We start from the raw sequence: 46937 nt of genomic DNA, 5'->3' as shown, positions 1-46937 counted from the left end.
TCGCGCACAAGGACTTTGTCCTAGAAACCGGGCCTGGTTTCGCATGCGGATGTAGCGCAGTTGGTAGCGCATCACCTTGCCAAGGTGAGGGTCGCGAGTTCGAGTCTCGTCATCCGCTCCAGCACTGTATTGTGTGAGGCGGTATCGCCACGGTGGAATGGCCGAGTGGTGAGGCAACGGTCTGCAAAACCGTGCACACGGGTTCGATTCCCGTTTCCACCTCAACTTAATGCCTCTTTGGGCATTGGGCGCGATTAGCTCAGTGGGAGAGCGCTTCCCTGACACGGAAGAGGTCACTGGTTCAATCCCAGTATCGCGCACAAGGACTTTGTCCTAGAAACCGGGCCTGGTTTCGCATGCGGATGTAGCGCAGTTGGTAGCGCATCACCTTGCCAAGGTGAGGGTCGCGAGTTCGAGTCTCGTCATCCGCTCCATTCAAGCCGCCTTGTTAGCAAGGCGGCTTTTTTGTATCTGGCACACCCCACTCTTCTGAAGTGATGGAGATCGCAGACTTTTTCGCTTCGGTGCGGAACTATAGAGATACTGTTACCGACTATTGAAGAGACACACTGATGACCACGATTGTCACCAAGCCATTCGGTGGGATTAGGATGTCTTTGCATGCACACGCAAAATTCAGAACTGAAGGAGCTGAAAATGAGCCATCGCGTACCTTGGTTGCGCCGCACGGCAGTGGCAGTGGGAGCTACCGCGCTTATCGTCGGCGGATCCGCACCCGTAGCACTGGCGCACGATTCCGTCGTGGGCGGAACTGTGAAGGAGGGCGACCAGCTCGAGGAGTTTCCTGAGGAAATCACCTTGGAGTTCTCCGGCATTCCAAAGGACCAGTTCAACACCTTTGCGGTAACCAATAAGGACACTGGGGAACAGATCTTTAGCCAGGAGCCGGAGCTAGATGAACGCGATCTGACGATCACGACTCCAGATGATGTCGATCCCGGCCCAGGTAACTACCAGGTGGGTTACAACATCACCTCCTCGGATGGACACGCCACGCGCGGTGGGGTCTCATTTACGGTCACAGGTGGGGATAGCGATGACGCTTCCTCCACCGACGCTGCAGATGCAGATGGAGCTGCAGATTCTTCGAGCGATATGCCCACCTCGGTGAAAATCATCCTGGGAGTGGGCGGTGTGCTGGCCATAGCGGCCGTTCTGGCTTTGTTGATCGCAAAAACCCGTCGAAACGACTCGAAAGGTCACAAATAATGACGAAGAAAATTTCCCGCCTGATTGCCGGCGTATCCCTCAGTGCCGTGGTTCTTGCCGGTTGCTCCCCAGATAACGAGAACGATTCCAGCAACTCGGACTCGACTTCAGCTGCATCTTCGACTGCAGAAGCCAGCGAATCCACTGCGGCAGCGGATAAGGACCTGACCTTCGAGGACGCCGTTGTCCGCGCCAACGAAGACAAGGATATGACCGCCATCTTCGGTACGTTGGTCAACCACTCGGATAAAGACATCGAGATCGCCGGTTTCTCCACGAGCCTGGACGCAGAGATGAACCAGATTCACGAGACCGTCGATGGCCAGATGCGCGAAAAGTCCAGCCCCTTGGTTGTCAAGGCCGGCGAGAGCCACGAGCTTGCTCCTGGCGGCGACCACTTCATGCTGATGGGCATGAAGGAGGGCATCATGCCTGGTGATTCCCTCGAGATGACGGTCACCCTGTCTGACGGCGAGGAGCTTGACCTGGGCACCATCCAGGCCCGCACCATGGGCGCTGGCGATGAGGACTACGGCGACATGGAGGGCATGGACCACGGTCACGCGGGCCACGATCACTCCGATCACGCCGGCCATGACCACTCCGGTCACGATCACTCTGGCCACGACCACTCCAGCAAGGACGACGAGAAAGAAAACCACAAGCACTAATTATGACGGGATTCAGCAGAAGGGGATTTCTCACCGGCGCTGCAGTGTCTACCAGCGCCATTGCGCTGGTGGGATGCAACTCGGATAAATCAACACCACACGCTCAAGCGGAGGAGCAGCCCCCGCTTGCCGATGCCACCGTGGCTTTCGACGGCCCACACCAGGCCGGCATTGACACGCCGGAGCAAGCGCACCTGAACTTGGTGGGCTTTGATCTTAAAGAGGGCATCGGCAAGCAGGGCTTTGCCCGGCTGATGAAGCTGTGGACTGAGGACGCGCGAGCGCTGTGCACGGGCCAGCCGCCGTTGGGGACCTTGGAACCGGAAATGGTGCGCCAGCCTGCGAACCTCACCATTACGTGTGGGCTGGGCGAGCGCATTTTCTCCCTGCTGGGCGTGGATAAGCCGGAGTGGCTTGGCGATGTCCGTGCCTATTCCCGCGACCAATTAGAAGACAAGTGGGGCCAAACTGACATCGTCCTGCAAATCTGCAGCGATGACCCGCTGATGAATACTTATGCGCTCCGGCACATGGTGCGCTCAGGCGAGCACTATGCCGAAGTTAGCTGGCTGCAGCAGGGCTTTATCAACGCCTACGGCAGCCACGAAAAGGGTGCGACCGCGCGCAATATGTTTGGCCAAAAAGATGGCACCGTAAACCCGCGCGGCGATGAACAATTCGCGGAGCAGGTCTGGATCGAGGATGGCCCGAAGTGGCAGCAGGGTGGTGCGGCCATGGTGGTGCGCCGCATCCGCATGAACCTCGATACCTGGGAAAAGCTGGACCGCTCCTCCCGCGAAAATGCGGTGGGGCGCAAGCTGGAAAATGGGGCACCGCTTACGGGTGATAAGGAATTCGATGAGGCGGACTTTAAGGCCACGGATGAGTATGGCCTGCCCGTCATTGATAAGAACTCCCACATGGCGCGCGCGACTGCGCCCAAGGACCACCCGGAGCAAAAGATCTTGCGCCGCCCCTATAATTACGAGCTGCCGCCGGATGACAAGGATGGCCAACTATCCAATATTGGCCAGATTTTCATCTGTTACCAGCAGGATCCCACCAAGCAATTCGAACCCATCCAGGCGCGCCTTGATGAGGCGGACCTGTTGAATGAGTGGCTTACCCACATCGGTTCGGCGATGTATTTCTGCCCTCCGGGAACTAAAGGCAGCGATGGCAAAGAAACGTGGTGGGCGGAATCGCTTTGCACGCATGCTGGCCTGTAGAATGACGATCCGTAAATTTAACTAGTGGATGCGGCCAGGTATGCCGTATCTGCGTGAGCGCAAAAAGGAGCGCGAATATGGCGGAACTTATTCCCGCAGCACCGGTAAATTACGAATCCTTCACCGTGCCAGCCGGGCAAGCGGTTGGTGCGGCCCTCCGCGAGCTGAACCTGCCCAATAAGGGCCCAGAGGCGGTCGTGGTAGTCCGCGGCGTGGACGGTACCTTGTATGACCTTTCGCATACCCCGGATGAGGAATCGACATTTGTCCCGGTAGCCGCCTGTGAGGAAGATGGCCGCGCCGTCATTCGCCACTCCTGCGCCCACGTCATGGCCCAGGCCGTGCAGGCCGAGTTCCCCGGCACCAAGCTGGGCATTGGCCCGTCCATTGAGAACGGCTTCTACTTCGATTTCCAGACCGCCGAGCCCTTCACCCCGGAGGATCTCAAGAACCTGGAAAAACGGATGAAGAAGATCATCAAGGGCGGCCAGCGCTTCGAGCGCCACACCTATGCCTCCACGGCAGAGGCGGAACAGGCCTTGCAGGATGAGCCCTTCAAGCTGGAGCTTATCCAGGACAAGGGCAATGTGGACCCGGACTCCGACGAGGCCGCCGAGGTGGGCGCTGGCGATCTGACGCACTATGACAATGTGAACCCGCGCACCAATGAGGTGGAATGGTTCGACCTGTGCCGCGGCCCGCACGTTCCCACCACGAAATACATTCCGGCCTTTGCCCTGACTCGCTCGTCTGCCGCCTACTGGCGCGGCGATCAGGCCAACGCCGGCCTGCAGCGAATCTACGGCACCGCCTTTGAGTCCAAGGATGCACTGGCTGCCTACCAGACCATGGTGGAAGAGGCAGAAAAGCGCGACCACCGCCGCTTGGGCCAAGAACTGGATCTCTTCTCCTTCCCGGATGAAATCGGTTCCGGTTTCCCCGTATTCCACCCCAATGGCGCGACCGTGCGCATGGAGATGGAAAACCACTCCCGCAACCGCCACGTGCAGGCGGGATACTCCTTTGTCAATACCCCGCACATCACAAAGGGCGACCTCTTCCGTAAATCCGGCCACCTTGATTTCTACTCCGATGGCATGTTCCCGCCGATGCAGCTCGATGGCGAGTACGACGCCGAGGGAAATACCGTCAAGGAGCCGCAGGACTACTATGCCAAGCCGATGAACTGCCCGATGCACAACCTGATCTTTGCATCCCGCGGCCGTTCTTACCGCGAGCTGCCGTTGCGCCTGTTTGAATTCGGCACGGTCTACCGCTACGAAAAGTCCGGCGTGGTGCATGGCCTGACGCGTGCGCGCGGCTTTACCCAGGACGATGCCCACATTTACTGCACCGAAGAGCAGTTGGAAGAAGAACTCACCCAGGTCCTGGACTTCATCATCTCGCTGCTTGAGGATTACGGCCTGTCCGATTTCTATCTGGAGCTTTCCACCAAGGATCCCAATAAGTTCGTCGGCTCCGATGAGATTTGGGAGCGTTCGACCGCCATCTTGCAGTCCGTGGCAGAAAAGTCCGGGCTCGAGCTCGTTCCTGACCCTGAGGGTGCCGCGTTCTACGGGCCGAAGATCTCCGTCCAAGCCCGCGATGCCATCGGCCGCACCTGGCAGATGTCCACGGTGCAGCTGGACTTCAACCTGCCCGAGCGCTTCGAGCTGGAATATACCGCATCCGATGGCACGAAGAAGTGCCCGATCATGATCCACCGGGCCCTCTTCGGCTCCATCGAGCGCTTCTTCGGAGTGCTTCTTGAGCACTACGCGGGCGCATTCCCAGCGTGGTTGGCACCGCATCAGGTCATGGGCATTCCCGTGGCGGATGACTTCGTCCCGCATCTGGAGGACGTCGCCGCCAAGCTGCGCCGCAAGGGCATTCGCGCGGATGTAGATACCTCCGATGACCGCATGCAGAAGAAGATCCGCAACCACACGACGGGCAAGGTTCCCTTCATGCTGGTCGCCGGCGCCCGCGACGTGGAAGCCGGTGCGGTCTCCTTCCGCTTCTTGGATGGCACGCAGGTCAACGGCGTGCCAGTTGATGAAGCCGTTGAGCTCATTACCACCTGGGTGGCAGAGCGCACCAACGAGCAGCCGACAGAAGAGCTCATTCGTGCCCGGCGCTAATCCGCAGAAGGGCCAAAGCGAGGAAACATTCGTCGATACCGGTGCCGGTGAGCCGGACCGGTTGGAGCGACTGTGGGCGCCGTACCGGATGGCCTATATTGCGCAGCGGTCCGAAGATCCCTTTGTGGAAGCCCCGAAGGGCAGCGATGAGGATGGGCTTATCATCGCGCGCGGTGAAACGGTATATGCGCTGCTCAACTTGTTTCCCTATAATGCCGGCCACCTCATGGTGGTGCCGTACCGCAAGGAATCCGAGCTGGAAAACCTCACCGAGGAAGAATCCCACGAGCTCATGGCCTTTGCCCAAAAGGCGGTGCGGGTGCTCAAGCGCGTGTCACGCCCAGAGGCCATTAACGTGGGCTTTAACCTGGGGCGCGCGTCCGGCGGCTCGGTGGGAGACCACCTGCATTTGCATGTGGTGCCAAGGTGGCCCGGGGATAGTAACTTTATGACTGTCCTCGATGGGACTAAGGTATTACCGCAACTACTGCAAGACACCCGTCGTGTCCTGGCAGAGGGTTGGCGTGACATGGAAGAGGAGGACTCGCGTGCTTAGCGTGCATGGGCGAAAGCCCGCCGCCGTGGTGGTGGAACCTATAGCCAAGACCTTTTTAAAATTGGGATTGACTCCCAACGTGGTCACGGTTGTGGGCACTATTGTGACCATCGCCATTTCGGTGATCCTCATTCCTACCGGCCACCTCTTTATAGCCGCCGTATTATCCGGCCTCTTTGCCGCCTTTGACATGCTCGATGGCACGATGGCGCGGCTGACCGGTAAATCGAGCGCTTTCGGCGCCACGCTGGATGCAAGCTGTGACCGCATTACCGATGGCGCGTTATTCTGCGCCATCGTCTGGTGGCTGGTGTATACCGCAGACGCGTCCAAATGGACCGTGGCGGCCTGCCTCATAACCTTGGTCTGCTCCCAGGTCATTTCCTATATCAAGGCTAGGGGAGAGGCCTCTGGTTTCACCATGGTGGGCGGACTGATTGAGCGCCCAGAACGCCTCATCCTCGCGTTAGGCGGAATCGGCCTGGAGGGCTTGGGCGTAGAGTATGCTGCGGCGGTATCGCTGTGGATCTTGGCGGTAGGCTCAATCTTTACCGTGTACCAGCGCATTGCCATTGCAGCGCGCCAAGACGCCGAGATGTAAATCAAGCGAACATGGGCGCAGCAGGGGCTATCGTTCCGGCTAGTTCGTGGTTTGCGCACTAACTTTTCTGGAGGATCCGGCACCATGTGGGATAAAGAAGATGTAGCAGCGGCCGGGTATTTGGCGGGCTGGAAGGTAGTTCGCCGGTTGCCCGACCCGGTAGCGCGCACCATCTTCCGGTGGGTAGCGGATTTCGCGAGCGACCGCGGGCGCGGCATGGATGGCCTGCGAAGAAACCTCACCCGCGTGGTGGGGGCAGAAAACGTCACCCGTCAGCTGGTGCGCGATTCCATGCGCTCCTATATGCGCTATTGGATGGAGGCGTTTCGCCTTCCCGCGATTCATGCGGATCCCCAGCTGCACGAGCGCCTCATGAAGGGCTTGGAAGGGCTCGAGCACTTTGATGCCTCGGCGCAGTCTGGCCGCGGCGTCATCTTGGCGCTGCCGCACTCCGGCAACTGGGATATGGCCGGGGTTTTCTTGGTGGGCCATTACGGGCAATTTACCACCGTGGCAGAGCGGTTGAAGCCGGAGGTGCTTTTTGATGCCTTCGTGGATTACCGCGAGGAATTAGGCTTTGAGGTCCTGCCGCTTACCGGTGGGGCGGTCCCTCCCTTTGCGCGGCTGAAGGAGGCCCTTGAGGAGGGAGGGGTAGTGTGCCTATTGGCAGAACGCGATATCACCCGCAGCGGCGTCACGGTAGATTTCATGGGCGAGGAAGCCAATATGGCGGCAGGTCCCGCACAGCTAGCCATTGAAACCGGCGCAGCGCTCCACGTGGTGCACTCCTGGTTTGAAGGCGATGGCTGGGGGTTGTCGGTGTCTCCAGAAGTAGAGGTCACCGATGTGCAGGAGACCACCCAGCGCATGGCGGATGGGTTTGCGGCCAACATTCGGCGCCACCCCGCAGACTGGCACATGCTGCAGCCGCAATGGAACGAGGATGTGGAGCGGCGCCGGCAAGCGCGAAAGGAACGTTCCCGTTAATGCGCATCGGTATCATTTGCCCGTATTCTTTTGATGAACCCGGTGGCGTGCAGGCCCATATCCTTGACCTGGCCACCGTTTTCATAGAACAGGGCCACTTTGTTCAGGTCCTTGGGCCCGCCGCGAAGTCCACACCGCTGCCGGATTTCGTGGTCAAGGGCGGCCCTGCCTTCCCGATTGCGTATAACGGTTCGGTTGCGCGCCTGTCGGTGGGGCCGAAGGTAACGCGCAAGGTCAAGCGCTTCATTCGGGACGGCGATTTTGACGTTTTGCATATCCACGAGCCCAATTCCCCGAGCTTTTCCATGACCGCCTTGGCCGTGGCACACGGCCCCATGGTGGCGACGTACCACGCCTCGGCGGCCAATTCCCTCATTCTTACCTTGGCAAAGCCGCTGCTCGTACCCTTTTTGGAAAAGATTCGCGGTGGCATTGCGGTATCGGATATGGCGCGGCGCTGGCAGGTGGAGCAATTGGGTGGCGATCCTGTCCTGATTCCCAACGGCGTCGATACCTCCGTCTATGCGCTTGCGCGCAAGAAAAGCCAGCCCGCGCTTGCCGATGCCCCACTCGAGGTCGTCTTCCTCGGCCGCCTCGATGAGCCGCGGAAGGGCCTGGATATCCTTTTAGCCGCATTGCACCAGGTCAACAAGAATATCCGCGTGACCATTATGGGCGGCGGCCGCGCCCGCGAGGTCGAGGGCGTGGATTTTGTTGGGCGCGTTAGCGATGCAGAAAAGGCACAGATCTTGGGCCGGGCCGATGTTTACGTGGCGCCCAATACGGGCGGGGAAAGCTTTGGCATCGTGCTGGTAGAGGCAATGGCCGCCGGTGCGGCCGTCGTGGCTTCGGATTTGGAGGCGTTCCAGGCGGTCTGCAACGCAGAATCGGAAGAGCCAGCGGGAGCGCTCTTCCGCACTGGCGATGCCTCTGACTTGGCACGCGTGCTCAACCAGGTCCTGGATGATGCCGATTACCGGCGGCACCTGGTGCGCAATGGCGTCCAACGCGCCCAGATGTATGACTGGGACCATGTTGCCGCGGCGGTCATTCAAGTTTATGAAACGGTGCAAGATGGCACGAAGGTGAGGGTGAAGCGATGATGGCGATAGAAATAACCATCGTGCTGCTTATTCTCATTCTTGTGGGATCGTGGGCCATTTTCACCGCGCAGCGGTTAAACTTCCTGCACATCCGAACCGACGCTGCGCTGGCGCAGCTGCAGGCGGCGCTGGACCGCCGGGCAGCGGTAACTGCGGCTGTGTCCCCAGATCTTGCCGCCTTGGCGCAAAAGGCCGAATCCACGGAGCTTTCGCATGGGCATTTTCAAGCCCGCACCATGGTAGAACGCGAGCTTTCGGCGGCCATCGTGCGCGATTTTCCGGTAGGCCAGCGCCCGGCCGCCTTGGCGGATGCAGAAGGCCGCATCCAGTTGGCGCATCGCTTTTATAACGAGGCGGTCAGCGATACGCGCGCGCTGCGCCTGCGCCCAGCGGTGCGTTTTTTCCACCTCGGCGGAACCGCTAAATTGCCCGAGTACTTCGACTACATGCTGGCGGATTGAAAATTTAGCCGCGCGTTACCTCCCTAGTGTCATCGGTGCTCGCGTCAGGCTCGGAGGCGTCCGCGTCGGCGGTGTCGGAGCCCGGCACATTGATTCGCCCGGTATCTGGTGAGGGCGCGGCCTCTGCGGCGGCTTCTTGGGCTTGCTCCGGGTCGCTTGCTGCCACGATGGCCTTTTCTATGCGGCGCGACAGGCTTATCTCAAGGATGAACCAAATGAGCGCGATGAAGACCATGACGAGGATGAGCACGTTGCGGGCGACGAGCACGTAGACCGGAGTCAGGTTTTCGCCTACATACTTCCACACGTAGTCATAGTGGAAAGGGTAGATGTAGGTGCCGAGCGCGGCCGCTGCAACTGCGCATACAGCGAGGAAACCCTGACAGATTTTGATGGGCACAAACCCGGCGGGGAGCTGTTGGCGTACGACCACCGCGAATAGGGGTCCGAGCCAAATGATGTACTGGGGCGAAAATACTTTATTGGTGGCTATGAGTAGAAGCACCATGAGGGTGAAAAAGGCGACCGTCGTTCGCGAGGTCCAGCCTCCGGCGAAGAAGCGGTATAGCGCCCAGCTCAGGGCGAAGACCAGCATCCCGGCCGTCGCGATGGTGCTCCACATGATGGCGGCATCGACGCCCGGGCCAGAAATCTCGAAGCTCTTTGACGGAGCATAACCTAAACGCCATTTACCCGGTGTGAGGTGTGCCTGCAATAGCAAGTATGTCGCCGGAACGGATTCGAGTTGGAGCCCGCGCACCCCCTGATAATTCAGTGGGGAAAGAAGTCGGTCCATACCGGAGGTAAAAACTGTCAACGCCGAAAGAGCAGCAACGGAGCCGAAAAAGGACGCCAATCGCAGCCAGGAATTAGAACTATTAAAACGCCCTACCAGTCCAGCTGCGAGGACGCCTGGCCAGAGCTTCATGGTGGTAGCGAAGCCTAATAGGGCGGCGCCTGTCTTGGGATGAGAAATAAGCAGCGCTGCGGCACCTGCGACGGCGACGGCAGGAAAAATATCGAGGCGCCACACAAAGACGTGTCCTGCAGCCGTGCCAAAAAAGACCCAGAACCAGCCGGCGAGAAAAACGCGCTTATTGCGTTCGTGGTGGCGAAGTAGGAGGGCGAGGAAGGCGGCATCGACAAGCAGCGTCATGATGGTAAAGCCGATATAGAATACGCCGCGGTCTCCACCGGTGAACCAGCTTAAGATGATGGTGGGCCACGTGCCCGCGTGGGGATACTCGGTCATCTGCGTGGGATCGGTGCCAAAAAGGCCGGCGAAATAATAGGCAACATCGCCGCGTGCGCTGTGGTCGAGCTTCAAAAAATAGACCAATATCAAGCGGGCGAGAGCCCACCCCACCCATACCGCAGGAACTGTCGCGAATCTTTTCACCCAAAAGATTGTAGGGAATATTTTGGCCGTTGCGTAGTTCGAATCAGGTTCCTCGTCATCCGGGTTGGGCTGCCCCGGGGAGTAAGGTGGCAAGACAGACGAAGACTTACGTGATGTAGCGCATAGTAGGCGCACAAGAAAGGATGACTGTGGGCACCATTTCTGAGGTTTTGGCGTTAGAAAGCACCCAAGATGCGGATGTCTTTGCTGGCCCGGCGATTCCCTCGCAGATTGAACGCACCTTCGGTGGCCAAGTTGCAGCGCAGGCCCTTACCGCGGCGCAAAGGACGGTGGAGGATAAGCAGGTGCATTCCCTCCATGGCTATTTCGTTGGCCCAGGTGATACGAAAAACCCGCTGGAGTTGCAGGTAGAAAGGCTGCGTGATGGCCGTTCCTTTGCCAGCCGCGAGGTTCGGGTCGTCCAAGATGGCCGCCTCGTCTTTATTATGCTGGCTAGTTTCCACCGCGATGGTGATGCAGGTCCCGAACATCAGGATGTGGCACCGCAGGTATTAAGCCCCGATGAAGCCGCTCGCCGCGGTGGCGGGGCGCCCTATTCCACCCGAATCATCTTGAAGGAGTGGACCGATTGGGATATCCGTTTGGTCCCTGATGAAGGCCGCGATGATGCCGCCGCGGAGGTAACCGGTGCTGGATATCGCCATATTTGGTTCCGCAATACCGGCGAGCTTGGGAGTGACCCCGCATTCCACCGCGCTGCGTTGACGTATATGTCCGATATGACCCTCATTCGGTCGGCGCTCATTCCGCACCAGGGGGAGAAGATCCAGTTGGCAAGCCTTGACCATGCGGTGTGGTTTCTCCGCCCCTTCCGCGTGGATGAGTGGCTGCTTTATGAGCAGGTATCGCCCACAGCGTCGCAAGGCACGGCCATCGCGCGCGGTAAATTATTCACTGAACAGGGCGAACTCGTCGCGCTGGTCAAACAGGAGGGCTTGACGCGGTTCCTCGATGAGGACCTAGGCAGCGGTTCCGCCCACGGCAATTGGCATAACGTCTAGAAAAGCTTGCGTATCCTGGGGGCGCTTTTCCCAGTTCGTGCAGGGCACGTATAATTGTCACCAGATTTAGAACCCAATTAGAAAGGGACTTAATGTCAGGCCACTCAAAATGGGCAACTACCAAGCACAAGAAGGCTGCCAATGACGCCAAGCGCGGCAAGGAATTTGCCAAGCTCATTAAGAACATTGAAGTGGCGGCGCGAACCGGCGGTGGTGATCCTGCGGCCAACCCAACGCTCGATGACATGATTAAGAAGGCCAAGAAGGCCTCCGTCCCCAATGACAACATCGAACGCGCCCGCAAGCGCGGTTCTGGTGAAGAAGCCGGTGGTGCTGACTGGGAGACCATCATGTATGAGGGCTATGGCCCCAACGGTGTCGCAATGCTGATTGAATGCTTGACCGATAACCGCAACCGCGCGGCTACCGATGTCCGCACCGCGATGAGCAAGAATGGCGGCAACCTGGGTGAATCTGGCTCGGTTGCTTATATGTTCTCCCGCACTGGGTATGTCTTGGTGGAAAAGGGTGAGCTGAGCGAGGATGACGTCTTGATGGCGGTCCTCGATGCCGGCGCCGAAGAGGTCAAGGACCAGGGCGAGAAATTTGAGATCATCTGCGCACCCACGGATGTGCAGGCTGTCAAGGAGGCCCTCAAGGAAGCCGATATTGAGGTCGATGACTCCGATAATGATTTCCGTGCCTCCGTCGAGGTTCCCCTCGAGGCCAATGACGCCAAGAAGATCTTCCGCCTCATTGATGTCTTGGAAGAATCCGACGACGTCCAGAACGTATATACCAATATGGACCTCTCCGATGAGGTACTCGCAGAACTCAACGCAGAGTAAGAATACTGCACATAGTGGGGCACTAGCTCGGTGGCGGCACTTCGCGCATGCGAAGATTCCGGTGCCGAGCTTTTGTTGTGTTTTTATTGGGACAGCCTAACATTCACGTCGTGTTGTAGAACATGTGTGTGTAAGACATAATAGGGAATTAAGACTAGAAACGACGAGGCCGCGGAACGGGGAGTGGGCGGGTGTGAATATCGAAGGCATGCGCGTGATGGGCATCGACCCTGGGCTCACTCGCTGTGGCCTGTCCGTAGTCCAAGCAGGCCGCGGGCGCGCAATTCTTCCCGTCTCCGTGGGCGTGGTGCGAACCCCGAGCGATAAGGATCTGACCGAGCGGCTCCTGCGGCTCTCTGTTGCGGCCAAGGAGTGGATGGACGATTATTCGCCGGATGTGGTTGCCATAGAGCGCGTCTTCGAACGCGGCCAGGTCTCAACAGTCATGCAGACTGCTCACGTCGTAGGAGTCCTTGTGCTCGCAGCCGCCGAGCGGGATATTCCGGTTTATATGTACACCCCGTCAGAGGTAAAAAAGGCCATTTCTGGTAATGGGCGCGCGGATAAGAAGCAAATGACGACCATGATCACCCGTATCCTGGGGCTTACGGAGCCGCCCAAGCCTGCGGATGCGGCGGATGCATTGGCGCTGGCCGTCTGCCACTGCTGGCGCGCGCCAGCGATCGTGAGAATGGATAGTACCGGGTTAGGGCTTGGCGCAAAGACCAGCGGCGTCCGCGGGCGGGGGAAGGGTGTTCAGCCCTAGCGCGCCACACCCCACAGGTTAAGTTTTGTTCATTATTAGGTCATGTTGAAAGCGCACACAGGTAGGAAGGCACGGTAGAAAATGATTGCGGCATTGCGGGGAGAGGTACTCCACATTGGTTTAGACCACGGCGTTATTGAATGTGGCGGGGTGGGCTATAAGTTCTTAGCCACCGCAAAGACGTTGGGAACCTTGCGCCGCGGAGAAACAGCCTTTGTGCTGACTACGTTGGTGGTCAAGGAAGACGCATTGACCTTATACGGTTTTACCAGCGACGATGACCGCGAAATGTTCCAAGTGCTGCAATCCGTGTCCGGCTTGGGGCCCAAACTGGCCTTGGCCGCGTTATCCGTCATGGGCGCAGAAGAGCTGGCCGCAGCCATTGGCGGGGAGGATGTTAAGGCGCTGCAGTCTATCCCGGGCGTCGGCAAGCGCGTGGCCCAACGCCTTACCCTGGAGCTAAAAGATAAGGTAAAGCGCTTTGCTGGAACTCCCGCGCCCGATGCTGCACCGGAGGCAACAGGTGCCGGTGACCCAGTTGTCGATAGTGTCACTGAAGCCCTCTTGGGCCTAGGATTTACTGAGAAGGCGGCTCGCCCCGTGGTGGAGGCGGCATACGCCGAAGCCCCTGCGGCGGATACGTCGACCTTGCTGCGCGCGGCCCTGGCCCAGCTGGGTAAGCAAGGCTAAAAGAACACGACGTCAAGAAGACACAAAGGCTACAGCATGTCCGATATTGAGCGCACCGAGTTCAACCTCCCAGAGGGGATGAGTAAGGCGCACGAATCCCAGCACAATAGTGATGTGGAAGCCACCGCTCACGCAGAAGAACACGATATCGAGCGTTCCCTGCGCCCCAAGTCCCTGACGGAATTCATTGGGCAGCCCAAGGTGAGGGAGCAGCTGTCCCTCGTGCTCACGGGCGCGAAGAACCGCGGGGTCACCCCGGATCACGTCCTGTTATCGGGACCGCCCGGTCTGGGTAAGACCACCATGGCGATGATCATTTCGCAGGAACTCGGCACCTCGCTGCGCATGACTTCGGGCCCAGCGCTGGAACGAGCGGGAGATCTCGCGGCCATGCTTTCGAACCTCATGGAAGGCGACGTGCTTTTTATCGATGAGATCCACCGCATCGCCCGGCCCGCCGAAGAAATGCTCTACATGGCCATGGAGGATTTCCGAATCGATGTCATTGTGGGCAAGGGGCCGGGTGCTACCTCGATCCCCTTGGAGATCCCGCCGTTTACGTTGGTCGGGGCCACAACGCGAGCGGGAATGCTTACCGGTCCGCTGCGGGATCGCTTCGGCTTTACCGCCCAAATGGAGTACTACAGCACCGAGGATCTCACCCATGTGATCAAGCGTGCGGCACATATCTTGGACGTCGCCATCGATGATGATGCCGCCGTAGAAATCGGCTCGCGCTCGCGCGGCACCCCGCGCATTGCCAACCGCCTGCTGCGCCGCGTGCGCGATTATGCGGAGGTCAATGGCACCGGACGCATCGATCTTTCCGCCGCGCAGGGGGCGTTGGAGGTATTCGACGTCGATGAAATGGGCCTGGACCGCCTGGACCGCGCCGTCCTCAATGCCCTGATCAATGGCCATGGTGGCGGGCCTGTGGGTGTTAATACCTTGGCCATCGCCGTGGGTGAGGAACCTTCTACCGTGGAGGAGGTGTGCGAGCCGTACTTGGTTCGCGCCGGCATGATTTCGCGCACCGGGCGGGGCAGGGTAGCCACCGCGGCCGCCTGGCAGCACCTGGGCCTGACGCCGCCCGATGGCGCGATTGGGTTGTTTTAGGCAAGCGTGGGCACCTCGCTGGTGCGGCCGCAGAGGTGGAACCGGCTCATGGTTTTTGTGAACGAAACGGTCTGGCATACTGGAAAGTTATGGAAATCATCTTTCTCATCATCATTGTCATTTTGTTCATCATTCCTTCCTTTATGGCGATGCGTAAGCAACGCCAGCGCCAAAACGACATGCAATCGCTGCAAAACTCCCTACAGGATGGAGACCGCATCGTGACCGCTGGCGGTGTACACGGCGTGGTGCGCGGAACCACCGATACCAGCGTGGACCTCGAGGTTTCCCCGGGCGTTACCCTCACCTTTGACAAGATGGCGGTGGTGCGCACGGAAAGCGAGGCCCAGAAACTTGACCGCGGTGGCGCAGACAACGCTGAAAGCAATAATGATGATGGATTCAACGGCGAAGAGGGCGAGCACTCCAACGACCGTTAATTCCTTATTAGCGCCGGCGACCTCTGTGGAGGAAGACGCGGGCGCACTCCCTGTGCACGCGCGGGGAATTCTCTAGGCCCGCCATTGGCTTATGAGAAACGTAGAACCTGACACATTTTCGCTGAATCGCGGACCCTGTTAAGGAAAATGTTGTTCCATGACGTACGATTGTGCGTTGTTAACGTGCCCGCGCCGAATCGGGCGGGCCGTATTTAATGTTTAATCACCCTGGTTTGCAGTGCACAGGAGAATATCGTTGTCCGCATCATCTCGAGGCGCTATGAAAAATAGGAACCGCCAATGGCCAAAGCGCGCCCTCGCGCTTTTTGGACTCATCGTGGTCGTTATCTATGCGCTGGTCTTTTTCACCGGAAACCGCCAAGCCACCCCAAAGCTAGGCATCGACCTGCAGGGCGGCACCCGCGTTACCTTGGCGCCCCAAGGTGAAGACCCCACCCAGGACCAGCTACGGCAGGCGCGCAATATTTTGGAACAGCGCGTGAACGGCATGGGCGTTTCTGGTTCCGAGGTCGTCATCAACGGCAATACCCTCGTCATCACCGTACCGGGCGAGGATGCATCCCAAGCCCAGGCGGTGGGGCAGACCTCCCAGTTGTACTTCCGCCCGGTGGCGCAACCCTCTGCGCCGGACATGGACAAGCTCGACAAACAGCTGGAGGATATGGCTAACCGCTGGGTCAAATACGGTGTCCTAGATAAGGACGAAGCCAACAAGAAGTTGGAAGACGTCACCAATGCCGTTGCCCAGCAAGAAGCGCAGGCTGAGGGTAAGGAACCGAAGGATGTCAAGGCACCGAAGGTTTCCGCTAAGCCCTTGGACGAGCCGTCCAACTCCATTGAGCAGACAGAGCGTCGCGATGAAGTCACCGAAATGTTGTTGAAGGACCGCCAATCGGACGATCCGACAACGCAAGCAGCGGCCTCTTCGCTCCTGACCTGCCAGGGCTCCGCTGACCCACTGGCTGGTGCGGACGATCCGTCCAAGCCTTTTGTGACCTGTGATTACGACAGCGGCACTCCCTACGTCTTGGAGCCAGCCCCGTTGCTCAACGGTGTTGAGGATGAAGACGGTACCCGTTTGACGGGTAATGAGATTGATACCAATTCCCCGATCAACGGTGGCCTGAACCCACAGTCCGGTCAGATGGAGATCAGCTTCTCCTTCAAGACTGGCGATGGCCCGAACGGCTCCCAGACCTGGGCTGACCTTACGCAGGAGCACCTGAACGACCAGATTGCCATCACCCTTGACTCGGCCGTCATTTCGGCACCTGTCATCCAGGGGGCTACCCCGTACGGTTCCGCTACCTCCATTAACGGTGAATTTAGCCAAGAAGAAGCCAATAACCTGGCCAATAATCTGCGCTACGGTGCATTGCCGCTGTCCTTTGCCGGCGAAAACGGCGAGCCCGGCGGCACCGTGGAGTCCATTCCACCGACACTGGGTAAGGCAGCCCTCGAGGCCGGACTGTGGGCTGGCTTGGCAGGCTTGATTTTGGTCATCCTTTACTCCTTGTACTACTTCCGAGCGCTCAGTGGTGTGTCCGTCATCTTCCTGCTCGGCTCCGGCCTGCTGACCTACGGCGCCATCGTGTTGCTGGGTCGTTGGATCGGGTACTCGCTCGACCTGTCCGGTATTGCCGGTTTGGTCATTGGTGTCGGTGCAACCGCGGACTCGTTCGTGGTCTACTACGAGCGCATCAAGGATGAGCTCTTAGAGGGCAGAACCTTCAGGTCCGCAACGCAGAAGGCCTGGGAGCGCTCGCGCAGCACCATCGTGACCGGTAACGCGGTGACGTTGATCGGTTCTGTCATCGTCTACTTCCTCGCCATCGGTGAGGTAAAGGGCTTCGCGTTCACCTTGGGCTTGACCACGATCTTCGACTTGGTCGTCTCCTTCTTGGTCATGGCACCGGTAATGCAAATAATCGGCCGCCGTCCAGCGGCAGCCAAGCCATCGATGAATGGTTTGGGCGGAATTTATGCGCTAATTGAAGAGCGGCGCGAGCGCGGCTACTACGGAGATTCCCGCGCTGCCGCTGGTGCGTCGCAGGCGCGCTCCACTGAAAATTCGGCATCCGTTGGCGCCAAATCGTCAGAGAGTTCTTCGCCCTCAGCAGCCGCGGAAGATGAGGAGAAATAATCATGGCCGTATCGACTAAAAATAAGATTTCCCGTTTAGATCGCCTCTATGAAGACGAGCGTGGCTATGACTTCATTGGCCACACCAAACGGTGGTACGGGATTACCGCCGCGCTCCTCGTCGGCGCCATCGCCGCCATCCTGATTCGCGGATTTACCCTTTCCCTCGACTTTGAGGGAGGAACCACCTTGTCCATGCCCGCTGGGGACTTGAAAGAGGACGAGGTAGCTACCGTCTTTGAGGACTCCACCGGCGTTGAACCCGAACAGGTTCGCATCGTCGGCGCCGGCGATTCTGAGACGCTTGAAATCACCTCGGAGCGCTTGAGTCAAGAAGAGGTAGACAGCGCCCGGTCTGCCATCTACGAGGAATTCCAACCGAAGGATGAAAACGGGGAGGCCACCCCAGACGCCATCGGTTCTTCCACCGTGTCCGAATCGTGGGGCTCCTCGATTACGCAGCGCATGATCCTCGCCATGGTCGTATTCCTCGTTGCAGCGACCATCTATGTGGCGGTGCGCTTGCAAAAGATTATGGCTTTTGCCGCCATTTTGGCGCTGATTATCGATGGCATCGTCATCGCCGGTATCTACGCCCTCTTCGGCTTTGAAGTTTCTCCCGCCGTCATCATCGGTTTGCTCACCGTCCTGACCTTCTCCATCTATGACTCCGTCATCGTCTTTGACAAGGTCAATGAGAATACGGCGGGGCTGGAAGGCCAACGTTCTAAGACCTATGGGGAACTCGCCAACTTGGCGATTAACCAGACGGTCATGCGTTCCATTTCCACCTCCATCATCTCCGCGCTGCCTATTATCGCGCTGTTCGTCATCGCCGTATGGCTTATGGGCATCGGTACGCTGCGCGATTTGGCGCTGATCCAGCTCATCGGCGTCATCGAGGGTATTTTCTCCTCGATTTTCTTGGCTACCCCGTTGGTGGTGACGTTTGCTAATTGGACTAAGCGCGTCAAGCAGCACACGCAGCGTGTGCTGGATTACCGCGCGGGTAAGTCTGAGGACGGTGAACCGGCGGACGCGGGTTCTGCAAAGCGCAAGGTGGTTACGCCTTCCGATGTCGGGGCCAAGACGCACAAGGAAGTGGCAGAAGAACAAACTGATCACGGCAGCAGTGCCTCCGGCCATACAGGTGCTACGTGGCGCCCGGGCCGCTAAATGCCCTTGAACACGGCATAATCAGGCAGAGTAAGGCTTGGTCTTTTTAGGAGAAAAGGGGTTGTGCGTACCGTGGAACGCAGATTAGGCACCACACGGTGGTGGGGGCGCCGTCCCAAAATCATGGCGGTTGCAGCAGGGCTTTCCGCCCTGGCGCTGGTAGCGGCCTCGTGCAGTAGTGAGGAATCTGAGGGCGGTGACCAGGCCTCGCCCGCCGATCCGGAGTCCTATAACTACCCCGGGTATATGGTTAACTCTCAGCTGACCACGACGAATGCGGGCACCGCCTTCGGCAGCACCACCTCAGCGGCCCAACTTTCGGCGCGGCTTTATCCCGGTCTTTTTGTGCCGGGCCCCTCCGGACAGCTCATTCCCAATGCGGATTTGGTAGAGACCGAAGAGCTTCCGCCGGCAGCAGATAGTGATCAGGAAAGCGTGCGTTTGACGCTTGCTGATGACGCCACGTTCTCCGATGGTGCGCCCGTCACCTGCGATGATTACCTGCTTTCCTATACGGCTGGCACGCACCCGGTTGAATTTGCCTCGCATATGCCACTAATGAATGACATCGCCGATATCGAGTGCACACCGCAGAGCAAAGCCTTTACGCTGACTTTCCAGAAAGACCAGGGACATCGGTGGCGCCAAATGTTTGGCCCTGGCACCGTTATGCCTGCGCATGCGCTTGCGCAGAAGACGGACATGAGCATGGAGGATCTCAACGCGGCCCTGCATGCAGGAGACATGGCGGCGCTGCAGCCAGTAGCGGAATTGTGGCGCTATGGTTTTTCTACAGCCAAGGATGACTTTGACCCACAGCTGCAGGTGTCCTACGGCCCATTTACCGCGGATAAGATTGGTGATTCCGGCGAGGTCTTTTTAAAAGCCAATGAGCAGTATCGCGGCGACAAACCTGCCTTGGATCGCCTTGTCATATGGCCGGGTACTGCCAACGCACAGGAACTTGCGGATAAGGGCGTTCTCAAGGTGGCAGATTCCGCCACCGCGGCGCCCGATTGGCTTTCAGGGAACGCGGTTAAGGACGCAGAATCCGAGGAAGGCAACGACGCCTCAGAATCCACAAACGGATCTGGCTCGAATAAAGAAAGCGACTCCAATGCGGAGGGCTCCGCGGGCACAGAGAATGCCGAGTTTGAGACGATCACCAAGGTGGGCCTGCAAACCGATACGTTGACGCTGTCGCAGGCCGGGATTTTTGCGGAGCCTTCTGCTAGAAAGGCATTTGCTGCTTGCGTCGACCAAGCGGCGTTAGCACAAAAGAGCTCCGAAATATCTGGTGTCGATGTTCCCCCGGCTTATGTGCGCACCGTCTCTGTCCAAGATCCGGTGGCCCAAACGCTAGGCTCGGTGGCGAAGGACCACGAGGGAACGGACATGGCTGCGGCCGGCCAGTTGAACGGGTCCACCATCAGGGTGGGCTACGTTGGCCCGGATAAGCGCTATCAGGCGATGGTTGATGCGCTGCGCGCCTCTTGCGAGCCGGCGGGGATTACCATCGAGGATGCTGCGGCGGAGAACCTATCGCAGTTTTATCTCAACCCTGATCCGGAATCGGGGCAGCCAACCATTGATGCCTTCTTGGGCCCAGTCGATCCGCTGACCGAGTACTCCGCCGCTGATTCCAGTATTAAAAATTCCGTTCAGCTCAAGGAGCAGGAAGAGCAGCTGTGGGAGAGTGTTCCCTCCATTCCAGTCGCTGCGCAGCCGCGCGCGTTTATCGTTCACCGCGACGTGGAGGGTGTCCTGCCGTACACTGGCGTCTCGGGCATCGGCTGGAATATGGATCGTTGGCACGTGCCGGCAGAAGAACCTGTGGAGAAGGCCTAGGCCTTTTCGTTTTTAAATTTATTCTCGCTATTTAATTCTCAAGGAAGATGATGACTTCTCACTATGAATCAGCAGCACAAGCTTTGCGCGACAAGGTGCGCCTTGTGCAGGACTTTCCAGAAGAAGGAATTCTTTTTGAAGACCTCACACCGGTATTAGCCGATCCTGAGGCATTTCGGGCCGTTGTTGATGGTCTCGCGGCCGCCTGCGAGGAGCTGGGCGCGGATCTTATCGGCGGCCTGGATGCCCGCGGATTCTTGTTGGGCTCTGCCGTGGCGTACAAGCTGGGCTTGGGTATTTTGGCCATCCGCAAGAAGGGCAAGCTTCCACCGCCGGTATATACCGAAGAATACGAGCTGGAGTACGGCTCGGCCGCATTGGAGATCCCAGCCAGCGGCGTCGATGTGAAGGGCAAGCGCGTGGTGCTTGTCGATGACGTCCTGGCCACCGGTGGCACCCTCCACGGCGCCAAGCTGCTGCTCGAGTCTGCAGGCGCCGAGGTCGCGGGCAACGTCGTGGTGCTAGAAGTTAAGGGTCTTAATGGACGCGAACGCTTATCGGGCCCGCCGCTCATTGTGCTGGATGACGCTGACTAAGATGGTGTGTCTAAGCTAGATCACACGATCTGGAAAGGCGCTGCAGCCAGCAGTACAGGCTGCGGCATTGTGAAGGGCGGTAGAGATGGCCACGGATAAGTCAGCAAAACGCCAGGCTAATAACGGGATGCGGAGCATGTCTGCCCGGCTTGCTCGGTCACTGACCGGCGGGCGGGTCAAGATTAACCCCGCGCTCGATCCCCTCATGTCCATTCACCGGAAATTCCACCCCAAAGCGGATGCGGAACTACTCAACGCTGCCTATAACACCGCAGAAAGGTTGCACGAGGGAGTATTCCGCAAGTCGGGCGAGCCGTATATTACGCACCCCCTGGCCGTAGCCACGATTGCCGCGGAAATTGGTATGGATACCACCACCATCGTTGCAGCGCTCCTGCACGATACGGTGGAGGATACCGATTACACGCTTGAAGATCTGACCCGCGACTTTGGGCCAGAAGTCGCCCGGCTCGTTGATGGCGTGACCAAACTGGACAAGGTGGCCTTGGGTGCAGCGGCCGAGGCTGAGACCATCCGGAAGATGATCGTCGCCATGGCCAACGATCCGCGCGTGCTGGTCATCAAAGTCAGCGACCGTCTGCACAATATGCGCACCATGCGCTTTTTGCCGCCGGAAAAGCAAGCTAAGAAGGCACGCCAGACGCTAGAGGTCATCGCCCCCTTGGCCCACCGTCTGGGCATGGCGAGCGTGAAATGGGAATTAGAGGATCTGTCTTTTGCCATCCTCTATCCCAAAAAGTACGACGAAATCGTCCGCATGGTGGCAGAGCGTGCGCCCTCGCGCGATCGCGCCTTGAAGGAAATCATCAACCAAGTTAGCGCCGCCTTAAAGGAAAACGGCGTCGAGGCTGAGGTAATGGGCCGGCCGAAGCACTACTGGTCCATCTATCAAAAGATGGTCGTGCGCGGCCGCGAGTTCGCGGAGATTTTTGACCTGGTGGGCATCCGCGTACTGGTGGATGACATCAATAGCTGTTACGCCGCCATTGGCGTCGTGCACTCCATTTACCAGGCTCTGCCTGGGCGTTTTAAGGATTATGTTTCCTCCCCGCGCTTTGGCGTCTACCAGTCTCTGCACACCACGGTGCTCGCGGACGGCGGAGCAACCCTAGAGGTGCAGGTCCGTACGCACGAGATGCACTACAACGCCGAATTCGGCGTCGCCGCGCACTGGCGCTATAAGGAAACCAAGGGGAAGAATTCTGGGCATCAAGAAGAGGTGGACCAGATGGCCTGGATGCGTCAGCTGCTGGACTGGCAGAAGGAAGCGGCAGATCCCAATGAGTTCCTCGATTCCTTGCGCTATGACCTGACGGCGCGCCAGATCTTTGCCTTTACCCCAAAGGGCGATGTGGTGGATCTGCCGGCGGGTTCCACCCCGGTGGATTTTGCCTACGCCGTGCATACGGAGGTCGGCCACCGCTGCATTGGCGCCAAGGTCAACGGCAAATTGGTGGCGCTAGAATCGCCGCTGAAATCCGGCGACAAGGTAGAAATCTTTACTTCCAAGGATCCCAACGCCGGCCCATCGCGCGATTGGCAGGAATTCTTGGTCTCGCCGCGGGCCAAGGCGAAGGTACGGCAGTGGTTTGCCAAGGAAAGGCGCGAGGAACACCTCGAAGCCGGACGCGATGCCTTGGCCTCTGAGGTGCAGCGCGGCGGCTTGCCGATGCACCGCCTGTTTACTGCCAGCTCCATGAAGCAGGTGGCAGAACAGCTGCACTATTCTGATGTCGATGCCCTGTACACGGCCATCGGCGCAGGCCACGTCTCCGCACAGCACGTGGCCAACCAATTGGTGGCCATGTTCGGCGACCGCGATGATGCCGTGGATGCCCTGGCCTCCCGAACCCCACTCTCGGAGTTCGAGCAGTCCCGCGCGCAGCATACTAAGGACTCCGCCTCCGGCACCGGCATCTTGGTGGAGGGAAGCCCCGATGTCATGGCTAAGCTTGCGAAGTGCTGCCAGCCGGTGCCTGGGGACGCCATTTTTGGTTTTGTCACCCGTGGCGGGGGAGTATCCGTGCACCGTGCGGACTGCGCCAACGCGGAAAAGCTCAAATCTGAGCCGGAGCGCATGCTGAAGGTGGAGTGGTCCTCTGGCACCTCTTCTACCGGCGCCTTTTCCGCAACTCTGCAGCTTGAGGCGTTGGACCGCCAGGGCCTGCTGTCTGAGCTGACGCGGGTTCTAAGTGATCAAAACATCAATGTGTTGACGATGAATTCTAACCGCGGCGAGGACCAAATTGCCACGATGCGGTTTACCTTCTCTGTATCGGATACCAAACAGCTGGGTTCCTTGATGACGACGTTGCGCAATACCGAAGGCGTCTTTGACGTCTACCGCGTGACTGCCTAACCGCCTGACCGCCCGGCTACCTCCCTGTGCGGTTGCTCGACAGAGCAACGCGCGGGCGACGCGCACGTGACGATTGCGTGAACTCTTGGCGGAAGAAAGGTAAAAGCCCATTTCACGGGCTTCATGCTTCCTGCGAATGGGTTAAGAAAGCGGTATATATTGTCTGAATACTTTCTACGACACAGGAGTAACTATGCAGTTCCGCCGCATTGGCCAGTTGGTGGCCGCTACTACCGCCACCGCCGTCGCGCTCTCCGGCACACACGCCCTAGCGCAGGAGGATACGACCACCATCTCGGTCACCAATACCACTGACCTGCACGGCCACTTGGAAGATGGCCTGAGTGACCCTGCTAAGGCGGGCGATGAGATTGGTGTGGCTCGCCTGCAATCGCTTATCAAGCAGGTCAATGAAGGCCAAGAGTTCAACCTCACCTCTTCGGGCGATAACGTGGGCGGATCTGCATTCGTTTCGGCCATCTCTGATGACAAGTACACGCTAGAAGCGCTCAACGCCATGGGGATGAAGGTCACCGCAGTGGGCAACCACGAATTCGACAAGGGCACTGAGGACCTAACGGACCGTATCCAGCCCGCTTCTGACTATCCCATCCTCGGCGCCAATGTGTTAAAAGACGGCAAACCGCTTTTGGACGCCTCCCATGTGGAAGAAATCGACGGCGTAAAGGTCGGCTACGTCGGCACCGTCACCCAGAACACCAAGTTCAAGGTATCTGCGGCAAAGATTCCGGGCGTCACTTTTACCGATCCAGTCGAGGCAACGAATAAGGAGGCCACCCGCTTGAAGGAAAGCGGCGAGGCAGATGTCGTGGTCTCCCTCTTCCACGAAGACGCGGAGGAATACGCAGAAGGCTTCAACAAAGACGTCGATATCCTCTTTGGAGGCGATACCCACCAGACCACCCAGGGAACGCAAGAGCGCGACGGCGCCCTGCCACTGCAGTGGGCGCAAGGCTACGAGTACGGCAAGCTGCTTAACGATGCCGATATTACCTTCGACAAGGCCGCGGGCGAGGTAAAGAAGATTGAGCTCAAGCAGTACGATGCGACTGATGCGGCGCAGGTAGAGCCGGATGCTGAGATTGCGGGCATCGTTAAGAAGGCACAGGATGAGGCCGAGGTAAAAGGCTCGAAGACCGCTGGCACAGTCGAAACCGACTTATTCCGCGGCTCCGATGAGGGGCAAAAGCCAGGTTCCAACCGCGGTGTCGAGTCCACCCTGAATAACTTCATCGCTGACGGGCAACGTTATGCCATGAGCAAGCAGGTTGGCGAGGACATTGATCTTGGCGTGATGAACGCCGGCGGTGTGCGTGCCGATTTACAGGGCGGCGATGTCACATACAAGGACATCTTTGAGGTCCAGCCGTTTGGTAACTCGGTTATTACCGCGAAGGTCTCCGGCAAGGACTTCATCACCGCTTTAGAAAACCAGTGGCAAGATGGAAGCAGTCGGCCGCGTCTAGCCATGGGGCTGTCCAATAACGTCCAGGTGGTCTATGACCACACGGCATCCCACGGCGAGCGCGTCAAGTCCGTGACCATCAATGGCGAGCCCCTCGACGCGGATAAGGACTATTCCATCGCGCTATCGTCCTTCCTCGCCTCCAGCGACAGCGAAAAGGGTGGCGATGGCTACTTTGAGGCAGGCTCCATCAAGGACAAGAACGATGTGGGATACATGGATGCCCAGGCCATGATCGACTACATCGCCTCCGGTGAGTCCGAGGTCCGCAAGGGGCAGGGCCAGATTGGCGCCCACATCGATGGTGACATTGCCCCGGGCAAAGAAATCACCGTCGATCTGTCCAGCTTGAATTACACCAGCGAGGGAGAGCCCATGGCCAAGACCGTCACGGTGAAGCTTGGTGATGAGGAAGCAACCGCCAATATCGATAATTCCAAGCAGGAAGGCGATGACCAATTTGGCGAGCGCGGACGTGCGCAAGTGACGCTTAACGTTCCAGAAGGCCTGACGGGCTCCCAAAACCTAGAAATCACCACCGATGCAGGCACGCAAGCGATCCTGCCCGTGAAAGTGGACGAAGCCGGCGGTGACGAGGCCGGCTCCCAAGAGGATGGTTCAGAGGATGAAGACTCCCCGAAGCTCCCGCAAGGCTCGTCTATTGGCGGCGCAGCCCTTGCCATCGTGGCGGCACTAGCGGCAGGAATCGCCTTTATTGGTTTGAACCCCCAGGTGCTGCCGGCACCACTGCGGTCCATCTTTGATGACCTGCGCAAGACCTTTCACATCTAATTAGGGATCCAAATCCTGTGGATACGCGAAAAGCGCTTTTCCTCGCTTAAAGGGGGAAAAGCGCTTATTTTTCTGTGCTGTGTCGTGCATCCTAGTAACCTCAAAAGCCGTGGATATCTTTGAACGGTTTTTACGCGAGGCTACTTTTCAACTAGGAATCGAGCTACATCGAGTTCCTGTTGTCATGTTGTCTACATTAGGCATCTATCTCGCCTTTATGGTCTTGGTGAAGCTTTTTGGTTCCCGCGTATTGACCTCCATGACGGCCTCTGACGCGATCATCATCATTATGTTCGGTGCTGTTGCCGGGCGTGTGATCATTGGTGTTCCACCTACACTAGCGGCGGGTGTTATCGGGCTGACCACACTGATGGCCTTGGAAGCTGCATTCGGGACCATTCGCAAGGTAGTGAAATGGACGCGGTTTTTAGATCGGCGTCCAGTCCTTATCGTCTTTCAGGGCGAGATGATTGACGATAATCTCACCGTTTCCCATATCACTCGCTCTGACGTGTATTCCGCGGTGCGAAAGGCTGGTTTAGCCCGCATGGAAGACGTTCAGATTATGGTTTTAGAGCCCACCGGGCACATATCTGTCATCAAGAATGGTCAGGACATAGACCCAGATATCTTTAATGACCTCGTTGGCTCTGGGTATATCAAACAGGCCAAAGAGTCTTAAAGAATTGATAGAGGGGGAAGAACTTCAGGACTACTTTTCGTACAACCGCCGTGCAGATAAATAAGAGCACGGCGGTTAATCGCCCTCAAGAGGCATCAACGTCTAGAAAGGAAGTTTGAAGTTCTTTAGAAGGTCATCGATGTTGATGTACTTATTGGCGAACGCGAAGAGAGTGCCCAGTGCGCCGACAGCAGCAGTAATGACTTCGATCCAGGCCTTGACGGACTCAGGATTCGCGTCCTTGGAAGACAAGGCTTGCGTATTCTTGGCGTCGTTTTTCTTGTTTGCATCAGAATCAATGTTCTGGCTAGGAGTGCTGGTGGAGGCAGTAGAAGAGCCTTGAGCAACGGTATTCACATTCTCCGCGGCAGTGGCCACGGTGGTGCCAGCGAGAGTAACGGATAGGGCGGTTGCGCCGGCGAGGAAGGCCTTGCGGGAGAAAAGCTTCATTGTGTTTCCTGTCAAGCTTGTGGTGTTCAAATTTTTTGGATATTAGACGGCTGCGTAGCTGTCTGAATTACCCGAGCTAATTTTAATAAAAAACATTATCAATAAGGAATGGGGGTGTTTGGAGGGGGTGATTAATGCAGATGGTGTGAATGGGAAGGATGTGCTTTCTGGAGCTAAGCGAGGTAGAAGGGTATTTAAGGAAAAGCATCGGATATGAAAATTCCCCAGCGCCACGCCACGATATAGTTCGTGCAGTGTGCTGGGGTGAGGCAAATGTAGAGGGAATGGGGGAGGCATCGGCAAGCGCCGATGCCGCAGACTAGGCCTTTACCGTAGCCTTTTTGATCTTTACCTCTTCTGCAGGCTTGCCATCCTCTTGGCCGCCTGGATTGCTACCTTGGTCACCGGTGTCTACGCCGGCCTCGGCAATCTTGTCTAGGGTCTTGAGGCCTTCTTCAGCGATGGTGCCGAAGTAGGTGTAGTTAGGAGGTAACTCCGAGTCATCGTAGTTAAGGAAGAACTGGGAGCCGTTGGTATCTGGGCCGCTATTGGCCATAGCGACGGAGCCGCGGGGGTAGACAACTGGGTTCTGCGCGTCCTCGTCATCAGTTTCATCGGTGGGGTATTCATCAGCAAAGCTGAAGCCCGGGCCGCCGGCACCGGAACCGGTGGGGTCGCCGCACTGGAGCACATTCAAGCCACCGGAGGTCATGCGGTGGCAGACGGTGTCATCGTAGAAGCCGGAGTCAGCCAGTTCCGAAATGGCGTGGGTAGTACAAGGCGCAGTGGCGCGGTCTAGGTCCATCTCGATCGGGCCCTGGGTGGTATCGAAGGATACAGTAACAGTGCCCTCGGTGGATATATCCTTGCCGTCGGGCTTCTTGGCACCGTGGCCATCCTGCCCATTGTCCTTGTACTCGCACTGGACGGTTGCAGGCAGGGCTTCCGCGCGCTTGCCGCTCAAGGGCTCTGCCTTGGGTGCTTCCTGCGTGGTCTGTGCTTCCGAGGTATCTTCCGCCTGGATTTCGCCCTCAGAGTCATCGCGGGCGGAGAGGAAGTAAATCCCTCCGGCGATGCCGAGGATGACGACGAGCGAGGCTAAGGCGACGCCAAAAGGACGAGTCTTTTGTTTGCGGTCACGGGACTTTAGTTCGCGGTCGAGCTTGTGCAGCGCGTCTTCTCCGCGCTTTTTATTATCTGGCACCGTGGGACAACCTTTCTAGCGATTATCGGTGACGTGTCTCAACTAGGACGATTTTAGCGGCTTTGCGGCCATGGGGATGACTTGGCTCGGGGATTGGCTTAAGCAATAAGCGGAGAGCTATAGCGGGGAAGCAAAAGTATCAGTACGCTCGGGGCCATGGCTGAAGTTAATTTTTCTGACGAACCTACCCAAACCGCTGGTGAACTTCCCGCAGTAGGGGAGTCCATCCCAGAATTCACTCTCGTTGGCACCGACCTCTCTGAGGTCACCAAAAAGGATTTCGAGGGCAAGCGCCTCGTTATCTCGATTTTCCCATCCATCGATACCGGCGTGTGCCAGCAGCAGTTGCGCACCTTTAATGAAAAGGCTGCGGGCTTGGACAACACCGTTGTCTTGTCCGTCTCCCGCGACCTACCTTTTGCACTGGATCGTTTCTGCGCCGCAGAGGGCATTGAAAACGTGGACACCGCCTCCGATTTCCGCTCCGATTTTGGCGAGAAGTTCGGCGTGACCTTGCAAGGCTCCCCGCTCAAGGGCCTTTTGGCACGCTCCGTTGTGGTCACCGACGCTGACCACAAGGTCATCTACAACGAGTTGGTGCCAGAGGTAACCACTGAGCCGGACTACGATAAGGCACTTGCCGCCCTGCAATAAAGCTTTAAGCTGGCAGGATATTTAAATCTAGCACCCAGCCTTTCCCCATAACCCACCGTGGCTGTGGGGGTGAAGGCTGGGTGCTTTTTGCATGCTTGCGGGGCCCTTGAGTTCAGAGGGGCGCTGCGTTCGGGAGCGCTGTGGGTGCAGGTCTCGTTAGACTTAAAGCATGGAGATTCAAGGATTTACCGCGGGCCCATTTAGCACCAATACTTATATCGCGGCGGAGGGAAAGCGCGCTTTCATCGTGGATCCAGGCATGGATTCCACGTCGCAGGTTCTAGCGTACGACTATGACTATGAAGCCATCGTGCTCACGCACGGGCACATTGACCACACTCGCGAGGCCGGTGACTTGGCGCAGGAGCTCGATATCCCCGTTTATATTCATCCCGCAGATAAGTTCATGTTGGATTCTGGGGAGGGTGTTTCCGCCCAGGCACAGGAGTTATTCCACGCCTCGAGAATGGTGCCCATTTCCGATCTCCGCGAACTCCACGGTGGGGAAGAACTGGAGCTAATCGGGCATACATTTACCCTCCAGCACGCGCCTGGGCATTCGCCGGGGTGCGTATTGATCATTTCGGATACTTTTGCCCTTACCGGGGACGTACTTTTTGCCGGGGGAATGGGGCGGGTCGATCTGCCGGATTCTAATCCACAGGCCATGCTGGACTCATTGGCGGGACCGGTGTGGGATTTAGACGATAAGCTGGACATTCTTCCCGGCCACGGCCCAACCTCGACCATGCGTCAGGAGAGGGCGACCAACCCATTCCTGCGAAAATCCCATGGGGTAGTCTAGTGACCATGAGTGAAGAGAAGCGGTTCCAGGCACTGTCCGCACCGAAGGGTGTGCCAGACTATTTCCCACCAGAGTCTGCGACTTTTTATAAGGTCCGCCAGACCATGGTGGAACAGGCGCATCTTTCCGGCTTTCAGCACATTGAATTGCCCATTTTTGAAGATACCGCGCTCTTTGCCCGCGGCGTGGGCGAATCTACCGACGTGGTCTCCAAGGAGATGTACACCTTTGCAGATCGCGGCGATCGCTCAGTGACCCTGCGCCCAGAGGGCACCGCGGGTGTGATGCGCTCGGTCATTCAACACAATCTGGACCGCGGTCAGCTGCCGGTAAAGCTGAACTACAGCGGGCCGTTCTTCCGCTATGAGCGCCCGCAGGCAGGGCGCTACCGCCAGCTTCAGCAGGTTGGCGTGGAAGCCATTGGCGTCGACGATCCCGCATTGGATGCGGAGGTCATCGCCCTGGCGGATCGCTCCTATAGGGCCCTGGGACTTTCCGGGTACCGCCTGGAATTGACCAGCTTGGGCGACCGGAATTGCCGGCCCGCCTACCGCGAAAAGCTGCAGGAATTCCTGTTTAAGCTGGACTTGGATGAGGAAACCCGCCGCCGCGCGGAGATCAATCCCTTGCGCGTCTTGGACGATAAGCGCCCAGACATGCAGGAGCAGCTTGCCGATGCCCCATTGATGCTCGACTACCTCAACGCCGAGTGCCGCGAGCACTTTGAGACCGTAACCGGCATGCTGGATGATATGGGTGTTGCCTACGAAATCAACCCGCGCATGGTGCGCGGCTTGGACTACTACACCAAGACCTGTTTTGAATTCGTCCACGATGGCCTGGGTGCGCAATCCGGTATTGGCGGCGGTGGCCGCTACGACGGGTTGATGGCGCAGCTTGGCGGCCAAGATCTCTCGGGCATCGGCTATGGCCTCGGCGTCGACCGCGCCATCCTCGCCCTTGAAGCGGAGGGAATCACCTTAGAAGGCAGTGATTCCCGCGTGGACGTCTACGGCATTGCCTTGGGCGCAGCGGCCAAGCGCCGCATGACCGGGATCATCAATGACCTGCGCAAGGCGGGAATCGCCGCGGACATGTCCTTTGGTGATCGCGGCCTTAAGGGGGCGATGAAGGGCGCTGACCGCGCGGGCGCGCGCTTTGCTCTGGTCTTGGGAGACCAAGAACTAGACAATGGCACCGTCGCCGTGAAGGACTTGGCCGCCCACGAACAGCGCGATGTTGAACTATCGCAGCTGGTTGCCATTCTGGGGCAGGATCTAGAAGGCTAAACGCAGGATCAAAAAAGGGGGCACCGAAATTACTCGGTGCCGCCCTTTTATGTGCTTTTGACTGATTAGCACTCCACCTGGGAAACGCTAAAGCCCATCGTCTTGGCCAAGCCGCCGAGGGAGGTCTCCTTGTACTTGGAGAGCATATCGCGGCCCGTATCCGCCATGGTTTGTACGGCATTATCTAGGGTGACGTGGTGGGTGCCTTCACCCATCATCGCCATGCGGGCGGCGTTAATGGATTTCACCGCGCCGATGGCGTTGCGCTCAATACAGGGGATCTGCACTAATCCACCTACCGGGTCACAGGTAAGGCCGAGGTTGTGTTCAAGGGCGATCTCTGCCGCATTTTCTACCTGGGCAGGCGTTGCACCAAGGAGTGCTGCCATTCCCGCAGCGGACATGGACGAGGCGGAGCCGACTTCTCCCTGGCAGCCCACCTCGGCGCCGGAAATGGAGGCGTTCTGTTTGATGATCATGCCGATGGCGCCGGCGGTGAGCAGGTAACGGCGTGCGGATTCGCGGCAGAAGCCACCGTGGAAGTCGCGCGCATAGTGCAGCACTGCGGGAATGATGCCGCAGGCGCCGTTGGTGGGCGCGGTAATAACGCGGCCGCCCGCAGCGTTTTGCTCGTTGACCGCTAAGGCGAAGAGATTGACCCATTCCATGGCGGAAAAGCCAGAGTGTGGGTCATTTTTCTGCTCGAGCAGCTGCGCATACATCTTGGGGGCGCGCCGCGGCACGCGGAGGCCACCGGGCAGCAGGCCCTTGGTGGAAATGCCATCGGTCACGCATTCGCGCATGATGTCCCATACAAGATCCAAGTGGCGCAGGACATAATCCGCGCCGCCGTCCTCTTTGTGGAGCACTTCCTCATTGGCAAGGACGATTTCCCAAATATCTTTGTCGTTGGCCTCGCACAGATTGAGTAGTTCTTCGCCGGTGGTGAATTCATAGGGCACGGTATCTTCTACGGTTGCTGCGGCAACGCCGGCGGGTACTTCGTGGCTATCGGCCATCTCTGCGTCGAGCTCTTTGCGGGAGAGGATGAAGCCACCGCCGACAGAGAAGTACTGTTCGTCTTCAGCCAGGATATTGCCCTCTGCGTCCCAGGCCTTAAAGATCATGCCATTGGGGTGCTGGGGTAGTGGCTCGTTATCAAAGGTGATTTCGTAGTCGACGGTGCCAGACGGGCCAGAGATGGTGCCTTCGCTGGGGATTGTGCCGCCGGCTTGCGGCTCGGCATCGATGGGAACGGTCAGCGGCTCCCAGCCGGCGAGTCCTAGGATGACGGCGCGGTCGGAGGCGTGGCCGCGCCCAGTGGCGGACAGCGAACCGCGCAGCTCAGCGGACACGCGGGCCGGATGGGTATCAAGGGAATCGAGGAATTGCTTCGCGGCGCGCATCGGCCCAACCGTGTGAGAGGAGGATGGACCAATGCCGATGGCGAAAATGTCAGTAACGCTAATAGTCATGGTGAAAGCCTTAAGAAACCTTTCTTCGTAGCAAGAGAGTTATCGGTCCAAGAGCATGAAAAAGAGATTTTCTCAGGCGCGGGGATTCGGGTCGAACATTCTAAAATTCAAGCGTAGAGAAATATGTGACATGTATCAATTTTAGAATATGCGATAGGTATTGCGGCGCTAGTGCTTTCCGTCGTATTGGGACAAAATTTTCTCGAAAGGCAGAAACTCTTCGTCCACTCCGATTCCGGTAGGGCGGGAATGGGGGCTGGGTTTGGGGGCATCGGCAAGCCCGGCGACCCGATCCGTGGGGCGGATCATCTGATCAGCAAGTTGCGTTGCGGCGCGCTCGATACGGCTGCGAATGCGCGCGCCCTCGGCGGTGCCCAGATCCTCGGTTGCCTGGAATATGCCGGTCGGAACGACGTGGGCGTGCAGGTAATTCAACAGGGGGCGCAGCGCATAGTCCAAGATGAGCGCGTGGCGCGGGGAACCGCCCGTAGCGGCAACGATGGTAGGCAGTTCCTCCAAGGCGTGGGCATCCAGAACATCAAAAAACATCTTGAACAGCCCGGAGTAGCTGCCTTGGAAGGCAGGGGTGACGGCGATAAAGCCATCGGCCGTGGAAAGCAGCTCTTTTGCTTCATCCAATTGGGGCGTTGGGGCCGCCCAATTGGTCATGGCCGTGGCCAATTCAGAAGCAAGGGTGCGCACCTCAATGATGTGAGTGTTCACGCCTTCACCGCGCGCGGAAATCTTCGCCTCGGTGGCTTCTGCAATGGTCTCAGCCAATTGCCGGGTAGATGATGGTTCCGAGAGCCCGGCCGTGAGGACAACTAAAGAGCGCATTGCTTAGTCCTCCTTTCCAGGGCTTACGCGAAAGTGCGGGGAATCTGGGTGCTGCTTGAGCGTGGCATGCGTTGGCGGATCCGAGGGTACATGCTCTGGTCGTCGCTGCTCAAAGCGCCGACGAAGCTCCGGTACTACTTGTGTGCCAAGAATTTCTATCTGCTTGAGCACCACTTCTTGTGGCAGCCCGGCGTGATCGATGAGGAAGAGCTGGCGTTGGTAATCGCCCACGTAGTCCGCAAATTTCAGGGTGCGCTCAATAACCTGCTCTGCGGTACCCACGGTCAGCGGGGTGTAGTCAGTAAATTCCTCCAGGCTAGGCCCGTGCCCGTACACGGGGGCGTTATCGAAGTACGGGCGGAAGAACCTCTTGGCCTCCTCTTCAGTATCGCCGATGAATACCTGGCCGCCGAGCCCCACGATGGCTTGGTCTGCTTGGCCGTGGCCATAGGAAGCAAAGCGACGCCGGTACATGTTGACCATCTTGGCCGTGTGTTCTTGATTCCAGAAGATATTATTGTGAAAGAACCCGTCGCCGTAATAGGCCGCTTGTTCTGCAATCTGGGTAGAACGAATGGAGCCGTGCCATACAAACGGCGGGATGCCATCGAGGGGCGCCGGGGTAGAGGTAAACGCCTGCAACGGGGTGCGGAATTTGCCCTCCCAGTTGACGCTGTTTTCCCGCCACAGGCGGCGCAGCAAGTGGTAATTTTCCACGGCCAACGGGATGCCTTGGCGGATATCTTTGCCAAACCACGGGTAGACGGGGCCGGTATTGCCGCGCCCCATCATCAGATCCACCCGGCCGCCGGAAAGGTGTTGCAAAAAGGCGTAATCTTCGGCGATCTTTACCGGGTCATTGGTGGTAATCAGCGTCGTGGAGGTAGAAAGCTGCAAGCGCTCGGTCTGCGCTGCGATATAGGCTAGGTGGGTCGTCGGGGAGGACGGAACGAAGGGCGGGTTGTGGTGCTCGCCTGTGGCAAAGACATCGAGGCCCACTTCTTCTGCCTTGAGCGCGATTTCCGTAATATTGCGGATTCGCTTCGCCTCTGATGGGGTTTCGCCCGTCGTTGGATCGGTGGTCACATCTCCGACCGTGAAAATGCCAAATTGCATGGTGTCCCTTTCTACTCTTGCTGCGTACCTGTAATCATTGTACGTGACATGTCAACAATGCGGGCAGGGAGATTATTCCCAGCGGGGTAAAGAGGGGGCCGGGAGTTAGCTGTAGACCCCGCGCCCCAAGGTGTCGCACTCAGCCATCTGGCCGGAATTATAACCAGCAAGGAAAGCTCGCTGGCGTTGCTCGGAAGAACCGTGCGTCCACGCATCGGGTTGGACCTGCCCAGTGGAACGGCGCTGAATATTATCGTCACCCACAGCCTGCGCCGCGGTGACTGCGTCAGCCACCTGCTGTTGGGAAATCGGCTCCAGCAGAGCATCCTCGCCCTTATCCGCGTGGGAAGCCCAAATACCGGCGTAGCAATCTGCCTGGAGCTCGATCTTTACCGCATTGGAATCCGCGCCGGGGTCGTTATAGTCAGATAGCTGCAGCGTGCCCTCGAGCTGCTGAATGTGGTGACCAAACTCGTGGGCAACGATGTACATCTGCGCGAACGGGGCATTGTGCGCGCCGTAGTTGCTCAGCGAATTGAAAAACGTGGTGTCAAAATACGCCGATTGGTCGGCGGGGCAATAAAACGGCCCCGTGGCTGAAGACGCAGTGCCGCAGCCGGAATTGGTGGAGCTATTAAAAATCACCCGGCCAGGGTTGGTGTATTCGATGCCGGCTTGCTCGGGTAGCTCGGCGGCCCAGACATTATCCACGCTCATGGCGGTAAACATGACCCGGCAGTCATCGTATTTATTGCCGTCTTCTGCCGTTTGGCAGTGATCGAAGGCGGAATCATCGGCACCGGAGTGGGTGCCGGATTGGGACTTTTCATTGCCCAGGAGGGCGCCAATATCGGAGGGGTTTCCTCCCAATAAGAGGTAGAGCCCGACGAGCACGACGGAGCCGATGCCGCCGCCTATAGCGAGGCCGCCGCCACCGCCGGAGGTTGCGCGCTGGCCATCAAAATCGGCACCAGATTTAAACGTCATGCCTAAATAGTGTCACACCTTTTCGGCGTCTTCAGTGCGTACCGGCCACATTTATGCGCGGTACTGGCAGCGGCGTCCGGTTCGCACCCATGCCTGGTGCCTTAATTGGACTTAATGGGAGAAGAAACGGCGGTGGGATGTAGAATTGGCCAAGTTCCTAGTCTTGTGCTTGGTTGGGCGCGCGCTGTTTACGCGTGGCTGGACCCGCAAGTAACTCCATTTCAGAAGGGATTGAATTATAGTGCTGCGTACCCATTTGGCCGGTGAGCTCCGCAAAGAACTGGCAGAAGAGACCGTAACCCTAACCGGTTGGGTCTCTCGTCGCCGTGACCACGGCGGCGTCATCTTCATCGACCTGCGCGATCGTTCCGGCATCGCCCAGGTGGTCTTCCGCGAATCCGATGTGGCAGAGCGCGCCCACGACCTGCGTTCGGAATACTGCGTCAAGGTAACCGGCGTGGTGGAGCCGCGCCCAGAAGACTCCGAAAACCCGAACCTGCCTTCCGGAGATATCGAGGTCAACGTCACCGACCTGGAGGTGCTCAACAAATCCGCAGCGCTGCCCTTCCAGGTAGATGATCCTTCCGCCTCTGGCGAGGTAGGCGAGGAGACCCGCCTGAAGTACCGCTACTTGGATCTGCGCCGCGAGCGCCAAGCAAAGGCCCTGCGCCTGCGCTCCGCTGCCAACCGCGCGGCCCGTAACGTGCTGGATAAGCACGATTTCGCCGAAATCGAAACCCCTACCTTGACCCGCTCCACCCCAGAGGGCGCGCGCGACTTTTTGGTCCCTGCCCGCCTGAAGCCGGGTTCTTGGTACGCGCTGCCGCAGTCGCCGCAGCTATTCAAGCAGCTGCTGATGGTGGCCGGCATGGAGCGCTACTACCAAATCGCGCGCTGCTACCGCGATGAGGACTTCCGCGCCGACCGCCAGCCGGAATTTACCCAGTTGGACGTGGAGATGTCCTTCGTGGATCAAGACGATGTCATTGCGCTTGGTGAAGAGATTGTCAAGGAGCTGTGGAAGCTCATCGGCTACGACATTCAGACCCCAATCCCGCGCATGACCTATGCCGATGCCATGAAGTACTACGGCTCCGATAAGCCGGACCTGCGCTTTGACATCAAGATTGTCGAGTGCACGGAGTTCTTCGAGGACACCACCTTCCGCGTCTTCCAGAACGAATACGTCGGTGCCGTGGTCATGGACGGCGGTGCTTCGCAGCCGCGCCGCCAGTTCGATGCATGGCAGGACTGGGCCAAGCAGCGCGGCGCCAAGGGCCTTGCCTACATAACCGTCGCAGAAGATGGCACCCTGGGCGGGCCAGTGGCCAAGAACATCACCGACGCGGAGCGCGAGGGCATCGCCGAGCACGTTGGCGCAAAACCCGGTGACGCCATCTTCTTCGCCGCCGGCGATACCAAGTCTTCCCGCGCGCTGCTGGGTGCAGCCCGCGGCGAAATTGCCAAGAAGCTCGACCTCATCAAGGAAGGCGACTGGTCCTTTACCTGGGTCGTTGACGCCCCGCTCTTCGAGCCTTCTGCCGATGCCACCGCGTCCGGCGACGTGGCCTTGGGCCACTCCAAGTGGACCGCGGTGCACCACGCCTTTACCTCGCCGAAGCCGGAGTGGATCGATTCCTTCGACGAGAACCCGGGCGAGGCCACGGCCTATGCCTACGACATCGTTTGCAACGGCAACGAGATCGGCGGCGGTTCCATCCGTATTCACCAAGAAGATGTGCAAAAGCGCGTCTTTGAGGTCATGGGCATCGGCGATGAGGAAGCACAAGAGAAGTTCGGCTTCTTGCTCGACGCCTTCTCCTACGGCGCACCGCCACACGGCGGCATCGCCTTTGGCTGGGACCGCATCGTGTCCCTCTTGGGCGGCTTTGACTCCATCCGCGACGTGATTGCCTTCCCGAAGTCCGGTGGCGGCGTGGATCCGCTTACCGATGCCCCCGCGCCCATCCCCGCCGCACAGCGCAAGGAGACCGGCGTGGACTTCAAGCCGGAGAAGAAAAGGAACGGCGAAGAGGCTAAGGCCGCGAAATCAGAGCAGGAGAACTAGCTCTTAGGCTCGCTATCACGACACCATTTTTAGGGTAAGCGGGGCGCGCGCCCTCGCCGCAGCGGACACTTGTGCGGCGAGGGTGTAGCCCCCGCTTTGTGTTGGCGGGCATACTGGATAGAACTATGGTTGATACACAGACAGTGCTTTCGGCCGATGAGGTCATTGGTGCCGCATCGGAAATGTTGTCGCGCCGCTTTGGTGGCACGCCGGAAATGTCAGACATTGAGGATTTAGGCGGATCCGGCAATGCCTTAGTCCTGCGCGCGAAGGTTGCCCCTAGCGCCTTTTTGCCGCATCGCTCTGTGGTCATCAAATACAATCCGGTCACCGGCTACGGCGTGGATGACGCAGCAATGCTGCGCGAGGTCGTGGCCTATCAATTCACCACCGCCTTAGCAGAAGACGTGCGCCCTGGACCCGTGCTGCTCGCCCACGATTTAGACCGGCGCATCATCGTCCTAACGGATTTGGGTGAAGCCGAGACCCTTGCGGATGTGCTCTTAGAATCCGGCGATGAGGATCGCATTCGCATCCTGCGTTCCTTGGGCACGGCATTGGGGCATATCCACGTGGGCACCGCAGATCACGAGCAGGATTTCGAAACCCTGCTCAACCGCACCTTGCGCCATAACCCGGAATACGCCGATCACCAATCCGTGCGCGATCAATCCTTGTATCGCTCCATCGGCATTGGTCTCAATCTGCTGGATGAGGCGGGGCTTGAAGCCCCCGAAAGTTTCCGCAGCTTGGCCAATCAAGCCGCTGAATCCCTCGCCTCTGGCAAGGATAGGGCCTTTACTCCCTTCGATCTTTCGCCGGATAACATCATCGTTTCCAAGCGCTTGCACTTCTTGGATTACGAATGGGCAGGCTTTAGGAACGTGGGCTTCGATGTCGCCTGCGTTATCGCGGGCTTTCCGCAATTCTTGTTTTCTAAGCCAATTACGGATAAGGAAGCAGATACATTCCTCGCCGCATGGTCGCGCGAGGTATCTGAGGTGTGGCCGCGCTTTGCCGATGAAGACGAATTGCACGGACTTATCGTCGCCTCCCTCATCGGCTGGGCTCTGTCCAGCGTGACCACCATGCACGCTGGGGGAATTGAGGGATTGGTTGCTCTTGCTAGCGGGGAAGCGGAGGTTGTCCACGACCCGCAGCGCTCGATCCTGCGCCCACCAGAGAGCGGACCTTTTAATGAGGACGAACTATTCGTGCGCCAAGACCTCTATGAAACCTTTGATGCGCTCGCGCGCTACGCCGCCCAATGCGGGACCGCACCGTGTACGGCCATCGCGGAGTTTGGCAACTTGGTTGCCCGCCGCGTCCACGACGACTAATCACTACACCTTTTTGGGGAGCTATAACCACATGAGCCAGGATTCTCTCTTCGGCGCCTCTCCCAATGCCGGCGGCAGCATGGGAGGCGATGGCTCGGCATCGTCTTTTCCCACGGCCAATCTCTTTGCCACGCACTCCGGTTCGCCCTTGGCCGCGCGCATGCGCCCGCAGACTTTGGAAGAGGTCGTAGGCCAGGACCACCTCCTTGGCCCCGGCAAGCCGCTGCGCCGCTTGGTCGAAGGATCCGGCGAGGCTTCGGTCATTTTGTATGGGCCGCCCGGTACTGGCAAGACGACGATTGCCTCGCTGATAGCCAGCCAGATGGGCCAAAACTTCGTTGGTCTCTCCGCCCTTGATTCAGGGGTGAAGCAGGTGCGCGAAGTCATTACCCACGCCCGCCAAGAGCTTATCCATGGCCGCCGAACGGTCCTTTTCATCGATGAGGTGCACCGCTTCTCCAAAACCCAGCAGGACGCCTTGCTGGCGGCGGTGGAAAACCGGACGGTTCTGCTCGTTGCAGCGACGACCGAAAACCCGTCATTCTCGGTCGTTTCGCCGTTGCTTTCCCGCTCGCTCCTACTGCAACTGCACTCGCTGAGCGAGGCGGACCTCAAAGGCGTAGCGCGCCGCGCGTTAGACAGCGATCGGGGGCTAGGCGAGCGCGACTTAACCATTACTGATGAGGCATTAAACCAGCTCGTCGTGCTTTCTGGTGGTGATGCCCGGCGCAGCCTGACCTACCTTGAAGCGGCCGCGGAAGCAGTCGACGATGGCGGCGAGATCACCGCGACCACGATTACGGATAACGTGAATCGGGCGGTGGTGCGCTATGACCGCGACGGCGACCAGCACTACGACGTGACCTCCGCCTTCATCAAGTCCATCCGCGGCTCCGATGTCGATGCCGCGCTGTACTACCTAGCGCGCATGGTGGAAGCCAGCGAGGATCCCCGGTTTATCGCCCGCCGCCTGATGGTTCACGCCTCAGAAGATATTGGCATGGCAGATCCCACGGCCTTGCAAGTCGCCGTCGCTGCCGCAGAGGCGGCGCAACTGATCGGCTTGCCGGAAGCGCGCATCCCATTGGCGCAGGCAACGATTCACTTGGCGACGGCGCCGAAATCGCCGTCCGTTATCGCTGCCATTACTAAGGCGCAGGCCGATGTCGCGGCCGGCAAGGTGGGCCACGTGCCGCCGCACCTGCGCGATGGGCACTATGAGGGCGCCAAGCGGCTGGGAAATGCGACGGGGTATTCCTATCCCCACGATGATCCGCGCGGGGTAGTGGAGCAACAATACCTGCCCGATGAGCTCGAGGGCACCGTATATTATGAGCCCACCGAACACGGCGCTGAGAAGAGAATCTTTGACTATATTGGCCGTTTGCGCAGGATACTTCGCGGCAAGCGCCGCTAAGTGCGAACCGGCATGGCCGGTTTTGGCCCCACCGATGGGCACAGCCTGCCCACCAGTAGGTAAAGTTGGGTGGGTTAGAAAGCTTCTTGATGGAAGATAAAAGCTTAGACAGTTAGGATTATTGCTCGTGAAGACTCATGAGATCCGGGAACGGTTTACCCAGCACTTCGTCAATTCTGGTCACGAGGTTGTCCCCAGCGCCTCTTTGATCCTGGATGACCCTAACCTGCTTTTCGTTAACGCGGGCATGGTGCCCTTCAAGCCCTATTTCTTGGGCCAGCAGACCCCACCATTTTCGCAAGGCCTTGCCACCTCTATCCAGAAGTGCGTGCGCACCTTGGATATTGAGGAGGTGGGCATTACCACCCGCCACAACACCTTCTTCCAAATGGCGGGTAACTTCTCCTTTGGCCAGTACTTCAAGGAAGGCGCCATTTCCAATGCATGGAACCTGCTGACCAAAGACGTAGAAGACGGCGGGTTTGGCTTGGACCCAGAGCGCCTATGGGTCACCGTGTACCTCGATGACGATGAGGCAGCGGAAATCTGGCGCGATAAGATCGGCGTGCCAGAAAAGCGCATCCAGCGCCTGGGCATGGAAGATAACTACTGGTCCATGGGCGTGCCGGGACCATGTGGGCCCTGCTCGGAAATCTATTACGATCGCGGGTCCGAATACGGCAAGGACGGCGGCCCGATTGCGGATGATAACCGCTACATGGAGATCTGGAACCTCGTGTTCATGCAAAATGAGCGCGGTGAGGGGACCGGAAAGGGCGATTTTGAGATCGTCGGAGAGCTGCCGAAGAAAAACATCGACACCGGCTTAGGCATCGAGCGCGTCGCCTGCCTCTTGCAGGGGGTAGACAACGTTTACGAGACCGACCTGCTGCGCCCGGTCATTGACGTCGCCGAGGAGCTTACCGGCGCCACCTACGGCGAGAAGGCAACGCAGCAGGATAATATCCGCTTCCGCGTGGTGGCTGACCACTCGCGCACCGGCATGATGCTCATCTTGGATGGCGTTACCCCAGGTAATGAGGGCAGGGGCTATATCTTGCGCCGCCTGTTGCGCCGCATCATTCGCTCCGCAAAGCTGCTGGGGGCCGAGGGCGCTACCATGGAGCGCTTCATGAATACGGTCATGGATACCATGACCCCGTCTTATCCTGAGATTGCGGATAACCGCGAGCGCATCCTCCGCGTGGCCATCAATGAGGAAAAGGCGTTTTTGAAGACGCTGGAATCTGGCACCAAGCTTTTCGATGAAGCCGTGGAGGACCTGCGCTCCACCCACCGCGCGAAGACCCAAAAGGTGCTCTCCGGTGATAAGGCCTTTGAGCTGCACGATACCTACGGTTTCCCCATTGACCTCACCCTGGAAATGGCGCAAGAGGCCGGGCTCGACGTGGACATGGACGGCTTTAATGCCGCCATGGGCGAGCAGCGCCGCCGCGCCAAGGCCGATAACCAGGCCAAGAAGCACGGTCACACCGACCTCTCCTTGTACCGCGACTGGGTGGATAATAACCCCACCGTATTCACCGGCTATGAGGAACTGGTCTCGGGCGCGAACGTCATCGGCCTGGTCAAAGACGGCCAGAAGGTCAACGAGGTACACGAGGGCGATGAGGTTGAGGTCATTTTGGACCACTCGCCGCTCTACGCTGAGTCCGGCGGACAGATGGCTGACCGCGGCCGCATTTCTGCGGGCGAATCCCTCCTGGAGGTCAATGACGTCCAGAAGATTGGCAAGAAGCTGTGGGTACACAAGGCTTCCGTTACCGCCGGCGGGCTCGACCTTGGCATGTCCGTTGAGGCTTCCGTCGATGAGAAGTGGCGCCACGGTGCAACCCAGGCCCACTCGGCCACCCACCTCATTCACGCAGCCCTGCGGCAGGTGCTGGGACCCACCGCAGTGCAGGCGGGCTCCCTTAACCGCCCGGGCTACCTGCGCTTCGACTTCAACTACACCGAGCAGTTGAGCCAAGAGCAAATGGAAGAAATCGCCCTGATTACTAATCAGGCGATCGACTCCAATATGGCCGTCAACACCATCGAGACCTCGCTGGAAGAGGCCAAGGCGATGGGTGCCATGGCCCTGTTCGGTGAAAACTACGGCAACCAGGTGCGCGTGGTGGAAATCGGCGGACCATTTTCCATCGAGCTCTGCGGTGGTACCCACGTTGGTTCCTCGGCAGAAATCGGACCCGTTTCCGTGTTGGGTGAGTCCTCAGTGGGCTCCGGCGCCCGCCGCATCGAGGCCTACTCCGGCATGGATGCCTTCCGGTACTACTCCAAGGAAACCGCGCTGGTAGAGGGCGTTTCCCGCGAGCTGAAGGTGCAGTCTGAGGAACTGCCAGAGCGCATTTCTCAGCTTTCGGAGCGCCTCAAGGCCGCCGAGAAGGAAATCGAGGTCCTGCGCAAGGCGCAACTGACCGCGCGGGCCTCTGAATTCATCGACTCGGCTACCGATGTCAATGGCATCAAGACCATTACGCTCCAGCTTCCCGATGGCACTTCTAGCGGCGACCTGCGCACCGTGGCCACCGATATCCGTAACCGGATGAAGGATACGGCCGCGGTCATCGTGCTCGGTGCAGTGGCTAAGGGTAAGTTCCCGTTCATTGCTGCCGCTACGGGCAAGGCGGTGGACGAGGGCGTGAAAGCAGGGGACATCGTCAAGCGCCTCGGCGAATACGTCAACGGCCGCGGCGGCGGCAAGCCAGACATGGCGCAGGGCTCTGGTACCGCGCCGGAAGGTGCGCAGCGCGGCTTTGAGGCCGTCAAGGATCTGTTGCAGTCGCGATAAGGATTCATTGTGGCAAAGGTTGAACCAGATTCCCCCGGAGTGGATGACCCAGGCGAGGGTCGCCGGTTAGCACTCGACGTGGGCACAGTGCGAATTGGCGTCGCGGCATCCAACCGCGAGGCCACCCTCGCTACCCCTGTGGAAACCGTTCCCAGGAAGACCGGCTTCAAAGACCGCGATCAAGAAGACATTGATCGAATTCTCGAGCTTATTGGGGCATATTCCGCGGTAGAAGTCATTGTTGGTTTGCCGCGTGATTTACACGGAAATGGGTCAAAAAGTGTAAAACACGCGAAAGAAATTGCGTTTCGGATTCGACGCCGCTTGAATCAAGATGAAAATATAGATAAAGTTCCACCACCAGTACGCTTGGCTGATGAACGTTTGACGACGGTAGCGGCAACCACCGCGCTGCGCGCGTCCGGCGTGTCCGAAAAGAAGGGCAGAAAAATCATTGACCAAGCTGCAGCGGTGGAAATACTACAGTCCTGGCTGGATGGGCGTGCTAACGCGCTCCGCTCGGATGATGCAGTAGCCCAGCCTTCAAACTCAGGAGACTAAACACGTGAGCCGTAACCAACAACGCCTCGGGCGATCGATGGATGATAAGTACGTCAAGCGGCGCCAGCGCGGCATCGCCGTGGTGGTCGCATCCGTCATCGTTATTCTAGGAGCTCTGATCTACATCGGAGTACGCATCGGCACTTCGTCGGCCGACTACGAAGGGGCCGGTAACGGCACCACGCAATTGGTGGAGGTCCCAGAAGGGTCCTCCATGTCCGAGCTGGGTCCCACGCTCGTGGAAAAGAATGTGGTCAAGACCCAAGAGGCATTCGACTCTGCGGCATCGATGAACCACAGCGCCAGCCAGATTCAACCTGGCTTCTACCGCCTGCAAGAAGAAATGAGTGCGGCGAATGCGGTAGAGGCATTGCTGGATGAAAACAACCGCGTGGACATGCTCGAGGTTCAAGGTGGTGCGACCCTGGAGGATGTCAAGGTCGTCGGTGGTGACGTGCGCTTTGGCATCTACTCTTTGATCTCACAGGTCAGCTGCGATGACGGCAACTGCCTGGAGAAGGAAGAGCTGGAGAAGGCAGCAGCGGAAACCGATCCTAAGGAGCTCGGCGCGCCCGATTGGGCACTGGATGCCATTAAGAAGCGCGGCAATGACCCGAAGCGTATTGAGGGCCTGATTGCCCCTGGTCAGTACGTGCTCGACCCGAATATGAGCGCCAAGGATATCTTGAAGGACCTCATTACCCGCTCTGCCAAGCGCTATGAAGAAACCGACATTGAAAACCGTGCCAAGGCCATTGGTCTTTCGCCGTACGAGCTTTTGACCTCTGCCTCCTTGGTGGAGCGCGAGGCACCTGCCGGCGAATTCGACAAGGTCGCCCGCGTTATCCTGAACCGCTTGGACGAGCCCATGCGCCTCGAGTTCGACTCCACCGTGAACTACGGTCTGGAGGATGTTGAGCTTGCCACCACCGATGAGGCACGTGCGGAGAAGACGCCGTGGAATACCTACGCCAAGGAAGGCCTGCCGGATACGCCGATTTCCTCGCCTTCTGATGAGGCAATCCGCGCCATGGAAGAACCGGCCGAAGGTAACTGGAAGTTCTTCGTCACCGTGGATAAGGACGGCACCACCGTGTTCTCTGATACCTACGATGAGCACCTGGACCGCGTGGATGATGCCATTCGCTCCGGCGTCTTGGACTCGCAGCGCGAGGGCGAAGGGGCAGGTGCCGGCAACGGCGATGCCGCCTCGGACCAACCGGCTGAGTAGGCACTAGGCCGCAGCCAGAAAGGTAGTTGCTCTCCCATGCCGCGCGCCGCAGTACTCGGTAGCCCCATCGCACACTCGCTCTCGCCTATCCTGCACAACGCGGGGTATGCCGCAGTGGGGCTCAAGGAGTGGTCCTATACCCGCTTTGAGGTCACGGCCGATACCCTTGTCCCATTCTTGGAAGAATGCGGCCCCGAGTACCGCGGCTTTTCCGTCACCATGCCCGGTAAGTTCGCCGCGCTCGAGGTTGCGGAAGAACAAAGCGATAGGGCGCAGCTTATCGGGTCCGCCAATACCTTGGTGCGCACCGAACATGGGTGGCGCGCGGATAATACCGATACCGAGGGCGTGCGCGGCGCCCTGCAAGAACTCATTGGGCTTCGGCCAGTCTCCCAGGCGCTTATCATCGGTGCGGGCGGAACCTCCCGTCCAGCGCTGTGGGCCTTGGCAGAACGCGGAATCGACCAGGTCACCATCTTGAACCGCTCGAACCGCCAAGCAGAACTCCAGCCCTTGGCCGAGCGGCTCGGGCTCAATTTGCAGTATGCAACCTTTGACGATGACCTCGAGGACCTTTCCCGCTCCGCGGATTTGATTATTTCCACCGTGCCTTCGGCTGCGTTAGAGGATTATCGCTTCCAGCTTGCCCACGCCCCAGTGCTCGATGTGATCTATCACCTGTGGCCTACGACGCTCGCCGCCTGCGCCGCCGCGAATGGCTACTTCACCGTGGGAGGGCATGTCATGTTGGCGCATCAAGCATTTAGCCAATTCGAGCAATTCACCGGGCTTACTGCACCGCGCGAAGAGATGGTCGCGGCCCTGCAGGAAGAGCTTCGCCTGCGCAACCTCTAACCACGCTGGAAATACGCCCATGTGCGCCGCCTTGCCATGAAGAGTGGCAAGGCGGGCGCTTAGCCTTATGCCATGGGTATTTTCGGGGGAATAATTTATGGCCTGTGGGCAGCCGCCTTGAGCTGGTGGGATATTCGCGAGCGGCGCTTGCCCGATGCGCTGACCATCCCAGCAGGGGTTCTATCGGTCACTGTTGTTAATTGGGGCGGGTTATTCTGGCCGGTGCTGTACCTCCTAGTAGCACTGCGGGGCGCTGGCATCGGCGGGGGAGATATTAAATTGGCCCTGCCGCTGGGCATGCTCGTTGGTGCTGCGGCAGGGCCCTTGGCCGTCCTCATCGCTTGTGGTAGCGCTGCTGTGTTCACGTTGCTTGCAAGCGGTGTCGTACGTGCCAAGGGCGGCGTGCCCCACGGGCCCTCGATGCTCGTGGCCGCCGGGCTGGTCATCGCCGTGCATACCCTCTTTGAGGGGGAGGCGAATATATTGGGGTGCCTAGTTATTCCCTGTGGATAGGTGGCGTGCGATAATACCCGCATGCTTCGTTGGACTACCGCTGGTGAATCCCACGGCCAGGCACTGATCTCCATGCTGGAGCACATGCCGGCCGGAGTACCCATTACCCGTGCTGATATTTCCCATCAGCTTGCGCGGCGCCGCCTTGGATATGGCCGCGGTGCGCGCATGAAGTTTGAAGCCGATGAGGTCACGCTGCTGGGCGGCGTACGCCACGGACTGACCATTGGTAGCCCCATTGCCATCATGATTGGCAATACCGAGTGGCCGAAGTGGACTACCGTCATGTCCGCAGATCCCATCGATATGGAGGATGAGGACGTAGCCAAGGCGATGAATTCGGGCCGTGGTGCGCCCTTGCAGCGCCCGCGCCCAGGCCACGCCGATTTCGCCGGCATGGTGAAATATAACCACAGCGAGGCCCGCCCCATCTTAGAGCGCTCTTCTGCCCGGGAAACCGCCGCACGTGTCGCCGCCGCGACGGTAGCGCGGAACTTCCTGCGGGAAACGCTAGGCGTTGAAGTCTTCTCCCACGTGATTTCCATCGGTGCATCGCAGCCCTATGCGGGTGCTTCCCCGAGCTTTGCGGATATCGAGGACATCGATAATTCTCCGGTGCGCGCCTTTGACAAGGATGCCGAGTCCGCGATGATTTCAGAGATCGAAGCCGCAAAAAAGCAGGGCGATACCTTAGGCGGTATCGTCGAGGTCATAGTCGATGGCCTCCCCATTGGGCTCGGCTCACACATCTCGGGCGATGACCGTTTGGACGCACAGCTGGCCGGAGCATTGATGGGCATTCAGGCGATTAAGGGCGTTGAAATCGGTGATGGCTTCGAAGAGGCGCGTCGGCGCGGCTCTGAAGCCCACGATGAGATGGTCCGCACCGAGGATGGCGTGACGCGCCTGAGCAACCGGGCCGGCGGCTTGGAAGGCGGCA

Annotated in this window: 41 protein-coding genes and 4 tRNA genes (1 of these 45 only partly in view); 38 read left to right on the top strand and 7 right to left on the bottom strand. The window is 58.7% G+C overall.

Annotated features, from left to right (window positions below; genetic code table 11):
* The first annotated feature begins 45 nt into the window (after positions 1–45).
* From MHX65_RS02255 to MHX65_RS02195, 13 genes are all read left to right on the top strand, one after another.
* A tRNA-Gly gene (locus MHX65_RS02255) sits at positions 46–121 on the top strand.
* Positions 122–151: 30 nt separating this feature from the next.
* Positions 152–222: transfer RNA gene (locus tag MHX65_RS02250), tRNA-Cys, on the top strand.
* Between the two features lie 26 nt (positions 223–248).
* Positions 249–320 (top strand) — tRNA-Val (locus tag MHX65_RS02245).
* Between the two features lie 38 nt (positions 321–358).
* A tRNA-Gly gene (locus tag MHX65_RS02240) sits at positions 359–434 on the top strand.
* Positions 435–657: 223 nt separating this feature from the next.
* Complete coding sequence (locus MHX65_RS02235; RefSeq protein WP_239268297.1) at positions 658–1230, top strand: copper resistance CopC family protein; 573 nt, start codon at positions 658–660, stop codon at positions 1228–1230.
* Positions 1230–1901, top strand: coding sequence for a copper chaperone PCu(A)C (locus MHX65_RS02230; RefSeq protein ID WP_239268296.1), 672 nt, complete (start codon positions 1230–1232; stop codon positions 1899–1901). The genes MHX65_RS02235 and MHX65_RS02230 overlap by 1 nt, the downstream gene beginning before the upstream one ends.
* A 2-nt stretch (positions 1902–1903) precedes the next feature.
* The gene (locus tag MHX65_RS02225) at positions 1904–3130 is read left to right on the top strand and encodes a Dyp-type peroxidase (protein ID WP_239268293.1); all 1227 of its coding nucleotides are present in this window, start codon (positions 1904–1906) and stop codon (positions 3128–3130) included.
* A gap of 77 nt (positions 3131–3207) precedes the next feature.
* Positions 3208–5271: a threonine--tRNA ligase gene (gene thrS / locus MHX65_RS02220; RefSeq protein ID WP_239268290.1), complete on the top strand. Its 2064-nt coding sequence runs from the start codon at positions 3208–3210 to the stop codon at positions 5269–5271.
* Entirely contained in the window at positions 5258–5827 is a 570-nt protein-coding gene (locus MHX65_RS02215) for an HIT family protein (RefSeq protein ID WP_005283324.1), read from the top strand. Before thrS ends, MHX65_RS02215 begins: the two co-directional genes overlap by 14 nt.
* Positions 5820–6428 carry a phosphatidylinositol phosphate synthase gene (gene pgsA / locus MHX65_RS02210; RefSeq protein WP_239268287.1) on the top strand — a complete coding sequence of 203 codons (609 nt, stop codon included), beginning with the start codon at positions 5820–5822 and terminating at the stop codon, positions 6426–6428. The genes MHX65_RS02215 and pgsA overlap by 8 nt, the downstream gene beginning before the upstream one ends.
* A gap of 84 nt (positions 6429–6512) precedes the next feature.
* Positions 6513–7415 (top strand): phosphatidylinositol mannoside acyltransferase, encoded by a 903-nt coding sequence (locus MHX65_RS02205; RefSeq protein WP_239268284.1) that lies wholly within the window; start codon positions 6513–6515, stop codon positions 7413–7415.
* Positions 7415–8518 (top strand): glycosyltransferase family 4 protein, encoded by a 1104-nt coding sequence (locus MHX65_RS02200; protein WP_239268282.1) that lies wholly within the window; start codon positions 7415–7417, stop codon positions 8516–8518. The genes MHX65_RS02205 and MHX65_RS02200 overlap by 1 nt, the downstream gene beginning before the upstream one ends.
* Positions 8518–8979, top strand: a complete 462-nt coding sequence (locus MHX65_RS02195; protein WP_239268307.1) for a hypothetical protein — start codon at positions 8518–8520, stop codon at positions 8977–8979. Before MHX65_RS02200 ends, MHX65_RS02195 begins: the two co-directional genes overlap by 1 nt.
* A 4-nt stretch (positions 8980–8983) precedes the next feature.
* Here MHX65_RS02195 and MHX65_RS02190 read toward each other — a convergent pair whose 3' ends face one another.
* A complete protein-coding gene (locus MHX65_RS02190; RefSeq protein WP_239268280.1) occupies positions 8984–10378 on the bottom strand; it encodes a DUF2029 domain-containing protein in 1395 nt (464 codons plus the stop codon).
* Between the two features lie 143 nt (positions 10379–10521).
* On the opposite strand from MHX65_RS02190, the gene MHX65_RS02185 reads away from it, so the two are divergent.
* The 13 genes from MHX65_RS02185 (at position 10522) to MHX65_RS02125 (ending at position 26383) form a co-directional block, all read left to right on the top strand.
* Positions 10522–11400, top strand: a complete 879-nt coding sequence (locus tag MHX65_RS02185; RefSeq protein WP_239268278.1) for an acyl-CoA thioesterase — start codon at positions 10522–10524, stop codon at positions 11398–11400.
* Positions 11401–11492: 92 nt separating this feature from the next.
* The gene (locus tag MHX65_RS02180; RefSeq protein WP_023022595.1) at positions 11493–12248 is read left to right on the top strand and encodes a YebC/PmpR family DNA-binding transcriptional regulator; all 756 of its coding nucleotides are present in this window, start codon (positions 11493–11495) and stop codon (positions 12246–12248) included.
* Positions 12249–12441: 193 nt separating this feature from the next.
* Positions 12442–13014, top strand: coding sequence for a crossover junction endodeoxyribonuclease RuvC (ruvC, locus tag MHX65_RS02175; RefSeq protein WP_005283305.1), 573 nt, complete (start codon positions 12442–12444; stop codon positions 13012–13014).
* An 81-nt stretch (positions 13015–13095) separates the two neighbouring features.
* Complete coding sequence (ruvA, locus tag MHX65_RS02170) at positions 13096–13704, top strand: Holliday junction branch migration protein RuvA (protein WP_239268276.1); 609 nt, start codon at positions 13096–13098, stop codon at positions 13702–13704.
* A gap of 36 nt (positions 13705–13740) precedes the next feature.
* A complete protein-coding gene (gene ruvB / locus MHX65_RS02165; RefSeq protein WP_239268274.1) occupies positions 13741–14820 on the top strand; it encodes a Holliday junction branch migration DNA helicase RuvB in 1080 nt (359 codons plus the stop codon).
* A gap of 89 nt (positions 14821–14909) precedes the next feature.
* Positions 14910–15260, top strand: coding sequence for a preprotein translocase subunit YajC (gene yajC, locus MHX65_RS02160; protein WP_239268272.1), 351 nt, complete (start codon positions 14910–14912; stop codon positions 15258–15260).
* A 280-nt stretch (positions 15261–15540) separates the two neighbouring features.
* Positions 15541–17424 (top strand): protein translocase subunit SecD, encoded by a 1884-nt coding sequence (gene secD / locus MHX65_RS02155; protein WP_239268270.1) that lies wholly within the window; start codon positions 15541–15543, stop codon positions 17422–17424.
* 2 nt (positions 17425–17426) lie between these two features.
* Entirely contained in the window at positions 17427–18599 is a 1173-nt protein-coding gene (gene secF, locus MHX65_RS02150; protein WP_239268268.1) for a protein translocase subunit SecF, read from the top strand.
* A gap of 72 nt (positions 18600–18671) precedes the next feature.
* The gene (locus MHX65_RS02145; RefSeq protein ID WP_239268266.1) at positions 18672–20447 is read left to right on the top strand and encodes an ABC transporter substrate-binding protein; all 1776 of its coding nucleotides are present in this window, start codon (positions 18672–18674) and stop codon (positions 20445–20447) included.
* A 50-nt stretch (positions 20448–20497) separates the two neighbouring features.
* Complete coding sequence (locus MHX65_RS02140; protein ID WP_239268264.1) at positions 20498–21043, top strand: adenine phosphoribosyltransferase; 546 nt, start codon at positions 20498–20500, stop codon at positions 21041–21043.
* Positions 21044–21128: 85 nt separating this feature from the next.
* Complete coding sequence (locus tag MHX65_RS02135) at positions 21129–23423, top strand: RelA/SpoT family protein (RefSeq protein WP_239268262.1); 2295 nt, start codon at positions 21129–21131, stop codon at positions 23421–23423.
* A gap of 193 nt (positions 23424–23616) precedes the next feature.
* Positions 23617–25701, top strand: coding sequence for a bifunctional metallophosphatase/5'-nucleotidase (locus tag MHX65_RS02130; RefSeq protein WP_239268260.1), 2085 nt, complete (start codon positions 23617–23619; stop codon positions 25699–25701).
* A 109-nt stretch (positions 25702–25810) separates the two neighbouring features.
* Entirely contained in the window at positions 25811–26383 is a 573-nt protein-coding gene (locus MHX65_RS02125) for a DUF421 domain-containing protein (protein ID WP_410755690.1), read from the top strand.
* Positions 26384–26485: 102 nt separating this feature from the next.
* Here the strand turns inward: MHX65_RS02125 and MHX65_RS02120 are convergent, their stop codons facing one another.
* Positions 26486–26833 carry a hypothetical protein gene (locus MHX65_RS02120; RefSeq protein WP_239268258.1) on the bottom strand — a complete coding sequence of 116 codons (348 nt, stop codon included), beginning with the start codon at positions 26831–26833 and terminating at the stop codon, positions 26486–26488.
* 319 nt (positions 26834–27152) lie between these two features.
* The gene (locus MHX65_RS02115) at positions 27153–28037 is read right to left on the bottom strand and encodes a peptidylprolyl isomerase (RefSeq protein ID WP_239268256.1); all 885 of its coding nucleotides are present in this window, start codon (positions 28035–28037) and stop codon (positions 27153–27155) included.
* Positions 28038–28193: 156 nt separating this feature from the next.
* Between MHX65_RS02115 and tpx the strand changes: the two genes are divergently transcribed.
* The 3 genes from tpx to hisS all read left to right on the top strand — a co-directional run bounded on the left by tpx (position 28194) and on the right by hisS (position 30785).
* On the top strand, positions 28194–28691 hold the full coding sequence (gene tpx, locus MHX65_RS02110) for a thiol peroxidase (RefSeq protein WP_239268254.1): 498 nt from the start codon (positions 28194–28196) through the stop codon (positions 28689–28691).
* Positions 28692–28860: 169 nt separating this feature from the next.
* Positions 28861–29496 (top strand): MBL fold metallo-hydrolase, encoded by a 636-nt coding sequence (locus MHX65_RS02105; RefSeq protein ID WP_239268252.1) that lies wholly within the window; start codon positions 28861–28863, stop codon positions 29494–29496.
* Between the two features lie 5 nt (positions 29497–29501).
* On the top strand, positions 29502–30785 hold the full coding sequence (gene hisS, locus MHX65_RS02100) for a histidine--tRNA ligase (RefSeq protein ID WP_239268250.1): 1284 nt from the start codon (positions 29502–29504) through the stop codon (positions 30783–30785).
* A 65-nt stretch (positions 30786–30850) separates the two neighbouring features.
* On the opposite strand, the gene MHX65_RS02095 is transcribed toward hisS, so the two are convergent.
* From MHX65_RS02095 to ypfJ, 4 genes are all read right to left on the bottom strand, one after another.
* Positions 30851–32260 (bottom strand): L-serine ammonia-lyase, encoded by a 1410-nt coding sequence (locus MHX65_RS02095; RefSeq protein ID WP_239268248.1) that lies wholly within the window; start codon positions 32258–32260, stop codon positions 30851–30853.
* Positions 32261–32428: 168 nt separating this feature from the next.
* A complete protein-coding gene (locus tag MHX65_RS02090) occupies positions 32429–33097 on the bottom strand; it encodes an FMN reductase (protein ID WP_126319145.1) in 669 nt (222 codons plus the stop codon).
* Positions 33098–33100: 3 nt separating this feature from the next.
* Positions 33101–34213 (bottom strand): LLM class flavin-dependent oxidoreductase, encoded by a 1113-nt coding sequence (locus tag MHX65_RS02085; protein ID WP_126319143.1) that lies wholly within the window; start codon positions 34211–34213, stop codon positions 33101–33103.
* Between the two features lie 105 nt (positions 34214–34318).
* Positions 34319–35200 carry a KPN_02809 family neutral zinc metallopeptidase gene (gene ypfJ / locus MHX65_RS02080; RefSeq protein WP_126319141.1) on the bottom strand — a complete coding sequence of 294 codons (882 nt, stop codon included), beginning with the start codon at positions 35198–35200 and terminating at the stop codon, positions 34319–34321.
* A gap of 241 nt (positions 35201–35441) precedes the next feature.
* Here ypfJ and aspS point away from each other — a divergent pair, with 241 nt between their 5' ends.
* The 9 genes from aspS to aroC form a co-directional block, all read left to right on the top strand.
* Complete coding sequence (aspS, locus tag MHX65_RS02075) at positions 35442–37268, top strand: aspartate--tRNA ligase (RefSeq protein WP_239268246.1); 1827 nt, start codon at positions 35442–35444, stop codon at positions 37266–37268.
* Between the two features lie 125 nt (positions 37269–37393).
* Positions 37394–38608, top strand: coding sequence for a phosphotransferase family protein (locus tag MHX65_RS02070; RefSeq protein WP_126319137.1), 1215 nt, complete (start codon positions 37394–37396; stop codon positions 38606–38608).
* 31 nt (positions 38609–38639) lie between these two features.
* Positions 38640–40025, top strand: a complete 1386-nt coding sequence (locus tag MHX65_RS02065) for a replication-associated recombination protein A (RefSeq protein WP_239268244.1) — start codon at positions 38640–38642, stop codon at positions 40023–40025.
* A gap of 127 nt (positions 40026–40152) precedes the next feature.
* On the top strand, positions 40153–42837 hold the full coding sequence (gene alaS / locus MHX65_RS02060) for an alanine--tRNA ligase (protein ID WP_239268242.1): 2685 nt from the start codon (positions 40153–40155) through the stop codon (positions 42835–42837).
* A 9-nt stretch (positions 42838–42846) separates the two neighbouring features.
* Entirely contained in the window at positions 42847–43398 is a 552-nt protein-coding gene (gene ruvX / locus MHX65_RS02055; protein WP_005283223.1) for a Holliday junction resolvase RuvX, read from the top strand.
* Positions 43399–43435: 37 nt separating this feature from the next.
* Positions 43436–44629, top strand: a complete 1194-nt coding sequence (mltG, locus tag MHX65_RS02050) for an endolytic transglycosylase MltG (RefSeq protein ID WP_005283219.1) — start codon at positions 43436–43438, stop codon at positions 44627–44629.
* Between the two features lie 36 nt (positions 44630–44665).
* The gene (locus tag MHX65_RS02045) at positions 44666–45484 is read left to right on the top strand and encodes a shikimate dehydrogenase (RefSeq protein ID WP_239268240.1); all 819 of its coding nucleotides are present in this window, start codon (positions 44666–44668) and stop codon (positions 45482–45484) included.
* A 72-nt stretch (positions 45485–45556) separates the two neighbouring features.
* Positions 45557–45997 carry a prepilin peptidase gene (locus MHX65_RS02040; protein ID WP_239268238.1) on the top strand — a complete coding sequence of 147 codons (441 nt, stop codon included), beginning with the start codon at positions 45557–45559 and terminating at the stop codon, positions 45995–45997.
* Between the two features lie 21 nt (positions 45998–46018).
* On the top strand, positions 46019–46937 hold the 5' portion of the coding sequence (gene aroC, locus MHX65_RS02035) for a chorismate synthase (protein WP_239268236.1). 293 nt of this gene lie beyond the right edge of the window; only the first 919 of its 1212 coding nucleotides appear in the window; its start codon is at positions 46019–46021; its stop codon lies off the right edge, out of view.

This window comes from Corynebacterium sp. ACRPS (assembly GCF_022346005.1).
Classification (GTDB): domain Bacteria; phylum Actinomycetota; class Actinomycetes; order Mycobacteriales; family Mycobacteriaceae; genus Corynebacterium.
This window is presented reverse-complemented; position numbering and strand designations above follow the sequence as displayed.

Bases quoted from the DNA above. Each gene is read 5' to 3' on its own strand.
- MHX65_RS02070 (WP_126319137.1), top strand. From the start codon at position 37,394: ATGGTTGATACACAGACAGTGCTTTCGGCCGATGAGGTCATTGGTGCC.
- MHX65_RS02180 (WP_023022595.1), top strand. From the start codon at position 11,493: ATGTCAGGCCACTCAAAATGGGCAACTACCAAGCACAAGAAGGCTGCC.
- MHX65_RS02225 (WP_239268293.1), top strand. From the start codon at position 1,904: ATGACGGGATTCAGCAGAAGGGGATTTCTCACCGGCGCTGCAGTGTCT.
- secD (WP_239268270.1), top strand. From the start codon at position 15,541: ATGAAAAATAGGAACCGCCAATGGCCAAAGCGCGCCCTCGCGCTTTTT.
- ruvA (WP_239268276.1), top strand. From the start codon at position 13,096: ATGATTGCGGCATTGCGGGGAGAGGTACTCCACATTGGTTTAGACCAC.
- ypfJ (WP_126319141.1), bottom strand. From the start codon at position 35,200: ATGACGTTTAAATCTGGTGCCGATTTTGATGGCCAGCGCGCAACCTCC.
- hisS (WP_239268250.1), top strand. From the start codon at position 29,502: ATGAGTGAAGAGAAGCGGTTCCAGGCACTGTCCGCACCGAAGGGTGTG.
- MHX65_RS02205 (WP_239268284.1), top strand. From the start codon at position 6,513: ATGTGGGATAAAGAAGATGTAGCAGCGGCCGGGTATTTGGCGGGCTGG.
- MHX65_RS02235 (WP_239268297.1), top strand. From the start codon at position 658: ATGAGCCATCGCGTACCTTGGTTGCGCCGCACGGCAGTGGCAGTGGGA.
- ruvB (WP_239268274.1), top strand. From the start codon at position 13,741: ATGTCCGATATTGAGCGCACCGAGTTCAACCTCCCAGAGGGGATGAGT.
- MHX65_RS02135 (WP_239268262.1), top strand. From the start codon at position 21,129: ATGGCCACGGATAAGTCAGCAAAACGCCAGGCTAATAACGGGATGCGG.
- MHX65_RS02090 (WP_126319145.1), bottom strand. From the start codon at position 33,097: ATGCGCTCTTTAGTTGTCCTCACGGCCGGGCTCTCGGAACCATCATCT.
- MHX65_RS02120 (WP_239268258.1), bottom strand. From the start codon at position 26,833: ATGAAGCTTTTCTCCCGCAAGGCCTTCCTCGCCGGCGCAACCGCCCTA.
- MHX65_RS02040 (WP_239268238.1), top strand. From the start codon at position 45,557: ATGGGTATTTTCGGGGGAATAATTTATGGCCTGTGGGCAGCCGCCTTG.
- MHX65_RS02195 (WP_239268307.1), top strand. From the start codon at position 8,518: ATGGCGATAGAAATAACCATCGTGCTGCTTATTCTCATTCTTGTGGGA.
- MHX65_RS02200 (WP_239268282.1), top strand. From the start codon at position 7,415: ATGCGCATCGGTATCATTTGCCCGTATTCTTTTGATGAACCCGGTGGC.
- yajC (WP_239268272.1), top strand. From the start codon at position 14,910: ATGGAAATCATCTTTCTCATCATCATTGTCATTTTGTTCATCATTCCT.
- MHX65_RS02230 (WP_239268296.1), top strand. From the start codon at position 1,230: ATGACGAAGAAAATTTCCCGCCTGATTGCCGGCGTATCCCTCAGTGCC.
- MHX65_RS02140 (WP_239268264.1), top strand. From the start codon at position 20,498: ATGACTTCTCACTATGAATCAGCAGCACAAGCTTTGCGCGACAAGGTG.
- MHX65_RS02085 (WP_126319143.1), bottom strand. From the start codon at position 34,213: ATGCAATTTGGCATTTTCACGGTCGGAGATGTGACCACCGATCCAACG.
- MHX65_RS02065 (WP_239268244.1), top strand. From the start codon at position 38,640: ATGAGCCAGGATTCTCTCTTCGGCGCCTCTCCCAATGCCGGCGGCAGC.
- MHX65_RS02095 (WP_239268248.1), bottom strand. From the start codon at position 32,260: ATGACTATTAGCGTTACTGACATTTTCGCCATCGGCATTGGTCCATCC.
- MHX65_RS02130 (WP_239268260.1), top strand. From the start codon at position 23,617: ATGCAGTTCCGCCGCATTGGCCAGTTGGTGGCCGCTACTACCGCCACC.
- MHX65_RS02105 (WP_239268252.1), top strand. From the start codon at position 28,861: ATGGAGATTCAAGGATTTACCGCGGGCCCATTTAGCACCAATACTTAT.
- thrS (WP_239268290.1), top strand. From the start codon at position 3,208: ATGGCGGAACTTATTCCCGCAGCACCGGTAAATTACGAATCCTTCACC.
- MHX65_RS02185 (WP_239268278.1), top strand. From the start codon at position 10,522: ATGACTGTGGGCACCATTTCTGAGGTTTTGGCGTTAGAAAGCACCCAA.
- mltG (WP_005283219.1), top strand. From the start codon at position 43,436: ATGGATGATAAGTACGTCAAGCGGCGCCAGCGCGGCATCGCCGTGGTG.
- tpx (WP_239268254.1), top strand. From the start codon at position 28,194: ATGGCTGAAGTTAATTTTTCTGACGAACCTACCCAAACCGCTGGTGAA.
- secF (WP_239268268.1), top strand. From the start codon at position 17,427: ATGGCCGTATCGACTAAAAATAAGATTTCCCGTTTAGATCGCCTCTAT.
- MHX65_RS02045 (WP_239268240.1), top strand. From the start codon at position 44,666: ATGCCGCGCGCCGCAGTACTCGGTAGCCCCATCGCACACTCGCTCTCG.